Source organism: Streptomyces sp. NPDC058198 (assembly GCF_042882605.1).
Lineage (GTDB): Bacteria > Actinomycetota > Actinomycetes > Streptomycetales > Streptomycetaceae > Streptomyces.
Map to the genome: position 1 here is coordinate 612,858 of NZ_JBHVVP010000003.1, position 55,994 is coordinate 668,851.

Genomic DNA, 55,994 nt, shown 5'->3' on the forward strand with positions numbered 1-55,994 from the left:
TCTCCCCCCTTAAATGGGGGCGTGAATCCGATCGACCGTCGCAATGCTCTGCGCGCAGCAGTCGGCGCGGCCGTCACAGGCGCCCTCGCCACCGGCTGTACGGACGGCGCTCCCGCCGCGCCCGTTCCCGCAGCGTCGTCCGTACCGCCCCGCGGCCCCACCCCCAGTGGGGCACGGCCCGGCGCCCGTACCGCTCCCGCCCCCCGGCGGTTCCCCGGGCAGCCCGCCGAGATCGTGAGCGGGCCGCGCGGCGCCGCCCGGGTCGCGCTCACCTTCCACGGCCAGGGCGACCCCGCCACCGCCACCGCCGTGCTGGCCGAGGCGGAACGCGCCGGGGCCCGCATCACGGTCCTCGCCGTGGGCGGCTGGCTCGACGAGAACCCGGCCCTCGCCCGCCGGATCCTCGACGGCGGCCACGATCTCGGCAACCACACGCTGCACCACACCGACATCTCCACGATGGACGAGGCGGAGGCGTACGCGGAGATCACCGGTTGTGCTCAGCGGCTGCGGCGTCTCACCGGCTCCATCGGCACCTGGTTCCGGCCCTCCCGGACCCAGCACGCCACCCCGCTCGTCCAGCGGCTGGCGCAGCGGGCCGGCTACCCGCACGTCCTCTCGTACGACGTCGACTCGCTCGACTTCACCTCGCCCGGCGCCGCGGCCGTCACCAGTACCGTCACCGGACAGATCCGTAACGGATCGGTGGTGAGTCTGCACTTCGGCTACGCGGACACGGTCGCCGCGCTGCCCGCCCTCCTCGACGCACTGAAACGCCGCGGCCTGCGCGCGGTGACGACCACGGAGCTGCTGACCTGATGTACCGGATGCTTCCCCTCACCACACGGACCACCGCCCTGCTGGCGACCGCCGCCCTCGCCCTGCTCGCGGGCTGCGGTGGGCCCGACACCGCGCGGACCGGGACGACCGCCACCACGGCCGCCGCGCGGCCCGTCGTCTCCAAACCGGCCCCGCCGCCCGGGCTGCCGGGCATGCCGCCGGTGCGGAACCCCAAGGACATCTACGCCGCGGACCGGCCCGGCATGATGTCGCCCGTCGTGAAGGGCTTCCTCAACCGGGTGTACGTCCCCAACACCAACTCCGACACGGTCTCGGTCATCGACCCGAAGACGTACAAAGTCATCGAGACCATCCCGGTCGACACACAGCCGCAGCACGTCGTGCCCTCCTGGGATCTGAAGACCCTCTGGGTCAACAACAACCGCGGCCATACGCTCACCCCGATCGACCCCGCCACGGGCAAGGCCGGCGAGCCGGTCGACGTACACGACCCGTACAACCTCTACTTCACGCCCAACGGCAAGTACGCGATCGTCATGGCCTCACTCGACCGTGAGCTGGTCTTCCGCGACCCGCACACCATGCGGGTGGTGAAGACCGAGCCCGTCACCTGCGCGGGCGTCAACCACGCCGACTTCTCCGCGGACGGCCGCTACTTCATCGTCTCCTGCGAGTTCTCCGGCGAACTCCTCAAGGTCGACACGGAGCGGATGAAGGTCATCGGCCAGCAGAAACTGCCCTTCGACGGCGCCATGCCGCAGGACGTGAAGATCTCGCCCGACGGCAAGACGTTCTATGTCGCCGACATGATGGCCCACGGCGTATGGGTGCTGGACGGCAAGAAGTTCACCACGCCCAAGCTGCTGCTCACCGGCAAGGGCACCCACGGCCTCTACATCAGCCGCGACTCCAGGGAGATGTACATCCCCAACCGGGGTGAGGGCTCCATCTCCGTCTTCGACTTCGCGCAGAACCGGCTGACCAAGAAGTGGCAGCTGCCGAACGGCGGCAGCCCCGACATGGGCGGGGTCTCGGCGGACGGCAAGGTCCTCTGGCTGTCCGGGCGTTACAACGCCGAGGTGTACGCGATCGACACCCGCACCGGCGCACTGCTGGCCCGGATCCCGGTCGGCAGCGGTCCGCACGGACTCGCGGTCTATCCGCAGCCCGGCCGCTACTCGCTGGGGCACACGGGAATCTTCCGCTGACGCGGGCCCTGATGTCGGCGCTGTTGCCGGCGCTCCGATGTTGCCCCCGGCCTGCCCGTTGGCGGGCTGGCCGGGGGCAACATCAGCGGCTGACACGCCCCCGTTCGGGTGACGGTCCACGGCCCGCCGCCGTACAGCCGGGAGGGTGCTCCTCATGATCACCTCTCGCTTGCGGCGGCGGGCCGCGGCCGTCGCCCTGTCCGTCGCCGCCCTCCTGGTCCCGGTCTCCGCCACCGAGGCCGCGCCCGCGGCCCCCGTGGCGGTGGCCGCCCCCAAGGCCGCCGAACGCTGTCCCGTCGTCACCGACCCGCTGTCCGCCGCGGCGGACCGCAGGGCCGACGTGGCCCGGATCACCCCGACGCCCTCCTGGCGCACCAACTGCCGGCAGCTCTACCGCGCCGACAGCCGTGCGCCCGAGATCGTCTTCAAGGAGGGGTTCCACCCCAAGGCCACGCTGGACGGCCAGTACGACATCGAGAAGTACGTCCTGGTGAACCAGCCCTCGCCGTACGTCTCCACCACGTACGACCACGATCTGTACAAGCAGTGGTACAAGAGCGGCTACAACTACTACGTCGACGCCCCCGGCGGCGTCGACGTCAACAAGACGATCGGGAACACCCACAAGTGGGCCGACCAGGAAGAGGTCGCCTTCCCCGGCGGTATCGCCCGCCGGTACATCGTCGGTGTCTGCCCGGTCGACAAGCAGAAGAAGACCGAGATCATGTCGCAGTGCGTGGACAACCCCTACTACGAGCCCTGGCGCGGCTGACCCTCCGTCGGCCCGTCCCGGCCCCATGATCCGCCAAGGCCCCGGGCTGCCGCCGTACGGGTGAGCGGCAGCGGATAATCTGACCCCGTCAATACGGCACCACGAAGGGGCGGAAACAGTGGCGGACATCGACGACGCGCGCAAGGCGTTCGACCGGTTCGACGCGAACGGCGACGGGCTCATCACGGCGGCGGAGTACAAGAGCGCGATGGCGCAGCTCGGTGACTTCAATGTGACGGAGACCGTGGCCCAGGCCGTCATCAACGCCCACGACGCGAACAGCGACGGGCTGCTGACCTTCGACGAGTTCTGGGCCGCGCGCAAGGGCGAATAGGACAAGCCGCGCGCCCCTCTTTTTTAAGGGCTCGGTTCGCCTCCGGGGCGCTTTATGCCGGTGTCGACGGTCGACCGTGCTCGGCCACCCCTCTTTTTTTGGGGCTCGGTTCGCCTCCGGGGCGCTCTATGCCCCTGTCGACGGTCGATCGTGCTCGGCCCCTCGTTCCTCGGGGCCTGTGCGCGTTCTCCCTTTCGACAGCGGCGCGCCCCTTTGGCTCACTCGCCGGCGGTCGTGGAGACGGGGGCGCGTTCTTCCCTTCGACAGCGGCGCGCCCCTTTGGCTCACTCGCCGGGGGGCGCGCCGCTGGCCGGGGGCCATACACCATTCGCTACGTCGCGTTGGCGCGTGGCGCGCGGGGTGGCGATGATCAAACGGTGATATCTCCGGGTCCGTACACCGATGACACGTCCAGCTCCGCCGGCCGCAGGACCGCCCTGACGGCGGGACTGATAGCCGGGGGCGCCCTGTTCGCCGTGCTCGTCGCGCTGCTCGGCGTGGGCATCGCCGGACGCGGCACCGGAGAGCTGCGAATACCCGACGCGGGCGCCACCACCGCACTGCGCGTGGCCGTCTTCGCCGCTCTCGCGTTGCACCTCGGCGAGCTGGCCGCCCGCCGGCTCGTCCGTACCGGCTCCGCGCCGCGCAGCTGGACGCTCACCGCCGCGCTCGCAGGGGCGCTCGCCTCGGCCGGGCAGATCGTGCTGCTGGCGGACATCAGCGGCCTCGACATCACCACGGTGTACGGCACCGTGCAGGGCCGTCTGCTGCTCGTCATGGCCAACGGCTTTCTGCTGGCCGCCGGTTGCGCCGCGCTGGGGCGCCCCTTCTGGGCCCTGGCGCCACTGGCCGTCGTCATCGGCGCCGAGGCGCTCCGGGCGCACCCCGAGCAGCACACCCCGCTGCTGGGCGCCGGGCTCACCGTCGTCCATCTGACCGCGGCCTCACTGTGGACCGGCGGTCTGCTGTACGTGCTGCGCACGATGTGGCTGCGCCGGGGCGAGCCCGCCGAGGCCAGGGCGGTGCTGGCCCGCTACGCCCGGCTCGCCGGCTGGCTCGTCGCCGCGCTCGCCGCCACCGGCACGGTCTCCACCCTGCGCAGGCTCCCCGCGGACGTCGTGTTCCACACGGCGTACGGCCGCGTGCTGATCACGAAACTGGCGCTGGTCGCGGTCGCCTGCGGGCTGGCCGTGGCGGCCAGACGCCGGCTGTACGGCGGGCGGGACGCCGGCCGCCCCGCCCGCGCCGAGCTGACCGTCCTGGCGCTGGTCGTCCTGGTCTCGGCGATTCTGACGGTGGTGCCCGACCCGCACTGGGTCAGCACCCAGTGATCCCCGCCGGACAGAACCTGGTTGGACCCACCCGGATCAAGGAGGAGCGCTCATGGCATTCGACGTGATCGTGGAAATCCCGCAGGGGTCACGCAACAAGTACGAGATGGACCACGAGGCGGGGCGGATCCGGCTGGACCGGACGCTGTTCACCGCCACCCGCTACCCGGCCGACTACGGCTATGTCGAGCACACGCTCGGCCGGGACGGCGACCCTCTCGATGCCCTGGTCCTGGTCGGCGAACGGACCTTTCCCGGCTGCACGATCAGCTGCCGTGCGATCGGCATGTTCATGATGAGCGATGAGAAGGGGCCGGACGAGAAGGTCCTGTGCGTCCCCGCCGGTGACCCCCGCCACGCGGGCATGCAGGACATCACCGATGTCTCCGAGTTCGACCTGCTGGAGATCACCCACTTCTTCGAGGTCTACAAGGACCTGGAGCCGGGCAAATCCGTGGAGGGCTCCCACTGGGAGGGCCGCGATCAGGCCTACGCCGAGATCGACGCCTCCCGGGCCCGAGCCGTCGCGCACGGGCGTACCGGGTGACCGGTGGCCGGTCACGACCACAGCGCTTCGGCGAGCGTGACGCCCACGTAGACCGCGCCCAGCCCGGCCACCACGCTCGCGACGACATTGGCGGCGGCGTAGAACCTGGCGCCGTCCTCGGCCAGCCGCAGCGTCTCGTAGCTGAACGTGGAGTACGTCGTCAGCGCGCCGCACAGCCCCGTACCGACGAACAACTGCACCGGGGACGAGGCCGCGCCCGCCGTCACCGCGCCGGTCAGCAGCCCCAGGACCAGACAGCCCACGACATTGACGAGGAACGTCCCCCAGGGGAAGAGGCTGTCGTGCCTCCGCTGCACGGCCCGGTCGGTCAGATACCGCAGGGGAGCGCCGATGGCCGCCCCGGCCACGACCAGCAGCCAGTTCACCCGCTCGCCTCCCGGCCGACATGGCGGACCACCTCGCAGTTGTCCAGGATCACCAGCCCCTCGCTGACCAGCTCGTCCAGCTGCGGCAGAAACGCCCGGACCTTCTCCTCGGTGTCCACGATCACGACCGCCACCGGCAGGTCCTCGCTCAGCGACAGCAGCCGCTGCGTATGGATCAGCGAGGACGCGCCGAACCCCTCGATCCCGCGGAACACACTCGCGCCCGCCAGCCCCGCCTTGTGCGCCCGGTGCACGATCTCCGTATAGACGGGCCGGTGGTGCCACAGATCCGACTCCCCGACGAAGACCGTCACCCGCAGGGCCGTGCCCGTCAGCCTGGTCATGAGTGCCTCCATGCCACCGCGCGGCGCGTCAGCCACACCGCACTCCACACGGCCGCGAGCGCCGCGACCAGCGTCAGTCCCAGATAGGCCACGCCCGCGTCGGCCCGTCCGGTGGCCAGCAGATGCTGGATGTCCGCCGCATACGTGGAGAACGTCGTGAACCCGCCCAGCACGCCTGTCCCGAAGAACGGCCGCACCAGGGAGTGCGCCGCCCATACGTCCGTGATCACCACCATGAACACGCCGATCACCGCACACCCCACGACATTCACGCCCAGCGTCGTCCAGGGAAAGCCCCCGGAGGAGGTGGGCCAGAGGAGAGAGGCTCCGTACCGGGCTGCCGCACCGATCGCGCCGCCCAGCGCGACGACGGCCACCACCGGCCACAGCACCCGTGCCCGCTCACGCCGCTGTGCGGGCGCGGACAGATCGACATCGGGATCGGTGGGCTCACTCACCATGCGGAACCACGCATTTCCCCCGCACGCATTTCCCCCGCACGCGCCTCTCCTGCTCGCCGGGCGGCACAGCCCCGCGTCCGAACCGCCCACGGTACTCAGGGCACGGCATACAGGCCGACCCGGTGTGCCGGCGTCGCGGGGGGAGCCGATTCCTCGGACTCCTGGTAGGCGATCTCGCGCTGGTGCAGGTGACGCAGCCCGTACAGATGCGCGGTGCCCGGTGGCCTGAGCGTGAGGCGAGGCAGATCGTCCATCGGTACGAACAACGGCTCACGCCCCTCCTCGCACGGACGGGGTTCGCCGGGCACCGATTCGGAGGGGATCAGGACGATCTCGACCAGGTAGCGCCCGGTCTCCTGGTCGTGCACATCCATGACGAACGCGCAGTGCAGCGCTTCGGCCAGCAGACCGGTCTCCTCGCGCAGCTCGCGGCGGGCGCAGGCGATCAGCCCCTCGGCCGCCCGGACATGGCCTCCTGGCAGCTTCCAGACGTCGGAGCCGTGCTCCTCGGTGCGTACGAGCAGCAGGCTGTCACCACGGAAAACGGCCACCGAGCAGCGCGTTTCCGTTCTCTGCGTAAGGTCCGGCATCGGCACGGGTCACCTCTCCGGCCGGGCGTACCCGGGAAGGCACGCGTCTCTTCCAGAGGCCATCAGCGGCGGTGTGCGCGGTTCGCGGCGAGCCTCATCGCCTGTTCCTCCATCCTCGCGCGCGCCCCCGGCCCCGGCAACGCGGAGCGTCCTTGGGACCGTCCCGAAGTTCTCCCGTCCGGCGGCCGGGCACGAACGCACCGGCGCTGAGGACGGAGAGCAGCATCCATCCGGCGGCGTAGAGGAACCCGGCGGTCGGGGAGACCGCGGTGTAGAGGATGCCGACGACGACGGTGGCCACGACGTCGCCCACGGCCTGTACGGCGCCGAGGATGCCGAATCCGCTGCCGCGCAGCCGGTCGGGCAGCAGCTGGGCGACGAGCGCCGATTCCGCGGTCTCCGCGCATCCGATGCCGGCCCCGGCGAGGCTGAAGAAGATCAGCAGCACCCACCAGGAATGCGAGCCCGTCGCGAACCCGGCGTAGGCCAGTACATAGAGGGCCGAGCCGGCGGCGAACACCATGCGCGGGCCCGCCCGGTCGATCCAGTGGCCTCCGGCGTAGGCGACGACCGCGCCGACGGCGTTGTGCGCCGCGTAGATCAGGATCGCCAGGGACGCCGCCGCGGCGGCCGAGCGGCCGTCCGTCCGCAAGAGCTGCGTGGCCCGCAGGATCAGCAGGGTGACCGCGAGATTGCCGAACTCGAAGAGCAGGATCGGCAGCATGGGCCGGAGCAGCCCCGCGCCCCGCAGCCCGGCGAAGCGCAGCCGGATCGGTTCCCGGCCGGTGCCGGCGTGCAGGCGGCGGGCCTCGCGGGCCGCGACGGTGATGGCGAGCGCCGCGAGGATCCCGGGCAGGAAGGCGAACCAGAGCGCGGGCCGGATGCCGATCCAGGCCACCAGACCGGCGGCGGCCAGCGGGCCCGCCACGGCTCCGAGGTTGTCCCCGGCGCGCTCCAGACCGTACGCCCGGCCGTAGGCGCGGGGCGGCACCAGGGACGCGAGCAGCGTGTCCTTGGCCGGCGAACGCAGACCCCGGGACGACCAGGCGACGGCCCGCAGGACACCCACCTGCCACACCGCCGTGGCGAAGCCGATGGCCCCGGTCGCCAGGGCCGTACCCAGGTAACCGCCGCCGGCCATACGGCCCCGCCGGCGCGGGTCGTTGGCGAGCGGGCCGCCGACGAGCTTGGCGACGCCGGTGAGCGCGTCGCTGAAGCCTTCGATGAGGCCGAGCGAGGCCGCGGAGCCGTGCAGGACGCCGGTCGTGAAGCTGGGGAGGACCGCGGTGGCGATCTCATGGCCGGAGTCGGAGAGGAAACTGGTCACGGAGACGCTGCCGACCCCGGTGGTCAGCCACCTGCCGTCCTCGTCCGCGCGGGGCGGCGTACCGGGGTCCGGCGTACCGGGCGGGGGTGCGGGGTCGTCGGGCACGGGTCCGGGCCTTCGCCGTCGGGAAGCGGGCCCGGTCGGGCCTGGCGGTCACCGATGATGCCAGCCCCTACGGCGATTGCCCGGCGGACAGCACCGCGGCGGGTCTCCGGGTCAGATGTCCGGTCCTGCGCGGTCCTGCACCCTGGTCCGGTACAGCCACAGGCCGACCGCGCAGGCGAGGACGGCGAGGGCGATGCCCAGTTCCTTGTAGCCGCCGTACCCGGTGGTGGAGAAGCCGGTGGCGCCGACGACCAGGACGATCACCAGCAGGACGGTCAGGACCCAGGCGAGGGGGACGAAGAAGCCGGGCACCCGGATCGGCCTGGCCAGGTCGGGACGGTCCCTGCGGAGCATCGCGAAGCCGGAGATCGCCAGGATGTGGGTCAGGATGTATCCGAGGTTCCCGGTGACGATGATCGCGAGCGGGGACTCCAGGAAGACGAGCGCGAGCACATTGATGACCAGGGCCACGCTCAGCGCGCGGGCCGGGACACCGCGGCGGTTGAGCACGCCGACCTGGCGGATGGTGGTGCCCTCCTTGCCCATGTTGTAGAGCACCCGGGAGCCGTCGGCCAGACCGGTGATCATGATGAGCAGCAGTGATGCGATGAGGAAGACGACCATCAGGTCCGCGGCGCCGCCGACGAGGTCCGCGAAGGCGCCTACGTAGAAGGTGGTCGGGTCCTCGCCGATCCGCGTCTCGCCGAGGTATCCCGCGAGGGCGAGCGGCAGCAGGATGAACACGCCCAGCGAGAAGAGCACGCCCGCGCGCAGCGCGCGGGAGGTGTCACGGACGGTGTCCTTGTATTCGGGGGCGAAGGTCGCGCAGACCTCGACGCCGAAGGAGGTCCAGGCCATGACGTAGAGCCAGACGAGCGCTTCGCGTACGCCGGATATGCCGTGCAGGTTCCAGTGCAGTCCGCCGGCGCTCCAGTCGCCGCTGAGGAAGGGAAGGACGAGGAAGACCGCGAGCGGTATGAGCAGCATGGCGCCGGTCACGTACACCACCCACATCGCGACATGCAGCCCGAACATCGCCGCGGCGAACAGCAGGACGACGATGCCGATGCCGACCGTGATGGGGAAGGTGATGTTCGCGGGCCCCAGGGACCAGCTCCAGTCCTGACCAGGGAACCACTGGGCCTGGACGAGAGAGCCGATGATGCCGGCGTACACCGACAGCGCGGTGGTCCAGGCGAACCAGTAGCCGATGCTGGCGAGCGGGCCGACGAACGGGGCGCGCTTCTTCCACCCCTCGGTGGCGTAGTGCGCGATGCCGCCGGAGGCGTCCGGGAACATCGTGGCCATCTCGGAGTAGATCCAGTTGCAGCCGGTGGCCAGGACCATGGAGATCGTCCACAGGGCGATGGCTCCCCAGGCGCCGAGGCTGCCGATGGAGGCGCCGAGCGAGGCGATCAGAGCCGCGGGCATGGCCAGCGACAGCGCGAAACCGTCGTACCAGCGCATCTTCTTGGCCAGCGCCGGCCGCTCCGGCGCGGGGGAGGAGGGCGGGGACGGGGGTCTGGGCGTGGACGGGGAGACCTGCTCGGACATGGGCGTGCCCTTCAGCGGGAGAGGGGAGGGATCGAGATCGCAGGCAGGGGAGCGGGATGACCGTGCTGCGGGGGCACCAGGTCCGGGAATCCGGGGTGGGGTCCTTGTGGGGTCTTGTTATAGATGTGTCAAGTCAGCACTGTCAACGGGTCATCTCTGTCGATCAAGCAAGGTCGAGCGACAGGTATTGCTGATTTCTGAGTATTGACACGCGCATCTTGTTGGATGAACTCTTTGGCTGTCTCCGTAGCTGTCTCCGTAGCTGACTTTGGGGCCGCCCGCCGCGGCTCCGACCTGTTGGAGAGGAACCCATGAGCACCACGAGTCCCGCCCGCTACCAGTTGTTCGTCAACGGCGCCTACGTGGACGGCACGGGCCCCGACGCGTACGAGGTCCACAGCCCGGCGACCGGCGAGCACATCGGCACGCTCCCGGCGCCCTCCGCCGCCGACCTCGACGCGGCGGTCAAGGCCGCCAACGACGCGCAGGCGCTGTGGGCGAAGGTCAACGTGTGGGAGCGAGCCAAGGTGTGCCACCGCATCGGCGACGAGCTCACCAAGCGTGTGGACGAGCTGGCGCGGCTCCAGACCCTGGAGCAGGGCAAGCCGCTCGCGGAGTCGGTCGCCGACATCGAGGAGGCCGCGCAGCTGTTCCATCTGCACGCCGAGGACGCGGTACGGCTGCACGGCGAGACCATGCCGTCCACCGTCGGCGACAAGCGGATGTTCACCTTCTACCGGGCGGTCGGCACCTGGGGCATCATCACGCCCTGGAATTTCCCGCTGCTCATGCTCGCCGAATTCGTCGCCCCGGGCCTGGCCACCGGCAACGCGCATGTGGTCAAGCCGCCGGCCAACACCCCGCTGACCGTCCTGAGGGCGATGGAGGCATTCGCCGCCGCCGGGCTGCCGGCGGGTCTGGTCAACATCGTCCCGGGTGAGGGCGCCACCGGCGACGCGCTGGTCCGCCACGCGGGCATCGACGCGATCGGCTTCATCGGCTCCTCGGCCACCGGCGCGAAGATCCAGGCCGCGGCCGGCCTCAAGCGTTCGATCATGGAGTGCTCGGGCAACGGCCCGCTCGTCGTCCTCGCCGACGCCGATCTCGACGCCGCCGCCAAGGCCGCGGTGTACGGCGCGTATCTGTGCTCGGGCCAGGTCTGCTGCGCGACCGAGCGCGTGATCGTGCACCGCGACGTCCACGACGGCTTCGTCGAGGCGGCCCTGCGCGCGGCGGCGGACGTGGTCCTCGGCGACCCGTTCGACCCCGCCGTCAACCTCGGGCCGCTCAACAACGAGGCCGTCGCCGCCAAGATGGACCGGCATATGGCCGACGCCCGCGACCGCGGCGCCCGGATCCTGACCGGCGGGCAGCGCCGCGCCGGTCAACCGACCGACCTCTACTACGAGTTCACCGTGGTCGACGATGTCCCCGTCGAGAGCCTGCTGTCCCGCGAGGAGTCGTTCGGCCCGGTCCTGCCGGTCATCACCGGGGGCAGCGACGACGAGCTGCTGCGCATCGCCAACGACGACAAGCTCGGCCTCCAGGGCGCGGTGTTCACCCAGAACATCTCCGCCGCCTTCCGCTTCATCGAGGAGATGGCGGTCGGCCAGGTCGTCGTCAACGACAGCACCTGCTTCTGGGACATCAACATGCCGTTCGGCGGCGCGGGCAACCGTGGCACCGGGTGGGGCAGGATCGGCGGCAAGCACACCCTGCTCGACATGTCCGATCTGCGTACCGGCGTCATCACGCTCTGAGGCGGGCGGGGCTGACGGTACGTCCGTACGTTCCGCACGCCCGCACGTTCCGCACGTCCGCGGCCCGTCGTGGGCGGGGGTCTCCCCGCTCCCGCCCACGGCACGCCCTTTGGAGCGCTCGCCCCGCTTCCCACCCGTTCACCCTCGCCGTCCCGCGACGACGGCGGCTACGCACCAGCACGCAGCGAGGACCGTCGATGAGCGTCAGCACGAGCGCCGGGTCCGGCCATGGCACCCACCGCGCCACCCTGAGCCGTACCGCCACCGAGCCGTACTGGCTCGACCGGCCCGAACGGCCCGCCGCGCTGCCACGCCTCACCGCCGACACCACGGCCGGCCTGGCCGTCGTCGGCGGCGGCTACACCGGACTGTGGACCGCGCTGCTGGCCAAGCGCCGCGACCCGGGCCGCGACGTCCTGGTCATCGAGGCCGGCACCTGCGGCCACGCCGCGAGCGGACGCAACGGCGGCTTCTGCTCGCCGAGTCTGACCCATGGCCTCGCCAACGGCGCGACACGCTGGCCCGACGAGATCGACACGCTCCAGCGGCTCGGCAGCGCCAACCTCGACGCGTTCGAACGCGACCTGGACACCCAGGGCGTCGACTGCGGGTTCGCCCGTACCGGCAAGGTCTCCGTCGCCGCCACGCCCTGGCAGGCCGAGGCGCTGCGCGAGGCGGCGGCGCTCGGTGCACGGCACGGTGAGCGGTCCCGGTTCCTGCCGCGCGACGCACTGCGCGACCTGATCGACTCGCCGGTCTGGACCGCGGGGCTCTGGCAGCCGGACTACGCGCTGCTCGACCCGGCGCGGCTGGTGTGGGGCCTGCGTACCGCCTGCCTCGAACGGGGCGTACGGATCGCCGAGCGCACCGAGGTCACCGGCCTCGACGCCCGGCGCACCGGCCGGGTCCGGCTCACCACCCCGTACGCCGAAGTGGCCGCCGGACAGATCGCGCTGGCCACCAATGTCTTCCCGCCGCTGCTGAGGCGGCTCGGTGCGAGCGTGGTCCCGGTGTACGACTACGCCCTGACCACCGTCCCCCTGACGGGTGAACAGCTCGCCGCGGTCGGCTGGGCCGGGGACCACGGGATCACCGACGCGGGCAACCAGTTCCACTATCTGCGCAAGACCGCCGACCGGCGGATCCTGTGGGGCGGCTATGACGCGGTCTATCCGTTCGGCGGGCGCGTCGACGAGGCACTGACCCAGCGTCCGGCCACCTTCGACACCCTCGCCGCGCAGTTCGCCGAGACGTTTCCCGCCCTGGCCGATGTGCCCTTCTCGCACGCGTGGGGCGGTGTCATCGACTCCACCACGAGCTTCTGCATGTTCGCGGGCACGGCCTCCGGCGGCCGGGTCGGCTACGCGCTCGGCTTCACCGGGCTCGGCGTCGGCGCGACCCGGTTCGGCGCCGAGGTGATGCTCGACCTGCTGGAGGGCCGCGCCACCGAACGTACCTCGCTCCGCATGATCCGCCGCAGACCGCTGCCGTTTCCCCCCGAACCGGTGCGTTATCTCGGCATCCAGGCCACCCGGTGGTCGATGGCCCGCGAGGACCTGCACGGACGCCGCAACCTGTGGCTCCGTACGCTGGACCGGCTGGGGCTCGGTTTCGACTCCTGACCACACGCCGTCAGCACGACGCACGAGCACGACGCACGGCGCACTAGGCACGACGCACGACGCTTCGCACGCGGAGAGGACACACGCGCATGGGTGGCCAGGACCACACCCAGGACCACAGCCGGGACCACAGCCGGGACCACGGCAAGGACGTGGCTCCCGGAGCGGTGGCGGGCCCGTCGCCGCGAGACCACCGGGCCAGCCGTACGCCCACCGGCCCACTCGATGCCACGGACCGGCGGATCATCGCCATCCTCCAGGCCGACGGGCGCCGTCCCTACAGCCAGATCGCGGACGACCTGGGCATCCCGGCCTCCTCGGTGCGCTACCGGGTGCAGCGTCTTGAGGAGACCGGAGTCCTCCAGATCGTCGGCATCGCCAACCCGCTGACGATCGGCTTCGACCGGCTCGCGATGATCGGCATGCGGGTCAGGCCGGGCACCGCCCAGGAGGTGTGCCGCAGCCTGCGCGACCTCCCCGAGACCTCGTACGTGATCATGACGGCCGGTCAGTACGACGTGATGGCCGAGGTGATCTGCCGCGACACGGACCACTTCACCGATCTGATGAACCGCCGGCTGCACCTGATCGACGGCGTCGTGTCCACCGACTCCTTCTTCGTCCTCGAGGTCCACAAACTGGCGTACGGCTGGGGCGTGGGAGCCGTGGAATCCTCCCCGACGCCGTCCACCGGCCCCCCGAGCGGCATCGACCAACGCCCCACCCGCTGACCCCGCGACCACCCCCGCCGCGCCGCACGCGGTGTCAGGTGGCTGTCCGGCGGTGGTCACCGCTGTTCTGGCGGAGTCCTTCGGTATGGCGGGTGACGGTGTCGACACGGGCCGCGAGCTCAGGGTGCTGTGCCCGCAGGTGCGGCTGGGTGTCGGCGAGCGCGCCGATGAGGTGGGCGGCGTCGTTGTCGGCGAGGGCGTCGGCGAGTCTGGCGAGGGGCGCGCCGGACGCTGCGGGGAGGTCGGTGAGGGAGCTGATCTGACCGGCGAGCCGGCGCAGGTCGGCGGCGTTGCCGCGGGCCCAGGCGGTGACGGTGCGGTCGGCGGCGCGGTGGCTGCGGGTGGCCTGCACGCGCTGTTCGCCGGTGGTGCCGGGGGTTCCGGGGCGTACGCGCAGGTAGCGGCGTTCGGCGGCCTGCCGGCTGGCGACGCCGAGGGGATGGGCGAGCTCGGCCCAGCTGGCGCCCGCGGTACGGGCCGCTTCGATCAGTCCTGGTTCCCATCCGGCGAGCTGCTCGCGCAACTCGCGCAGCAGAAGCAGGGCGGCCAGGGCCTCCCCGGAACTGGCCTCCCCGGAACGGGCCTGTCCGGCCTCGTGGTGCTGTCCGGTCCGGGGAGCCTGCGGGGTCTGGGGGGTCTGCGCGGTGCGTACGGCGTCGTTGATCGCGCTCAGCGCCGCTGCGGCGGCGACGATGAACGCGGGATCGCCGGGCTGGTCGGCTGTGGTCATGGAGTCCCTTTCCTGGCTGTCACCCGTCTGACGACATCGTACTTGTCATCGATTGGATGACATGTTAGAACGGTGTCAGAAGAAGCGCATTGGCAGTTCCTGCCTGAACCTTTGGAGGTGTTTCGCGATGTTGATGCGCACCGACCCGTTCCGCGAACTCGACCGGCTCGCCCAGCAGCTGACGGGCACGACCGGGACCTGGTCCAGGCCCTCGGCAATGCCGATGGACGCCTACCGTGAAGGCGAGGAGTACGTGATCGCCCTCGACCTGCCCGGTGTCGCGAAGGACGCGATCGACATCGACGTCGAGCGCAACATGCTGACGGTCAAGGCGGAGCGACGGCCTGCCGCGAAGGCCGATGACGTGCAGATGGAGCTCTCCGAGCGTCCCCTGGGTGTCTTCTCCCGCCAGCTGGTGCTGGCCGACACCCTGGACACCGAGCGCATCAGTGCCGACTACGAGGCCGGGGTCCTGACTCTGCGGATCCCGATCGCCGAGCGTGCCAAGCCCCGCAAGATCGTCATCGGCGGCGAGCCCGCGCGCCGGCAGATCAGCGGCTGAGTCACCTTCGCGACTCGCTCGTGCCACCGGCGGAGGACGGAACGCGATCTCCCCCTCCAGTCCGTCCTCCGCCTTCGTACTCGTACTCGTACCGAGACGACCAGTACCGAGACGAAGGGGGCAGCCGTGGTCATGCGATGGGAAGCGTTCCTCGAAGAGGTTCAGGAACGCGGCGAGTACGGCACGTCCCAGGAAGCCGAACGGGCAGCACGTACCGTTCTGGCCCTGCTGGGCGCGCATCTGGTGGGTGAGGTCCGGGCCGAGCTGGCCGCCCGCCTCCCGGAGACCTTCGCCCTGATCCTGCTTAATCCGCTTCAAGCCGCCGAACCGCTCTCCGCGGACCGGTTCGTGCGGGCCGTCGCGGCCTGGATCGAGGGAGCCACCGAACAGACCGCGACCTGGGACGTCAGTGCGGTGCTGAGCGTGACCGCCGACGCGGCGGGAGAGGAACTCACCCGCCGCGTCCTGCTCCAGCTCCCTCCGGGTTACGACCTCCTCTTCGGCCGCCCCGAGCACACCTGACTCCTGGACGCCCTCGCCCGAGAAAGGCAACCACTCCACCGATGTTTTCCCTGACTGAACAGGCCTCCACGATGCCGGGTATGACGTTCGGCCAGATGCTGGAAAGAATCCGGTACGAAGGCGCCTACCCCACCGTCGCCCACCTCGCCGGCCCCGGCCTCCTCGACCGTATCCTCGCCCAACTCCCGTCCGGCTACGCGCTCCTGTTCGGTCGCGCCGAACTCATCCGGGCCGCCTGACGACCGCACCTCGTAAACGCTTCGCCACGCAGCTGAATCAACAGGTGTGGGGGGTGGAACCGGGGGCATTCGCTGGCCTGGAGGTTGATAACAATGGTTCCTATTCTTCTCGTTCTGCTGCTCGCCCTGATCCTTTTTGGTGCGGGCTTCGCACTCAAGGCCCTGTGGTGGATCGCCGTCATCGTGCTCCTCGTCTGGGTACTCGGCTTCGTCATCCGTCCCGCCGCACACGGCGGAAAGCGTGGCCGCTGGTATCGCTGGTAAAGCGGCACCCCGTATTTACAGCACCCCACTACACGCCGAGGGCGGCCCCGACAGAAACTGCCGGGGCCGCCCTCTTCGCCCCACAGTGGTGACCATGCTGAACCGAGTAGCTGTCCTGTCCGACATTCACGGAGTCCTGCCGGCCCTGGAGGCTGTGCTCGCCGAACCAGAGGTGCGCGCCGCCGATCGCATCGTGCTCACCGGCGACATCACCGCCGGCCCGCAACCGACCCAGGTTCTCGACCTGCTGACCGGTCTCGGCGACCGCGTCGCCTGGATCAGCGGCAACGCCGACCGCGAACTCCTTGAATACCGCCGGGGGCAACTCGACTCGATCCCCGATCCGATCGCACCCTGGGCCGCCGAACAGCTCCGCGAGGACCACCTCGACCTGCTCGGCTCATTGCCACGATCACTCTCCCTGTCCGTGCGCGGCCTGGGGAAGGTGCTGTTCTGCCATGCCACGCCCCGTAATGATGAAGAGGTCGTCCTGGTCGACTCTCGCCTCGACCGGTGGAAAGAAGTCTTCGGCGGACTCGATACCGACATCAGCACCGTGGTCTGCGGCCACACCCACATGCCGTTCGTCCGCCTCGCTCACGGCCGTCTCGTCATCAACCCCGGCAGCGTCGGCATGCCCTACGGAAGAAGCGGTGCCCATTGGGCCGTCCTGGGCCCGGGCGTCGACCTGCGAACCACGAACTTCGACATTGAGGCCGCTGCCATCCAGGTCAGCCAGGACTCCGCCTACCCCGACATTACCGAGTGGGCCGACTACTTCCTGCACGCTCGCGCCACCGACGAAGACGCTCTCGAAGCCTTCGGCCCACGGGACGGACGCGACCCCACACCGTGACGCCCATTCCCTTTCAGAGGTCGAGCAGTTCCTCGTAGAAGCCCCCGAAGCCCCGCTCACGGTCGATGAGATGGATCTCCAGGATCCAGTGAAGGAGCTGCCCCGCCTCGTCCGTGCGCCGCAGCGGCCTGTCGTTGGCGGGCACGATGTGGGAGTCGACGTCCTCCCAGTTGTTGTACTCGGGCGGGAACTCGCCCACCAGGTGGCCGCCGTGCCAGCCGCCGAGCTGCCAGCCCGCTTCGGCCGCCAGCCGCTCGACCTCGGCGTAGAGCTGCTTGCCGGTGATGTCCGAGTCTGCTTCGAAGGCTCGGCGGCCCGCTGCGAAGACGGTTGACAGGTCGTCGCGCAGGCGGTGCTTGACGGGGTCGTCGCCGAGCACGAAGGTCCGCCCGAAGTCGGCCTCGAACTCCTCGAAGATCGGCCCGAAGTCGGCGAAGACGATGTCGTCCGCACCGATGACCCGGTTCGGTGGGTTCTCACGGTACGGCAGGAGGGTGTTCGGCCCGGACCGCACGATCCGCTTGTGCCAGGTCACGGATCCGGTCACTGACCGCGCGTTCGCCCTGGCCCGCTGCGACCAGGTGCCGCGTCTCGATCTCGGCGAACAGCGACGCCGCTTTGGCCTGGGCGTCCAGGAGCCGTGCCGCGCGTGTGGATTCGTCCGTCACATCGCTCACCGTAGGAGTACCGGCTTCGTCTCGGCAACCGTACTGATCACGGGCGGACATGCCCGGCGGCGAGCGTCCTCGCGAGCCGCCGCGCCTCCTGTACCGCGTGCGGGATGTCACCGACGGGGAAGAGCACGTGCCGTACGGTCCGCTGCCGGTCGAGGACCAGGACGCTGCGCTTGAGCCGCACCTGGCCGGCCCCGTGGAAGGTGGGCAGGCGCAGGGCGGCGGCAAGGCGCAGGTGGGTGTCCGACAGAAGGGGGTACGGCACCGACTCGGCTTGGGCGAACGCCGCCGACGACGGTTTGCTGGAGATCTCAGCACTCGATGATGTTCACCGCGAGGCCGCCGCGTGCCGTCTCCTTGTATTTGACGGACATGTCCGCGCCCGTCTCCTTCATGGTCTTGATGACCTTGTCGAGGGAGACCTTGTGGGTGCCGTCGCCGCGCAGGGCCATCTTCGCCGCCGTGACGGCCTTGACCGCCGCCATGCCGTTCCGCTCGATGCACGGGATCTGCACCAGGCCGCCGACCGGGTCGCAGGTGAGGCCGAGGTTGTGTTCCATGCCGATCTCGGCGGCGTTCTCGACCTGTTCCGTGCTGCCGCCCAGGACCTCGGCGAGGGCGCCCGCGGCCATCGAGCAGGCCGAGCCGACCTCGCCCTGGCAGCCGACCTCGGCGCCGGAGATGGAGGCGTTCTCCTTGAAGAGCATGCCGATGGCGCCGGCGGAGAGCAGGAAGCGGACCACGCTCTCGTCCTTCTCCTGCTCGGTGGCGCCGCCGGCCGCGAAGTTCATGTAGTAGTGCAGCACGGCCGGGATGATGCCCGCCGCGCCGTTGGTGGGGGCGGTGACGACGCGGCCGCCCGCGGCGTTCTCCTCGTTCACGGCCATCGCGTAGAGCGTGATCCACTCCATGGCGTGGGCCTGCGGATCGCCCTCGGCACGCAGTTGGCGTGCCGAGTGGGCGGCGCGGCGGCGGACCTTGAGGCCGCCGGGCAGGATGCCCTCGCGGCCCATCCCGCGCGAGACACACGCCTGCATAACCCGCCAGATCTCCAGCAGCCCGGCCCGGATCTCGTCCTCGGTGCGCCAGGCCTTCTCGTTCTCCAGCATCAGCGCGGAGATCGACAGGCCCGTCTCCGCCGACAGCCGGAGCAGTTCGTCGCCGGTGCGGAAGGGGTACGTCAGCACCGTGTCGTCGAGCTTGATCCGGTCCTCGCCGACCGCGTCCTCGTCCACGACGAAGCCGCCGCCCACCGAGTAGTACGTCTTCTCCAGGAGCGGGCCGCCGTCGGCGTCGTACGCGAAGACCGTCATGCCGTTGGCGTGGTACGGCAGGGTCTTGCGGCGGTGCAGCACCAGGTCCGTGTCGGCGTCGAAGGCGATCTCGTGCATCCCCAGCAGATTCAGCCGGCCGCCGGCGCGGATACGTTCCGCCTGGGCGTCGGCGTTCTCCACGTCGACGGTGCGCGGGGAGTTGCCCTCCAGGCCGAGGAGGACGGCCTTCGGGGTGCCGTGGCCGTGGCCGGTCGCGCCGAGCGAGCCGTACAGCTCGGCCCGTACGGAGGCGGTGTGCGCGAGCATGCCCTCGTTCTTGAGGCGGCGGGCGAACATACGGGCCGCGCGCATCGGGCCGACCGTGTGCGAGCTGGACGGGCCGATACCGATCGAGAACAGGTCGAAGACCGAGATGGCCACGGTGGTACTCCTTGCTGGGTTGGTAGACGCCGTTGTCTGCCGGGGTGGTGCGGAGATGACGGTGCGCGTGGAGCGGGGCACCACGCGACACGGTCCAGTGTGCGCGGTGCCCCGGAAATTCAGGCCGTACGGACGGCTACAGGCCCGGGTACAGCGGGTGCTTCGCGGCCAGGGCGGAGACCCGGCCGGCCAGCGCCTCGCGGTCGAACGACGGCTTGAGCGCCGCCGCGATGATGTCCGCGACCTCGCTGAAGTCCTCGGTGGTGAAGCCGCGGGTGGCGAGCGCCGGGGTGCCGATCCGCAGACCCGAGGTGACCATCGGGGGGCGCGGGTCGTTCGGGACGGCGTTCCGGTTGACCGTGATGCCGACCTCGTGGAGCCGGTCCTCGGCCTGCTGGCCGTCCAGCTCGGAGTGGCGCAGGTCGACGAGGACCAGATGGACGTCCGTGCCACCGGAGAGGACGGAGACGCCCACCTCGGTCACATCGGGCTGCACCAGGCGCTCGGCGAGGATACGGGCGCCGTCCAGGGTGCGCTGCTGGCGCTCCTTGAACTCGTCCGTGGCCGCCACCTTGAAGGAGACCGCCTTGGCCGCGATGACATGCTCCAGCGGGCCGCCCTGCTGACCGGGGAAGACCGCGGAGTTGATCTTCTTGGCCAGCTCCTGGGTGGAGAGGATCACACCGCCGCGCGGGCCGCCGAGGGTCTTGTGCGTGGTCGTGGTGACGACGTGCGCGTGCGGCACCGGGTTGGGGTGCAGGCCCGCGGCGACCAGACCGGCGAAGTGCGCCATGTCGACCATCAGGTACGCGCCGACCTCGTCCGCGATCCGGCGGAAGGCCGCGAAGTCCAGCTGGCGGGGGTACGCCGACCAGCCGGCCACGATCAGCTTCGGGCGGGACTCCTTGGCGAGCCGCTCGACCTCGGCCATGTCGACCTGGCCGGTCGTGTCGTCCACGTGGTACGCGACGACGTTGTAGAGCTTGCCGGAGAAGTTGATCTTCATGCCGTGGGTCAGATGCCCGCCGTGGGCGAGGTTCAGACCCATGATCGTGTCGCCGGGGGAGAGCAGCGCGAACATCGCGGCCGCGTTCGCCTGGGCGCCCGAGTGCGGCTGGACATTGGCGTGCTCGGCGCCGAACAGCGCCTTGACGCGGTCGATGGCGATCTGCTCGATCACATCGACATGCTCACAGCCGCCGTAGTAGCGGCGCCCGGGGTAGCCCTCGGCGTACTTGTTGGTCAGGACGGAGCCCTGGGCCTCCATGACCGCGACCGGAGCGAAGTTCTCCGAGGCGATCATTTCGAGGGTGGACTGCTGACGGTCGAGCTCGGCGTCGACGGCGGCGGCGACGTCCGGGTCGAGCTCGTGGAGCGAGGTGTTCAGAAGCGACTTCGAAGACATCACAGTCCCTTGGGTCTCAGGTGCCGAGGTACGTCAGTTGCCGGAAAACTCTGTGTACTCGTCGGCGGAGAGCAGGTCCTTCGGCTCCTCCGTGACGCGTACCTTGAACAGCCAGCCGCCCTCATAGGGAGCGGAGTTCACCAGCGAGGGGTCGTCCACGACGTCCTGGTTCGCTTCGACGACCTCGCCGGTCACCGGGGCGTACAGATCGCTGACCGACTTGGTCGACTCCAGCTCACCGCAGGTCTCGCCCGCGGTGACCGTGTCACCGACCTCCGGGAGCTGGACGTACACGACATCGCCGAGGGCGTTCGCCGCGTGCTCCGTGATACCGACTGTCGACACGCCCTCCTCGGCGGCCGTCAGCCACTCGTGCTCCTTGCTGTAGCGCAGCTGCTGGGGGTTGCTCATGACCTGAATTCTCCTGTACGCGGGGGAGTGCTGAGGAACAGATGTCTTACGGACCGAGACGTCCGTATCACTTCTGGCGCTTGTAGAAGGGCAGCGCCACGACCTCGTACGGCTCGTGCGAACCGCGGATGTCGACCCCGACACCGGCCGTGCCGGGCTCGGCGTGCGAGGCGTCGACATACGCCATGGCGATCGGCTTGCCCAGGGTCGGGGAAGGAGCGCCCGAGGTGACCTCGCCGACGACCGCGCCGCCGGCGACGACCTGGTAGCCGGCGCGCGGGACGCGGCGGCCCTCGGCGACCAGGCCGACCAGCTTGCGCGGCGGGGCGCTCGCGGCGCGCTCGGCGGCGGCCGTCAGGGCCGTACGCCCGACGAAGTCGCCGTCGTTCGAGGTCTTCTCGAACTTGACGACCCGGCCGAGGCCCGCGTCGAACGGGGTCAGTCCGGTGGTCAGCTCGTTCCCGTACAGCGGCATGCCCGCTTCGAGGCGGAGGGTGTCACGGCAGGACAGCCCGCAGGGCACCAGGCCGACGCCCTCGCCGGCCTCGGTCAGCGCCTGCCAGAGCCGCTCGGCGTACCGGGGCTCGACGAACAGCTCGAAGCCGTCCTCGCCGGTGTAGCCGGTCCGCGCGATCAGCGCCGGGACAGCGGCGACGGTGCCGGGCAGGCCCGCGTAGTACTTGAGCCCGTCCAGGTCGGCGTCGGTCAGCGACTTCAGGATGCCCGGGGACTCGGGGCCCTGGACGGCGAGCAGGGCGTACGCGTCGCGGTCGTCGCGCACCTCGGCGTCGAAGCCAGCCGCGCGGGCGGTCAGCGCGTCCAGCACGGTCTGCGCGTTGGAGGCGTTGGCGACGACCATGAAGGTGTCCGCACCGGGAGTGTCCTCGGCGAGGCGGTAGACGATCAGGTCGTCGAGGATCCCGCCGTCCTCCTGGCAGATCATCGTGTAGCGGGCGCGGCCGACGGCGACGGAGCCGATGTTGCCGACGAGCGCGTAGTCGAGGAGCTGTGCGGCCGCCGGTCCCGAGACGGTGATCTCGCCCATGTGGGAGAGGTCGAAGAGACCGGCCCTCGTGCGGACGGCGTTGTGCTCGTCGCGCTCACTGCCGTACCGCAGCGGCATGTCCCAGCCCGCGAAGTCGGTCATGGTCGCGCCCAGCGCACGGTGCACCGCGTCGAGCGCGGTGAGACGGGGGCTGCTGGGGGTGCTGCTCGGGGGGACGTGGCTCATCGGTGTGGCTCCCAGGGCATGACGGCGAGGACGGTCCTCCCCATCTGTCATCGGAACCTGAGAGGTTCATCACGACCACACGTAAAGACGGTCATGACTTGCACCTTGGGTGGAGCCGCACAGCTGCGGCCCGCTTTTCAGATCTGCCTCATCCACGCGGTACGGGGCCTGAGAGATTCAAGGGAGGAACTTGCTCCTTCGGCGCCCGGCGCACACGGTGACCGGGACTCTCCCGCGCGGATTCAAACGGCCGGTATGCAGTTGGCGGGCACATCATCGCACGCGTCGCGGCCGAACGGGACGGCCGGTCCACAACTCGCCGTACACCGTGAAAAGCTTGTGCCGCATTACCATTTCTTTACACTTTATGGGCAAGGGTCTTGGGCCAGGGTGACTGAGCTGACAGGGGGACGGCGATGATGTCGCAGGGGTCCGGCGCGTATGCCACGACGGCGGGGGTGCCCGCCCAGCAGGGCGCCAGGGAGGTAGTGACCGGACCGGTGCCGGTCGTCCGGGATCTGCGGGGGAGGAGCGGCCGGGTGCCGGCGGCCCTGGTCTTCGCGGCGGGAGACGTGGTGGTCGTCTCCGGGCTGCCCGGCAGCGGCAAGTCCACCCTGATCCGGCGGGCCGCCGAGGGCGGCGGGATCGACTCCCAGGACGCCAGGGACCGCTGGCGGCGCCGGCTGCCCGGCTCGCTGCCGTACGCGGTCTACCGCCCGTTCGTCCGGATCGCCCACTACCGGGGGCTGTGGCGCGCGCTGCGCTCCGGCGTGAGCGTTGTCGTCCACGACTGCGGTACGCAGACCTGGGTGCGGCGCTGGCTGGCCCGCGAGGCCCGCAGGCGCGGCCGCGGGCTCCATCTCGTCCTGCTGGACGTCACCCCCGAGGTGGCCCGCGCGGGCCAGCTCGAGCGCGGCCGCGGAGTCTCCGGCTACGCCTTCGCCCGCCACCGCCGCGCCGTCGGCCGGCTGCTCGGCGGCGCGGAGACCGGCCGCCTTCCCCGTGGCTGCGCCACAGCGGTCATCCTGGACCGGGACGCGGCGGCAGCGCTGGGCAGGATCGCCTTCCCGGCGTTGCGGGGGGAGTGAGCGCCTGTCGCTCCGGGGCCGGGCCCGCACCTTTCACCGCCCGGCCCCGCACCTCCCACCGCCCGGCCCGCGTATCGCCCATCGCGCACTGGCGCACGTTCCGGCCTGCGGCGTTAGGGTGCTGCGGCAAGGTCGAGGGTGGAGGGGAATGACTGTGAACGCAGCATGGCCGGGCAACGAGCTCGAAGAGGTGCTCGCCGCCTCGCTCGGGAGCGACACGGCGGGCGGGCGGCTGATCGAGGTGCTGGGGCGGAGCCAGGTCTGGGTGCCGCTCCCCAACGGCGGGGGCCCCGAGAGCCGCGACCTCGATCTGCCGACGATGGAGATCGAGGGCGCCCCGTACGTCCCGGTGTTCAGCTCCGAGCAGCAGTTCCTGCAGAGCGCCGGCGCCCATATGTCCTTCGCCGTCGCACCGGCCCGCGATTTCGCCCGGGGCCTGCCCCCGCAGCTCGGGATCGCGGTCAACCCGGGCGGCGCGGTCGGACTGCCGCTGCCGCCGCCCGCCGTCGCCGAGCTGTGCCGGGCGGGCCGCACCCCGCTCGACGGCCCGGCGAGCGGCGGCCGGGTCCGGCTCTTCGAGCCGGACTGGCAGGAGGACCCGGTCGACTTCCTCACCGCCGCCGCGAGCGAGTTCGAGTCCTCCGGTGTCGTGCTCTCCGCCCGCCGCGCGCTCGCCAGCGTCGAGGGTGAGGCGCCGGTGCTCTTCATAGGTGTCCAGCTCTCCTCCTGGGAGGCGGCCGACCGCAACGCCCCGATGGACGCGCTCGGCCGCGCGCTGGGCCGGGTGGGGGTGAGCTGGCCCGTCAATCTCGTGCTGCTGGACGTCGCCCAGGACCCGGTGGGCGACTGGCTGCTGGCGAAAGTGCGTCCGTTCTTCGAGCGTGGGTACGCCTGACCTGGAGCGCGGGTCCGCCCAAAAGGGACAGGCACCGGCCCGGAAGGGCCGGCCGCCTGTCCGGTGGGCACGCCCGATGTCAAGTCAGTGTCAGGACCGCCGCCTAAGCTGGTTTGATGGGTGGGGCCGGCACCGGTCGCCCGGAGGGGCCCGCCCACGACTCACACCGCGGGGGACTCCGGGGGAGCCGGCCGAATGGTGGATCGAAGAGGGGCGGAACCCAGAGTGAGCGCGTCAGGCACCGCGGCGGCCGGGCAGGTCGAGCACATGCTGCGCCAGGTGACGCCCGGGCGCCACGACGCGTACGAGGCGCTCCTCCAGGCCCTCGCCGACGACAGCGTCTGGATGCTGCTCTGGCACGGCCGGGCCGGTGCGCCCGACGCCCAGTACGGCAACATGGAGATCGACGGCCTGGGATACGCCCCGTGTGTCACCTCCGCCCAGGAGCTCTCCCTCAGCGGCTGGACCCGCGCGCACGAAGTGGTCACCGGCCAGGAGATCGCCCGCGCGCTCTACCCCGACCGCTGGGGAATCTGGCTCAACCCGCACGCACCCGGCGGCGGTGTCGGCATCCCCTGGCTCGATCTGCGGCGCATCGCCACCGGCCTCGACCGGATGCCCGCGGGACCGCTGCGGCTCTCCGAACCGGCCATCGAGCTTCCGCAGTTCTACGCCCTGCTCACGCAGAACGCGCATCGCACCCCGGCGGTCCGCTCCCTGCGCCGCGCCTGGGTGCAGCCGGCGCTCGGCGCCCCGTATCTGGCGATCGGCCTCGATCTGTACGACACGAGCCCGGCGTCCGTCGAGTCCGTACGCGCGATGATGCGGCAGTCGATCGCCGCCGTCCCGGACGGACTGCCGGTCTCCACCGTCGCGATGTCCGACGAGTACGACCCGGTGACGATGTGGCTGGGTGCCAACTCCCGCCCGTTCTACGACCGTGAGGCGCATGTGTCGCCGGCGCCGCCGTCCGGTTACGGCTACCCCCCGCCCGCCTCACGCGCCTACTGAACACCCGGCGTGCGCCCGGGACGCGGTCGGCGGATGCCCCCGTTCCGCGCTGCATAGCGGCAGTAGGGCGACATGTCCGATCTGGGGGAATAGCGACCGAGATGGTCCGCTGAGAGCCGCGCGGCGTCCGGATAACGGAAACCCTCTGAGCGCATCACGTTTGAGCAAACATTCCCCGTCAGGTCTGGCGGGTGATCGCAAAGTCGCTGAAGACTCCCTGCAGCAGGTGGTCCCGACTTCATGGACGATGCGCTGACATCAGCGGTTCCCGTCCGGGCGGACCACATGCGACATGTGATGTGAAAGAGCCGCTACAGCGGCGGTCATGGGCCGGCCACCGTCGGCCGAGAGGGGTCTCCAGCGCAATGACGGCACCTATCGAGACCACCGGGTCGGCGGCGCGAGCGCAGCCGGAAGCGGTGCTGGAAGGCGCCGGGGGCAAGCAGATCGAGGGCCGTTCGCTCGGCCGGATCGCGTGGACGCGTTTCAAGCGGGACAAGGTCGCCGTAGCGGGCGGCGTCATCGTGATCCTGCTGGTTCTTGTCGCCGTACTCTCCAAGCCGATCCAGGCGGTGTTCGGGCTCGACCCCAATGCCTTCAACCAGGACCTGGTCGACCCCACCCTGCTCGCACCCAAGGGCAGCTTCGGCGGCATCAGCTGGGATCACCCGCTGGGCGTCGAGCCGCAGACCGGCCGCGACATCCTGGCCCGCATCATCGAGGGCTCCTGGGTCTCCCTGGTGGTCGCGGCGGGATCCACGGTGCTGTCGGTCGTCATCGGCGTCGTGATGGGCGTGGTGGCGGGCTTCTACGGCGGCTGGGTGGACAGCGCCATCAGCCGCATGATGGACACCTTCCTCGCCTTCCCGCTGCTTCTCTTCGCGATCTCCATCTCGGCATCGCTCCAGGGCAGCGCGTTCGGCCTGGAAGGGCTTCCGCTGCGCATCGCGGTGCTGATCTTCGTCATCGGCTTCTTCAGCTGGCCGTACATCGGCCGGATCGTGCGCGCGCAGACGCTGAGCCTGCGTGAGCGGGAGTTCGTGGAGGCGGCCAGGTCCCTGGGCGCACGCGGCCCGTTCATCCTGTTCCGCGAGCTGCTGCCCAACCTGGTCGCGCCGATCCTCGTCTACTCGACGCTGCTGATCCCCACCAACATCCTCTTCGAGGCTTCTCTCAGCTTCCTTGGGGTCGGTATCGCTCCACCGCAGTCTTCATGGGGCGGCATGCTGTCCACCGCGGTCGATCTCTACCAGGTCGACCCGATGTTCATGATCATCCCCGGCATGGCGATCTTCATCACCGTGCTGGCCTTCAATCTGCTGGGGGACGGGCTGCGTGACGCACTCGACCCCCGTGGCAAGTAATAGCGGCCCTGCCGCATCGGTCAATCGAGGGGGCTTTCCTCAGGATGAACAGCAGAAAGACGGCAGCGGCCATCGCCGTGACGCTGGCCATGGCGCTCGGTGCGAGTGCCTGTGGCAGCTCCGACAAGGACACTGACGACAGCAGCGGCGGTGGCGGCAGTGCCAAGGTCGATGCCGCGATGTCGAGCATCGTCAACGCGACCGACAAGAAGGGGGGGACGGTCACCTACGAGCACTCCAGTGGTCCCGACTCCCTGGACCCGGGCAACACGTACTACGGCTGGGTGCAGAACTTCTCCCGTCTGTACGGCCGTTCCCTGGTCACCTTCAAGCCGGCCGCCGGCAAGGAGGGTCTCGAGGTCGTCCCCGACCTCGCGACCGGACTCGGCAAGGCGAGCGCGGACGCCAAGACCTGGACCTACACGCTCCGCAAGGGCGTCAAGTACCAGGACGGCACCGAGATCACCTCGAAGGACGTCAAGTACGCCGTCGAGCGCAGCAACTTCGCGCCCGAGGCGCTGTCCAACGGTCCGACCTACTTCAAGGCGTACCTTGAGGGCGGCGACAAGTACAAGGGTCCGTACAAGGACAAGTCCCCCGAGGGTCTGAAGTCCATCGAGACCCCGGACGACTACACGATCGTCTTCAAGCTCAACAAGCCGTTCGCGGACATGGACTACCTGGCCGCCTTCTCGCAGACCGCTCCGGTCCCGCAGAAGGCCGACAAGGGTGCCGAGTACGTCCAGAACATCGTCTCCTCCGGCCCGTACAAGTTCGACTCGTACAGCGAGAGCAGCGGCGCGACCCTCTCCCGGAACCCCGAGTGGGACCAGGCGAACGACCCGATCCGCAAGGCTCTGCCGGACAAGATCGAGCTGAAGTTCAACGTCAACGCCACCACGATCGACGAGCACCTGCTCAACGACTCGATCACGGCGGACGTCGGCGGCACCGGCCTCCAGGCCAAGACGCAGCCGAAGGTGCTCGTCAAGGCCGCCGAGAAGGCCAAGACGGACAACCCGTACGCGGGCGCGCTCCAGTACATGGCGATGAACGTCAACGTGAAGCCGTTCGACAACGCCGACTGCCGCAAGGCCGTGCAGTACGCGGTCGACAAGGCCGGCGCGGTCAACTCCATCGGCGGCTCGGTCAAGGGTGACCCTGCGACCACGCTGATCCCGCCGTCGGTGAGCGGTTACAAGAAGTTCGACCTGTACGCGACGCCGGGCAACAAGGGCGACGCGGCCAAGTCCAAGGCGGCTCTCACCGCCTGTGGCAAGCCGGGCGGCTTCAAGACCACGCTGACGGCCCGTGCGGACCGTCCCGACGAGGTCACCGTGGCCACCCAGATCCAGGAGAGCCTGAAGAAGGTCGGGATCGCGGCGGAGATCAAGACCTTCCCGTCCGACAAGTACTTCACGGACTTCGCCGGTGTGCCGGACTGGGTCCACAAGAACAACGCGGGCCTCATGATGATGGCCTGGGGTGCCGACTGGCCGACCGGCTTCGGTTTCCTCGACCAGATCGTGAACGGTTCGGCCATCAAGCCGTCCGGTGGCACGAACCTGATGGAGCTGAACGACCCGAAGATCAACAAGGCGCTGTCCGACGGCATCGGCACCGTTGACCCCGCGGCCCGCCAGGCGGCCTGGGGCAACGTCGACCAGCTCGTCATGGAGAACGCCTCGGTCGTTCCGCTGTTCTACCGCAAGAACCTGCTCTACCGGCCGGACTCCGCGGCCAACGTCACGGTCACCGAGGCCTACCTCGGCATGTACGACTACGTGCTGATGACCTCGTCCAAGTGACGGTGACACCGGGTGATCCCGGTGACACCACGTAACACCTGTACATCAAAACAGCACCCCCCGAAAGGCAGGTGAAGGTGTCGGGCCGTCCGGGCGTACCCCGCCCGGACGGCCCGGCACCAAACGGCTGTGGCTGCGTACATCATCCGACGCGTCTTCGCCGCGGTGTTGCTGCTGCTGGTGGTCAGCGCAGTCACGTTCGCGATCTTCTTCCTCGTGCCCCGTCTCGGCGGGCAGACGACCGACTCGCTGGCCGCCCAGTACATCGGCAAGAGTCCTACCCCGGACGCCATCGCCGCTGTCAAGAAGAATCTGGGGCTCGACCAGCCCGTCTACCTCCAGTACTGGGACTTCATCAAGGCCATCGTGGTCGGTGCCGAGTACAACTTCGGCCCCAACCCCTCGGTCTGTCACGTCCCCTGCTTCGGCTACTCGTTCAAGACCCATGTCGAGATCTGGCCCGAGATCCTCCGCCGCATACCGGTGACCCTGTCGCTCGCCGTCGGCGCAGCGGTGCTCTGGGTCATCTCCGGTGTCGCCATCGGTGTGCTCTCCGCGCTCAAGCGGGGATCGATCTTCGACCGGCTCGCCATGGCCGTCGCCCTGGCCGGCGTCTCGCTGCCGATGTTCTTCACCGGCCTGGTCGCCGCCGCCCTGTTCAGCTTCCACTGGACGATCTGGGACAGCATCGAGTTCGTACCGTTCACCGAGAATCCGGCCGAATGGGCCTGGAATCTGATTCTTCCCTGGTGCACGCTCGCCTTCCTCTACTCGGCGCTCTACGCACGGCTCACCCGAGCCGGGATGCTGGAGACGATGGGCGAGGACTACATCAGAACCGCGCGGGCCAAGGGTCTGCGCGAGCGCAAGGTGATCTTCAAGCACGGCCTGCGCGCCGCGCTGACCCCGCTCGTCACCATCTTCGGCATGGACTTCGCACTGCTGCTCGGTGGCGCGGTCATCACCGAGCGCGTCTTCAGCTTCCAGGGCATGGGCGCCTACGCCATCCAGGGCGTGATCCAGAGCGACCTGCCCAAGGTGATGGGTGTGACGATCGTCGCCGCCTTCTTCATCGTTGTCTGCAACCTGCTGGTGGACCTTGTGTACGCCGCGATCGACCCCCGGGTGAGGCTCTCATGAGCGACGTACGCAAGACGGACGCGGACGAGGCCGCCACGGGGACGAGCACGGGTACGGATTCCGCGGGTGCCGCCGAGAAGTTCCTGTCCGTACGGGACCTCCGCATCCACTTCGACACCGACGACGGCCTGGTGAAGTCCGTCGACGGCGTCAGCTTCGACCTGAAGGCCGGCCAGACGCTCGGCATCGTCGGCGAGTCCGGCTCGGGCAAGTCCGTGACCTCGCTGGGCATCATGGGCCTGCACAACTCCGAGCGGGCCCGGATCTCCGGTGAGATCTGGCTGGACGGCGAGGAGCTGATCGGCGCCGGAGCCGAGCGGGTGCGCAAGCTGCGTGGCCGGAAGATGGCGATGATCTTCCAGGACCCGCTGTCCGCGCTGCACCCGTACTACAGCATCGGCGCGCAGATCGTGGAGGCCTACCGCGTCCACAACGCGGTCGACAAGAAGACCGCCAAGAAGCGGGCCGTCGACATGCTCGACCGGGTCGGGATCCCCGAGCCCGCCCGGCGCTTCCACGACTTCCCGCACCAGTTCTCCGGCGGTATGCGCCAGCGCGCGATGATCGCGATGGCCCTGGTCAATAACCCCGAGCTGCTGATCGCCGACGAGCCGACGACGGCCCTGGACGTGACCGTCCAGGCACAGATCCTCGACCTCATCCGCGATCTGCAGAAGGAGTTCAGGTCGGCGGTCGTCATCATCACCCACGACCTGGGCGTCGTCGCCGAGATCGCGGACGACCTGCTGGTGATGTACGCCGGCCGCTGCATCGAGCGCGGATCCGCCGAGAAGGTCTTCTACCAGCCGCAGCACCCCTACACCTGGGGCCTGCTGGGCTCGATGCCCCGCATCGACCGGGAACAGACCGAACGGCTGGTGCCGGTCAAGGGCACCCCGCCCAGTCTGATCAACGTGCCGTCCGGCTGCGCCTTCCATCCGCGCTGCCCGTACGCCGACATCCCCAAGGACAACGTCACCCGCACCGAGCGTCCGGAGCTGCGGCAGATCACCGACGGGCACTTCTCCGCCTGCCACATGTCGCCGGCGGAGCGGGAACAGATCTGGACCGAAGAGATTGCGCCGAAGCTGTGACTGATCTGAGCAAGAAGATTCCGCAGCAGGCGTCGGACAGTTCCGGACCCGAGCCGCTCCTCAAGGTCACCGGCCTGGTCAAGCACTTCCCGATCACCAAGGGTGTGCTCAAGCGCAAGGTGGGGGCGGTCCAGGCGGTCGACGGACTCTCCTTCGACGTGCGCCCGGGGGAGACCCTCGGTGTGGTCGGCGAGTCGGGCTGTGGCAAGTCGACCATGGGCCGGCTGATCACCCGGCTGCTCGAACCGACCGCTGGAAAGGTCGAGTTCCAGGGGCGGGACATCACGCATCTGTCCGCCGGCGCGATGCGGCCGATGCGCCGTGACGTCCAGATGATCTTCCAGGACCCGTACGGTTCGCTGAACCCGCGCCACACCATCGGCGGGATCGTCAGCACCCCCTTCAAGCTCCAGGGCATCGAGCCCGAGGGCGGCGTGAAGCGGGAGGTCCAGCGGCTGCTGGAGCTGGTGGGCCTCAGCCCCGAGCACTACAACCGCTATCCGCACGAGTTCTCCGGCGGTCAGCGGCAGCGCATCGGGATCGCGCGGGCGCTCGCGCTCAACCCGAAGCTGGTCGTCGCCGACGAGCCGGTCTCGGCGCTGGACGTGTCGATTCAGGCGCAGGTGGTGAACCTGCTGGACGACCTCCAGGACGAGCTGGGTCTGACGTACGTGATCATCGCGCACGACCTGTCGGTCATCCGCCATGTCTCGGACCGGATCGCGGTGATGTACCTCGGCAAGATCGTCGAGCTGTCGGACCGCAAGTCGCTGTACGAGTCGCCGATGCACCCGTACACCAAGGCGCTGCTCTCCGCCGTGCCGGTGCCCGACCCGGGCAGGCGCGGGGCGAAGAGCGACCGGATCCTGCTCAAGGGCGATGTGCCGTCGCCGATCTCGCCGCCGAGCGGCTGCCGCTTCCACACCCGGTGCTGGAAGGCGACAGAGATCTGCAAGACGACCGAGCCGCCGCTGATCCAGCTCGCCCTGGGCCACCAGGCGGCCTGCCACCACCCGGAGAACGCTCCGGACCAGCACCCCGAGGACACGGTGCTGCTGTCGGACCTGGCGGACCGCGAGACGATCGAGCTGGCGGACGTGCCGGCCGGAACGTCCGAGGACCCGGCCGCGGACTCGGCCGGCGAGGTCTCCAAGGACGCGGGAGCCCCGGTCAAGGAGTAGGCCAGGAAACAGCCCCGGCCGGCCCAGCGGATGGGCCGGCCGGGGCTGTTCTGCTTCCCGGCACAATGAACAGGTGTTCCACGACCTCGTCACGCCCTCCGTCCAGCACGCGCTCGACCTCGCGGGCATCTTCGTCTTCGCGATATCCGGCGCGCTGCTCGCCGTACGCAAGAACTTCGACGTCTTCGGTATGGCGGTGCTGGCCGAGATCACCGCGCTGGGCGGGGGGCTGCTCCGCGACCTGATCATCGGTGCCGTCCCGCCGGCCGCCTTCACCGATCTCGGCTACTTCTCCATGCCCCTGGTGGCGACCACCCTGGTGTTCTTCCTGCATCCCCAGGTCGAGCGCATCCAGGGCTCGGTCAATGTCTTCGACGCGGCGGGGCTCGGCCTCTTCTGTGTCACGGGCACCACCAAGGCGTACGAGTACGGCCTCGGCCTCACCGCCTCGGTGGTGCTCGGTCTGGCCACGGCGGTCGGCGGCGGTGTGCTGCGCGACGTCCTCGCCAACGAGGTGCCCTCACTGCTGCGCTGGGACCGCGATCTGTACGCCGTCCCGGCCATCGTCGGCGCCACGATGGTGGCGCTCTGCATCCGCTTCGACACGCTGAACGCGCTGACCAGCGGTCTCGCCGTACTGACCGCCTTCCTTCTGCGGCTACTGGCGATGCGTTTCCACTGGCGGGCGCCGCGCGCCTGGAACCGGCGCTCGGACGCGGCCGAGGAGACCACCCCGGCCCGAGGTTAAGCTACCGCTTAGTATGATCCTGTTGTACGGTTACCTGTCATGGCACAGGCATCCATCGGGGACAGCGAGTTCGACCGTGGCACCGCTGTCACCCCGCGTGAACCGGGCGTCTATGACGCGCAGCTCTCCCCGGGCTGGACGATCATGAACGTACTCAACGGCGGCTATCTGCTGGCGACGATCGGCCGCGCCCTCGGTGACGCCCTGCCGCATCCCCATCCGTTCGCCGTCTCGGCGCACTACCTCACCCCGTCGGTGCCCGGCCCCGCCGTGGTGCGAACCGAGACCATACGGTCCGGCCGTACGCTCTCCACCGGTCAGGCGTCCCTCTTCCAGACCGAGGAGGACGGCAGCGAGGTCGAGCGGATCCGGGTCCTCGCCTCCTACGGAGATCTGGAGACGCTGCCCGACGACGTACGGACGACGGCGAAGCCGCCCGCGATCCCGCCGCTGGAGCACTGCGTCAGTACCGCGGACGGGCCGTCGCAGCCCGGCGACTTCTCGATGATCGACCGGCTCGCCATGAGGATCGACCCGGCCACGATCGGCTGGGCCGTGGGCGCGCCCTCCGGTACGGGGGAGATGCGCGCCTGGTTCGCCCTCGCGGACGGCCGCGACGCCGATCCGCTCTCGCTGCTGCTCACCGTGGACGCGCTGCCGCCGACCTCGTTCGAGCTGGGCCTGCGGGGCTGGACCCCGACCATCGAGCTGACCATCCATGTCCGCTGCCGCCCGGCGCCCGGGCCGCTGCGGGTCGCCATCACCACCCGTAACCTCGCCGGCGGCTTCCTGGAGGAGGACGCGGAGGTCTGGGACAGCGCGGACCGCCTGGTCGCCCAGGCCCGCCAACTGGCCCGCGCGCCACGCGACTGAACGGGCCGCGCGACTGAACGGGCCGCGCGACGGACGGGCCGCGCGACTGAACGGGCCGCGCGACGGACGGGCCGCGCGACTGAACGGGCCGAGTGGCGGACGGGCCGCGTGGCGTCCACCGGCCACCGCGGGACCGGCTGCGTGACGGCGGGCCCGCGGCTCGTAGAATCGAGCCCACCATGGCTTACCTCGACCACGCCGCGACCACTCCGATGCTGCCGGAGGCGATCGAGGCGATGACCGCCCAGTTCGCCTTCGCCGGCAACGCCTCCTCGCTCCATGCCGCCGGGCGCCGGGCCCGCCGTACCGTCGAGGAGGCCCGCGAGACGCTCGCGGAGGCCCTCGGCGCACGGCCCAGCGAGGTGGTCTTCACCTCGGGCGGCACGGAGGCGGACAACCTCGCCGTGAAGGGCCTGTACTGGTCCCGCCGCGACGCCGACCCCGCCAGGACCAGGGTGCTGGCCAGCCCGGTGGAGCACCACGCCGTCCTGGACGCCGTCGACTGGCTCGGCGAACACGAGGGCGCGACCGTCGAGTACCTGCCGGTCGACGCCTACGGCCGGGTCCTCCCCGAGACGCTGCGCGCGGCCATCGAACGGAACCCCCAGGACGTCGCCCTCGCCACCGTCATGTGGGCCAACAACGAGATCGGCACCATCCTGCCGGTCCGTGAACTGGCCGATGTGGCGGCGGAATTCGACATTCCGCTGCACTCCGACGCCGTGCAGGCCTTCGGCCAGACGGAACTGGACTTCGCCGCCTCGGGACTGGCCGCGATGACCGTTTCCGGCCACAAGATCGGCGGCCCCTACGGCATCGGCGCCCTGCTGCTCGGCCGCGAGCACACCCCCGTACCCGTGCTGCACGGCGGCGGCCAGGAGCGTCATGTGCGCTCAGGCACCCTCGACGTCCCCGCCATCGCCGCCTTCGCCGTCGCGGGCCGGCTGGCCGCGCAGCGGCGCGAGGACTTCGCCCGCGAGATCGGCGCCCTGCGGGACGAACTGATCAAGGCCGTATGCGACGCCGTCCCCGACGCGGTCCTCGGCGGCGACCCCGACCACCGCCTCCCGGCCAACGCCCACTTCAGCTTCCCCGGCTGCGAGGGGGACTCGCTGCTCCTGCTCCTGGACGCCCAGGGCATCGAGTGCTCGACGGGCTCGGCCTGCACGGCGGGCGTGGCCCAGCCCAGCCATGTCCTGCTGGCCACCGGCAGCGACCCCGACCTGGCCAGGGGCACCCTGCGCTTCTCCCTCGGCCACACCTCGACCAGGGCGGACATCGAAGCGGTCGCCAAGGCCATCGCCCCCGCGGTAAAACGAGCCAGAAGCGCCGGCCTCAGCTGACCCCGCGCCGGGCGTGACCCGTCCGGGGCGAGCACCCGCTACGGCGAACCGCCGCCGCCCCTCATCTGCTCGGGCGGCTGGGGCCCCGGTGAGGGCGACGCGCCGGTGCGCACCTGCTGCCAGATCGACAGCAGTGCCACGACCTGGGCGACGAAGAAGGCGATCTGCACGGACGCCGTACGCAACTGGTAGAGGGAGAGCAGCAGCCCCGCCCGGGTCGGCCAGTAGTGCTTCTCCGAACGGAAGGTGTCGACGTCCATCGCGACGCCACTGAGGGACAGGACGAGGAGCAGCAGGGACGCCCACAGGGTGCTCGTGCCGACCGCCTGGCCGAAGGCCACATTGCCCAGCCGGTCGACCAGGACGGGCAGGGCGCACGTCAGCGACAGTCCCAGCGCCCGGACAGGGCCGCGCCGGCCGGGCAGCACCCGCCACAGCGCGCCGAGGGTGAACCCGGCGCATGCCCAGACGATCTGCTGACTGATCACGTACTCGACGAAGCCCGCCAGGCCGAAGCGCGCACTGAACATGTCCGCCCAGAGCACCCCCTTGACCTGGTCCGCCCAGAACAGCACGGCGGTGGCGGGCAGCCCGAAGAGCGAGGCGAAGAACGCCGCCCGGCCGGCATTGCCCAGCCACGTCGCCCGTGGGCCCCAGGCGAGCGCCAGCTCCACCGGCCGCACCGAGTCCGGCAGCGGCACCCGGGTGTGCGGATGCGTCGCGTGGGGTGGTGTCCAGCGGTGCAGGCGGTCGAGCGTCCGCTCGATGGCCGCGCGCTCCTTGTCGCCCTGCCCCTGTTCCAGCCGGCGCAGCTGAGCGTGCAGCTCCCGCTGGCGGCGGGCCGATCCGATGAGCCGCTGCCGGTCGCCGTCCTTCACCACGCTGAGCAGCGGAACGCCGGGCACCAGCTCCTGGGCGAGGACCGAACGCCATCGGCCGAGGGCGAGCAGCCCGGACAGCGTCAGCCAGAACACGAACAGGGATATCAGCGGGACCGGAGTGCCGCCGTACCAGCCCATCACGGGGGCCACCCCGATCACGAAGAAGACCCGGAGGACCAGCCATTCCGTCCTCGACGGGGCGGAGACGGTGGCGTGGGGCGCCGCCGACCGCGCACGCAGTACGGCGAGCAGGGCGATCGGAGTCGTCCACCACCAGATGGTGAAACCGAGCCAGTCCGGCAGATCGGACGCGAACCAGGCGAGATCCCAGAACAGATCGTATGTGTGCCGATGACCGTAGTTCCAGTCGCTCTTCTGCGTGCTGAGCCAGCTGATCCGCTCCCAGTTGTTCTCCGCCGCCCACAGACCCGCCGCCGGGAGGAACAGCGCGAAGAGAGCGAGCAGGCCGAGAACGCTGTGCGGGAAGCGGCCGGGGGAGGTGGCCGCAGGGGGAGTGGCGAAGGACCGCCACAGCCGCAGCGCGCAGGACACGACGCCGACCAGCCAGATGAAGGCGAGGGCGGCGCAGGCCAGGGCCAGCCAGTAGGCGCCGCCGGTGGCGGCGAGCCGGTCGACACCCTCCGGGTCGCTCTCCCAGTCCAGGGCGAAGCGGTGGGGCAGGGCGAAGGTCTCGGGGGTGAGCGCCACCGCGGTGATGTACGCACCGGAGAGCAGCACAGAGACCGTGGCGACGAGCCGTGGCTTTCCGAAGAGACACATCAGCCCGCCCATGGCGGTGGACAGCAGCAGATGGATGGATATGCGGTTCTGCGACCAGAAATCGCCGGAACCCAGCGTCTGCCTGAGGTGGTTCAGCAGATTGTCGTCGAGCGCGTAGGCGAGCATGACGGCGAACAGGAGCCAGGCCCACAGCAGCAGGTTCCGGCGAGCCGCTTCCTCGGCCGGTGTCGGTAGCGACGAGACGGCATCACGCCGCAGCTGCCACAGCGTGGCGAGCAGCATCGCGAACACCGCGAAGTCCCAGGTCATCCAGGCGAACGCGGAGTAGATGTACCAGGGGTACGTGCTCCACCTGGCCGCCATCGCCTTGGCGGCGGGCGGCTGGAGCAACAGGCGCACCTCGGGGGGCCGGTGGCCGGCCTTGGTCTGCGTCCAGGTCAGCAGACCGGCCGATCCGGCGGCCGGGGCGGGTGAGACGGACCGCGCGGCCCGTTCACCGAGGTCGACCTCGACCTCTTTCCACCAGGACCCGGCGAGAGCCCGCGGATGGATCAGCCTCAGCGTCCAGAAACGCTTGCCGGCCTCGATGCGCCACGGTCCGAAGTCCCGCTCGCTGAGGTCGTTCACCCAGGTCGAGGCCCGGTACTCGACGACGACCCACGCCTTGTCGAGAGAGATCTTCGGCGCTCGGTAGCGCCATTCCGAGTCGCGGTAGGGGACGGTCGTGGCGGGATCCCGGAAGAGGCAGCGCATGGCGGCGCGGTACGGCTCCGTATCGCCGTTGAGCAGCAGGTTCGAGGACCGCTTCCAGGAGGTGGGGACCTTGACGACGAAGACGCTCTCGGCCATCGAGTAGTCCTGGCCGTCATGATCGAGTCGTACGGACGCGGTCACCTGGGCCTTGGCCAGCTGCTCGGTGGCGCAGACGTCGTCGCCGGGCGCCGGAGCGGCGGCCGCGGCGGGAGTGGCCGGGCAGGCCAGCAGAAAGACCAGCCCGAGCAGCATCAGCCCGAACGCCTTCGGTAATCGCCTCATGACCGCCGTATGTATCACCTGTCGCGTCGGGCTGGACACCCTGGATCGGGCTCTGTTGCCGAAGAAGGTCCGGAGCGGGTCTATACCGGGGTCCGGGCCTCGCGGACGAGTGTTAGGTAGCGGTCCCAGTCCCAGTGGGGCCCCGGGTCCGTGTGGTCCGTGCCCGGTACTTCCACATGGCCGACGATGTGCTCGCGGTCCACGGGTATGTCGTACCGCTCGCAGATCCCGGCGGTCAGGCGGGCCGAGGAGCGGTACATCGCGTCCGTGAAGGATGCCGGCTTGTCCACCCAGCCTTCGTGCTCGATGCCGACGGACCGTTCGTTGTAGGGGCGGTTTCCCGTGTGGTACGCCACATCCAGCTCGCGGATCATCTGCGCCACCTGCCCGTCCTTGCGGACCACATAGTGCGTGGCCGCGCCGTGGGTCGGGTTGCGGAAGACCCTGAGGGCCACCTGATAGCTGCCCTGGACGACATGGATCACCACCCGGTCCACGGTGTAGTCGGCCGGGCGGTCCGCACGCCGGTAGTTCTCCGGGGAGGCCGCGACCCACAGGGCCCGGGCGTAGTCCAGCTCGCCTTCCGTGCGTGCCCTCTCGATGCCCGGCGTCTGCCACCAGAGCCTGCTCAGCTCCTCCCGCGCCGCCACGCCCCCGCCGAGCACCGCGGCCGCGCTGCCGATCAGTACCGCACGCCGTCCGACCCGGGGGCCGTCCGTGGACGCGCGTCCGCGCCGGCCCCCGCCGCTGCCCGCGGCCCCCCGTGTTTTCTCGCTCATGTGATCGCCAACGAATACACGCGCGACTGTGGTTCCCCCGGCCCGTACCCTGGTGGGGCTATGACTCAGAATTCCCAGCGCCCCCTCCGCGTGCTCGCCGCCATGTCGGGCGGCGTGGACTCCGCCGTCGCCGCCGCCCGTGCCGCAGAAGCGGGCCATGATGTCACCGGAGTGCATCTCGCGCTCTCCGCGAATCCGCAGTCCTTCCGCACCGGCGCGCGCGGCTGCTGCACCATCGAGGACTCCCGCGACGCGCGCCGCGCCGCCGACGTCATCGGCATCCCCTTCTACGTCTGGGATCTCGCCGAGCGCTTCCGTGAGGACGTGGTCGAGGACTTCGTCGCGGAGTACGAGGCGGGCCGCACCCCGAATCCGTGCCTGCGCTGCAACGAGAAGATCAAATTCGCGGCGCTGCTCGACAAGGCGCTCGCCCTCGGCTTCGACGCCGTGTGCACGGGGCACTACGCGACGGTCGTCACCGGCCCGGACGGCGCCCGCGAGCTGCACCGCGCCAGCGACATGGCCAAGGACCAGTCGTACGTCCTCGGGGTCCTCGACGAGCGCCAGCTCGCGCACGCGATGTTCCCGCTCGGCGACACCCTCACCACCAAGGACGAGATCCGCGCGGAGGCCGAGCGGAGGGGCCTGGCCGTGGCGAAGAAGCCCGACAGCCACGACATCTGCTTCATCGCGGACGGCGACACCCAGGGCTTCCTGGCGAACCGTCTGGGCCGGTCCGAGGGCGATATCGTCGACGAGTCCGGTACGAAGGTCGGCAGCCACGACGGCGCGTTCGGTTTCACCATCGGCCAGCGCAAGGGCCTGCGCATCGGTCACCCGGCCGCCGACGGCAAGCCGCGCTACGTGCTGGACATCTCGCCCGTCGACAACACCGTGACGGTCGGCCCGGCCGCCGGTCTTGACGTCATGGCGCTGACCGCCATCAAGCCCCGCTGGTGCGGCACCGCGCCCGCTGGGCCCGGCGGCTATACGGCGCAGCTGCGCGCCCACGGCGGCGAGACGGCCGTGACAGCGGAGCTGACCGACGCCACTCTGCACGTCAGCTTCGAGGAGCCGGTGCGCGGCGTGGCACCGGGCCAGGCGATCGTGCTGTACGACGGCACGCGCGTGGTCGGCTCGGCGACGATCGCGACGACGGAGCGGCGCTCCCAGGCCCTGACCGGCTGAGTCCGCTGTTCCCTGACTCCTGTTCCCTGACTTCGCTGTTTCCCGGCCGGGGCGGCCGAGCCGGGTGTGAGGCCGGCCGGGTCCTCCGGCCGCCCCCGATGGAAGGAAAGCTGCCGCCTTGGCCGAATACCGACTGGACGCCGTGCCCGAAGCGGTGACCAATGTCTTCTCGCGCGAGTTGCCCGCCGTACTGACCGTCGACCCGGGAGACACCGTCGTCGTCCACTCGCTGGACGCGTCCGGCCACCTGGAACGGCAGCGGACCCCGGGTGAGGTCCGGCCACGGATGTTCGGCGGCCGGCCGGGCCACTGCCTGGCGGGGCCGATAGCCGTCCGCGGTGCCGAACCCGGCATGGCGCTCGCGGTGCACCTGGAGTCCCTGCGTCCCGACGACTGGGGCTGGACCGTGGCCGCCGCCGCGGACACCCCGCTCAGCCGGCGGCTGGGGCTCGCGGACGCCGATCCCTCCTGGCTGCTGTGGGAACTCGACGCCGACGCGGGCACCGGCACCAACCAGTACGGGCACACCGTGTCCCTCGCGCCCTTCCTCGGCGTCATCGGCATGCCGCCGGCCGAGCCGGGAGAGCATTCGACGATCCCGCCCCGCGCCTTCGGCGGCGGCAACATCGACTGCCGCGAACTGGTGGCCGGCTCCACCCTCTTCCTCCCGGTCACCGTCCCGGACGCGCTGCTCTGCGTCGGCGACGGCCACGCGGCCCAGGGCGACGGCGAGGTCTCCGGCACCGCGGTCGAATGCGGCATGACCACCCGGCTGACGCTGGACCTGCGGACGGCTCCACCGGTCCCGACGGCGCACGCGGTGACCCCGGCGGGCCGGATCACCTTCGGCTTCGACGAGGACCTCAACGAGGCGTCGGCGGAGGCGCTGTACGCCATGCTGACGTGGATGATGTCGCTGTACGGCCTGGACCGGGCCGCCGCGCTGGCACTGGCCAGCGCGGCGGTCGACCTCCGGGTGACACAGGTGGCCAACCGCGTATGGGGCGTCCACGCGCTGCTGCCGGACGGCGCCGTGCGCTGAACAGAACAGCCCGCGCGTAACCGGGCGGGCCGCGCCGAACCGAACGGCCCGCGCAGCTCCGGTGACGCCCACCGCCCCGGCCTCCCGTTGCGGGGCCGGGGCGGTGATCTCTGCGGGGGTGGCGGGAGTGTTACCGGCCGGCCTGCAGCGCGGACCAGGTCGCGCTGCCGACGATGCCGTCCGCGCCCAGGCCGCGGCCGCTCTGGTAGTCACGGACCGCCTGGGCCGTGCCGGAACCGAACTGGCCGTCGATGGACACCGTCCGGCCGAGGGCGGCCGTCAGCGCGCGCTGGAGACGTTCCACCACGGCGCCGCTGCTTCCCTCGCGCACCACGGTGGTGGCCCCGGCGGAGAGCAGGGCCGTCCAGGTACGGGCGCCGACGGCGCCGTCGGCGGTCAGGCCGCGGCTCTGCTGGAAGGACTTGACCGCGTTCGCCGTCCCGGTGCCGAAGATGCCGTCGGCGGTGCCGGCGTTGTGGCCCTGCTGGGTCAGCAGCGTCTGCGCTGCCTTCACCTGGGCGCCGGTGGAGCCGTTGCTCAGGGTCGGGTACGAGGCGAAGTTCAGCTGCACGCTGCCGCCGCCGCCGGTGCTGCCGCCCACCAGCTGCATGTAGTAGGTCCAGTTCCAGTTCGGCCCCGGGTCGGTGTGGTCGTTGCCCGGTGCCTCGGAGTGGCCGATGACGTGCGCCCGGTCCTTGGGGATGCCGTACCGGTCGCACAGGTACTTGGTCAGGGCCGCCGAGGAGCGGTACATCGCGTCGGTGAACCAGCTCGGGTTGTCGATGAAGCCCTCGTGCTCGATGCCCAGGCTGGAGGCGTTGGCCGAGCGCGCGTGGTAGGCGGTGTCGCTGTCGCGGACCATCTGGGTGACCGCGCCGTCGGAGGAGCGGACCACGTAGTGGGAGCTCACCTGCGAGGACGCGTTCTGGAACCAGCTGATGGTCCCGGCGTACGAGCCCTGGGTGACGTGCACGATCACACTGCTGATCGACGCGGTCCGGCCGGCGCTGTAGTTGGCGGCGTTGGCGGGAACCCACGCGGCGGGCGGGTAGTCGGGGCTGAGGGCGCCCCGCTCCGAGCCCGCCGCCGCGTAGCGGCCGCGCTCGGGCTCGACGGCGCGGGGCCTGACGGTGACCGTCTCGCCGCCCGCGACGTCCGCGCTGATGCCCTGCGAGAGGAATGTGTAGACGGCGTCGGCGTACAGCCGCGCCGTGCCGATGTCGGTCGCCCCGCCGTAGCGGGCGACGACCGGGTACCACTCGTCGACGCTGCGACGCTCCGCGGTGTCCAGCCCCAGCCCGTCGGCGTAGGCGCGCAGCACGGCCGCGCCGCCGCGGATGTTCGCCGCCGTGTCCTCGCGCAGCTCGGTGCGCCCCTCGCCGGTCAGCTCGGCGGCCTTCTCCAGGGTGTGGCTCTTCGGATTGCTCACCAGATGCATCACCCCGTAGCCGTTCGCCTGGCTGGGCTCGCCGCGGTGTCCGTCGAGGTGCGTCTCGCCGTACCCGACCGCCACCAGGACGTCCCGGGGGACACCGAACTCCGCCGCGGCGCTGCTGAAGGCCCGGCTCATCGCGTCACGGTCCGCCGGAGCGGCGGGAACGGACGCGGCGCCGGCGGGCTGGGCCGTGGCGACGAGCACCGTGGTGATCAGGCCACCGAGCGCGGACAGCGCGGTTCTCTTCCACGGAGTCGATCGTCGGTACATGCTTCCTCCTGGTCGGCTTCGCGGTCTCCGCCTGAGCGGAACGATTGGGTCTACGCCCGTTGAATGGACCACTCCTACCGGCGAGTCATGTACATGTCAAGGATAAGCAAGTACCGCTGACCGCAACGAGGTTGGCTGATTGTCACACGTGGCGCGTCGCGAGCGAAGCTCAAGCGACTGTCCGCACCGAACCACTCCACCGATCCGTGCCTCGCGCCACGAGCCCGTAAAAGCAGGGCGCTTGGCGGAGCGTCAGATCTGAGGAGGCGTCAATTGACCTTCTGAAGTGCCGAGTAGCGAAGCCCGGCAGCGCCGGGCCGGGCAGGACCCGGCCCGGCGCACCGCTCGGCGGCGCGGATTCCCCTCAGTCGCCGACGACCTCGGTGTCGTAGAAGCAGAAGTGATCCTTGACCTGTGCGACCTCCGCCTTGGGCGTGGGATATCCCCAGACCAGATCCGGAGCGTCAGGCAGCGACCAGTAGGAGGCGTCGCCCTTGAACGGGCAGTGCGTGCTGGTCTCCGAGGGGGTCAGCAGCTCCGTGCGTACGTCCTCCGGCGGGAGGTAGTAGCGGACGGGACAGCCCGTCTCGCGCAGCAGCAGCGGACTGCGGCTCTCCGCCAGGACCTGTCCGTCGCGTACGACACGGACATGCTCGGTGCCCTGCTCGATGGTGATGCGGTGTCCGGTGGCCATGGTGATGTGTCCCTTCGGGGGTGCCTGTTCCCTGCGTACCTCATACCGTTCAGCACCGATCCGCGGCGCGCTCTTCCCGGCCCGTACCGTGAGCCCATGAATATCTGTGTCTTCCTCTCCGCCGCCGATCTCGACGAGCGCTACACGGGCCCCGCCCGCGACTTCGCCGAGCTGATCGGCAAGGGCCGCCACACGCTCGTGTGGGGCGGTTCCGACAGCGGGCTGATGAAGGTCGTCGCCGACGGGGTGCAGCGGGCGGGCGGCCGGCTGGTCGGCGTCTCGGTGGACTTCCTGGAGGCCGTGGCCCGGCCGGACGCCGACGAGATGGTGGTGGCCAAGGACCTCGCGGAGCGCAAGGCGCTGCTGCTCGCCAAGTCCGACGCGATCGTGATCATGGTCGGCGGTACGGGCACCCTGGACGAGGCCACCGAGATCCTGGAGCTCAAGAAGCACGCCCTGCACGCCAAGCCGGTGGTCCTGCTCAACACGGCCGGTTTCTACGACGGGCTGAAGCAGCAGTTCCGGCGGATGGACGAGGAGGGCTTCCTGCCCGTCCCCCTCACCGACCTGGTCTTCTTCGCCGAGGACGGGGTGGGGGCCCTCGCCTACCTGGAGGAGGCCGTGGGCGTGCGGTGAGCCGTGCCCGGTGATGCGACCATGACCGCATGGCTACCCATCTGATCACCGGTGCGGGCTCGGGCATCGGCGCCGCTGTCGCGCGCCGGCTGCACGAGCGCGGCGACGACCTGCTGCTGTTCGCCCGCGACGCGGGCCGCGGCAAGGAACTCACCTCCCGCTTCCCCGGCTCCCGCGCCCTCGTCGGCGACCTCGCCAACCCCGACCGGCTCTCCTGGGCGCTGGCCCACCAGTCCCTGCCCGACCGGCTCGACTCGCTCCTGCACATCGCGGGCGTCGTCGACCTCGGTCCGATCGGGGAACTGACCCCCAAGGCCTGGCACAGCCAGCTCAACGTCAACCTGATCGCCCCGGCCGAGCTGACCCGCCTCGTCCTGCCCCAACTGCGCGTCTCCCACGGCCAGGTGATCTTCATCAATTCGGGCGCCGGGCTCAGCGCCGGCGCCCAGTGGGGCGCGTACGCCGCCTCCAAGCACGGCCTGAAGGCACTCGCCGACGCGCTGCGCCAGGAGGAGAAGCCGAACGGTGTGCGGGTGACCTCCGTCTATCCGGGCCGTACGGCGAGCCCCATGCAGGTCAAGGTCCATCAGCAGGAGGGCAAGGAGTACGACGCGTCCCGCTGGATCGATCCGGAGTCGGTGGCGACGACCATCCTGGCGGCGCTCGACCTGCCCCGTGACGCACAGATCGACGATCTGACCGTACGGCCGGGCCGATGAGCGGGATCACCTGGGGAACCGCCACGGGCATCGGCTCGATGCCCGGCGGTGACGCGCGGGAGGCCGCCAGGGCGGTCACCGGCACCTTCGAGGACTTCCCGTACCTGCCGGAACTGCCCGCCCGGGGCCCCGGCGCCGACATGATCGGCCGGACGGCCGGGCTGCTCGTCGAGGTCTACGCGCGCGTGGAGCCCAGCGGCTGGCGGATCGGCGACCGGCCGGGCCGCGACACCAAGCGGGCCTGGTCCTGGCTGGGGGAGGACCTCGACGCGCTGGAGGAGTTCACCCAGGGGTACGAGGGCCCGCTCAAGATCCAGGCCGTCGGGCCGTGGACGCTCGCCGCCTCGCTGGAGCTGCGCAACGGCGAGTCGGCGCTCAGCGACCCCGGCGCCTGCCGGGATCTGACCGGGTCGCTGGTGGAGGGGCTGACCGCGCATCTCGCGGAGGTACGGCGCCGGGTGCCGGGGGCGGTGCCGGTGCTCCAGCTCGATGAGCCGTCCCTCACCGCCGTACTGCGCGGACACGTCAGGACGGCCAGCGGCTACCGCACCCACCGCGCCGTGGACCGCCAGGTCGTCGAGAGCGCGCTGCGCGAGGTCACCGCGGTGAGCGAGGGGACCGCGGTCGTGCACTCCTGCGCGCCCGACGTGCCGTTCGCGCTGCTGAGGCGGGCGGGCGCGGCAGCGGTCTCGTTCGATTTCGATCTGCTCACCGAGCGTGACGAGGAGACCATCGGCGAGGCGGTGGAGGGCGGTACGAAACTCTTCGCCGGAATCGTGCCGGGCACTGACGGCCCATTGTCAGACCCTGCCGGTAGCGTCATGGGTGTCAGGACGCTGTGGCGCAGGCTGGGGCTGAATCCGGGGACTCTCGCCGAGTCCGTGGTGCTCACCCCGTCGTGCGGGCTCGCGGGCGCTTCACCCGCGTACGCGCACGCTGCGCTCGCGCACTGTGTCAGGGCCGCGAGATCCCTCGCGGACAACCCTGAGTGACGATCCCGGGTGACGGGTCATGGTGAACGGGAGGATGAAACGGTGGCTGGCGAACAGCGGAGCACAGTGCCCTCGGAGGCGCGGGAGCAGCATGCCCAACTCGCCGAGCAGATCGAGGAGCACCGCTTCCGGTACTACGTGAAGGACCAGCCGGTCGTCAGCGACGCCGAGTTCGACACGCTGCTGCGGTCGCTGGAGGAGCTGGAGGAGCGCTATCCGGAGCTGCGCACGCCCGACTCGCCGACCCAGAAGGTCGCCGGGGCGTACGCGACGGAATTCACCGCGGTCCAGCACCGCGAGCGGATGCTGTCCCTGGACAACGCCTTCGACGACGAGGAGCTGGCCTCCTGGGCCGACCGCGTCGCCAAGGACGTGGGCACCCCCGACCACCACTTCCTGTGCGAGCTGAAGGTGGACGGCCTCGCGGTCAATCTCACCTATGAGCACGGCCGGCTGACCCGCGCGGCCACCCGCGGCGACGGCCGTACGGGCGAGGACATCACGCCCAACGTCCGTACGATCGCGGAGATCCCGCACCGCCTGGAGGGCGAGCGCATCCCCGCTCTCGTCGAGATCCGCGGCGAGGTCTACTTCCCGATGGAGGCGTTCCAGGAGCTGAACGCGCGTCTGGTGGAGGCCGGCGACAAGCCGTTCGCCAACCCGCGCAACGCGGCGGCGGGTTCACTGCGCCAGAAGGATCCCAAGATCACCGCCACCCGCCCGCTGCACATGGTGGTGCACGGCATCGGCGCGCGCGAGGGCTTCGACATCGACTGCCTCTCCCACGCCTACGACCTGCTGCGCGAGTGGGGCCTGCCCACCGCCCAGCACAACAAGGTGGTCCAGGGCCTCGACGCCGTACGGGAGTTCATCGCGTACTTCGGCGAGAACCGCCACTCGGTGGAGCACGAGATCGACGGCGTCGTGGTCAAGATCGACGAGATCCCGCTCCAGGGCCGGCTCGGCTCGACCTCGCGCGCCCCGCGCTGGGCCATCGCGTGGAAGTACGCGCCGGAGGAGGTCAACACCAAACTGGTGGACATCCGGGTCGGGGTCGGCCGCACCGGCCGCGTGACGCCGTACGCGGTGGTCGAGCCGGTCACGGTCGCGGGCTCCGAGGTGGAGTTCGCCACGCTGCACAACCAGGACGTGGTGAAGGCCAAGGGCGTGTTCATCGGGGACACCGTCGTGCTGCGCAAGGCGGGCGACGTCATCCCGGAGATCCTGGGCCCGGTGGTCGATCTGCGGGACGGCAGCGAGCGGGAGTTCGTGATGCCGTCCGCGTGCCCCGAGTGCGGTACGGCGCTGCGCCCCATGAAGGAGGGCGACATCGACCTCCGCTGCCCCAACGCACGCTCCTGCCCCGCCCAGTTGCGCGAACGGCTGTTCTATCTCGCCGGCCGCAAATGCCTGGACATCGAGAACTTCGGCTATGTGGCCGCCGCCGCCCTGACGAAGCCGCTGGAGCCGGAGACGCCGCCGCTGCTCGACGAGGGGGATCTCTTCGACCTGACCGTCGATCAGCTGCTGCCCATCAAGGCGTATGTCCTCGACCAGGACAGCGGTCTGCCCAAGCGGGATCCGAAGACCGGCGAGGAGAAGATCGCCACGGTCTTCGCCAACCAGGAGGGCGAGCCGAAGAAGAACGCCCTGGCGATGCTGGAGCACATCGCGGCGGCGAAGCAGCGTCCGCTGGCCCGGATCATCGCCGGGCTCTCCATCCGTCATGTGGGTCCGGTCGCGGCCGAGGCACTGGCCAGGGAGTTCCGCTCCATCGACCGGATCGAGCAGGCCACGGAAGAGGAGCTGGCGGCCGTCGAGGGGGTCGGGCCGACCATCGCCGCCTCCCTCAGGCAGTGGTTCGAGGTCGACTGGCACCGCGAGATCCTGCGCAAGTGGCGTGCGGCCGGGGTCCGTACGGAGGAAGAGGGCTCGGGTGAGGACGAGGGCCCGCGGCCGCTGGAGGGTCTCACGGTCGTCGTCACCGGCACCTTGGAGCGGTACACCCGGGATGGCGCGAAAGAGGCGCTCCAGAGCCGTGGCGCGAAGGTGACGGGCTCGGTATCGAAGAAGACCGCCTTCGTCGTGGTCGGTGAGAACCCCGGTTCCAAGTACGACAAGGCCATGCAGCTGAAGGTGCCGGTGCTGGACGAACAGGGCTTCACCATCCTGCTCGAACAGGGCCCTGACGCGGCCAGAGAGGCCGCGGTCACCCCCGAGGAGTAGTGCTTCGCACCGTCGGAATCGGGCCGCGAACCGCACCCGTTCGGCGCATATCAGATGGATAAGGAAGGGCAGGTCGCATTCGGGCAACAGCTGTAGAGCGCTGCCCGTTGGGGCGTTCCGCGGCCTACTGTTGGGATGTGCGCCTGTCGTGCACGGCTGCGTGGTGCGATTCCAGCCGTGGGGGCATGACGTGCCATCGCGTGGCATCGGCTCCGCCGGCTGTGAGAGGGACGGGAATGAAACCGACCGAGAGCGCCGCCCCGGTCTCACCCCCGCGCGGATTCGCGGGAATAGCGGGAATCGCGGCCAGGACGCCCGCCGTTGTGGTGGGACTCGCCACGATCGTGCTGGTGACCGGGCTCATACGGGCCGTACGGGACGGCCGTGCACTCTTCCCCGGCGGCACGACGGGCTGGGCCATGGCCGTGCTGACCGGCATCATCGTCGGTCATCTGGTCGCCCTCGGCCGCGACCGCTGGTGGGGCGGCACCGGCTCGGGCGCGGCCCTCACCCTGGCCGTCCTGCTGCTGTACGGCTGGGTGCCGGCCGTCCTGGTCAGCCTGGCCGTCGTGGTCCTGGTCGGGGTGGCCCGCAGGCACCGCTGGCGGCAGGGCTTCCTGCACGGCGCGGCGGACATGCTGGGCATCGGCGCCGCCGCGCTCGTTCTCATGGCGTTCGGCGAGTTCCCGAGCGTCGAACAGCCCTGGCAGCCGCTCCACTGGGGGATCGGCGACGGCCCGGAAATCGTGCTGGCCGCCGGGGTCCATCTCGTCGTCACCCGGCTGCTGCTGTGGTTCGCGGCGGCCCCGCACGCCGGCGGGCTGCCGACCGTCGCCCGTTCGGCCGTATACCGCCAAGCTCTGGTCGCGGTCGCCCTGCTCGGCATCGCCCCGCTGATCTGTGTCGTCGCGATGTCCCTGCCGGTGCTGCTGCCGCTCTTCGCCATCCCGCTGATCGCCCTGGACTCCACGCTGTGGATCGCCAGGGCACGCGCCGAGGAGCAGCTGCGCGACCCGCTGACCGGACTGCCCAACCGCCAGTGGCTGTTGGAGCGCGCCTGGACGGCGCTGGAGGACGCGGAGGGGATGAACGCCCGGTCCGCGCTCGTCCTGATCGACCTCGACCGCTTCCGTTCGGTCAACGACACGCTCGGCCATCTCGCGGGCGACCGGCTGCTGTTGCAGATCGCCGACCGGCTCCGGCTGGCGCTGCCGCGCGGGGCCGAGGCCGCGCGGCTCGGCGGCGACGAGTTCGCCGTGCTGCTCCCGACCTGTGACTCCACGACCAGCGCCCAGCGGGTCGCCCGCCATCTGGTGGCCGAGCTGTCCTCGCCGCTGGACCTCGACGGTCTCACGCTCGTCCTGGAGGCGAGCGCCGGTGTCGCCGTCTACCCCGAGCACGCGATGGACGCGGAGGGCCTGCTGCGCCGCGCCGATGTCGCGATGTACCAGGCGAAGCGTGACCGTACGGGCGTCGAGGTCTACGAATCCAAGCGGGACTCCAACACCCCGGACCGCCTCGGCCTGCTGGGAGACCTGCGGCGCGCGCTGGACGCCGGCGACGTGGAGCTGCACTACCAGCCCAAGGTCCGCTTCGACGGACAGGTCGCGGGACTGGAGGCGCTGGTGCGCTGGGTCCACCCGGACCGCGGCCGGGTTCCCCCGGACGAGTTCATCGCCATCGCCGAGTCCTCGGGCCTGATGCCGCATCTCACCGAGTACGTACTCGAAACGGCCCTCGCCCAGGTCGCCCGCTGGCGGTCCCAGGGCCTGATGGTGCCGGTGGCCGTCAACGTCTCGCCGCGTGACGTCCACACCCCCGGCTTCGCGGGCGCGGTCGCGGCGCGGCTGGCCCGCCACGGCGTCCCGGCCGGATCCCTTCAGCTGGAGATCACGGAGCATGTCCTGCTGGAGGACCCCCAGCGGGCCGCAGACACCCTCGCCGGCCTGACCGGGCACGGCGTGAAGATGTCCCTCGACGACTTCGGTACGGGGTACTCCTCGCTGGTGCACCTGCGGCGGCTGCCGGTGAGCGAGCTGAAGATCGACCGTTCCTTCGTGGCCCGCCTCGCCGTCGACACCGAGGACGCGGAGATCGTCCGCTGCACCGTCGACCTGGCGCACTCGCTGGGCCTGCTGGTCGTCGCCGAGGGCGTCGAGGACGACGAGACCTGGGAGCGGCTGCGGGACCTGGGCTGCGACGCCGTCCAGGGCTGGCTGGTGGCCGCCGCGATGCCGCCCCACGAGGCCACGGCCTGGCTGCTGGCCAGGGGCGAGCGGGGCTGGCAGCGGCCGGCGGAGCTGGAGGCGGCGCGGCGCGCGCAGTCGGGCCAGGCCGTCACCTGACCCGGGGCGGGAGCGGCGCCCGGCCGTCCCCGGGACCGGGCGAAGCCGAACCGTTTCGTGGGTAGGGGCCCCGGCCCCATAGGATTGGGCCAAAACCAATCACACTCACCCCTGAGGATCGCTGCATGCCTGGCATCACGCGCGAGGAGGTCGCCCACCTCGCCCGGCTGGCACGTCTGGAGCTGAAGGCCGAAGAGCTCGATCACTTCGCCGGACAGCTCGACGACATCATCGGCGCGGTCGCCCGCGTATCCGAGGTAGCCGACCAAGACGTACCGCCGACCTCCCACCCGCTGCCGCTGACCAATGTCATGCGCGCGGACGAGGTCCGTCCGTCGCTCACCCCCGAGCAGGCGCTCTCCGGCGCCCCTGCCCAGGAGCAGCAGCGTTTCAAGGTGCCGCAGATCCTGGGGGAGGACTAAACAGTCATGACGGACATCATCAGGCTCACCGCCGCCGAGATCGCCGCGAAGGTCGCCTCCGGCGAACTCACGGCCGTCGAGGTCACCGAGGCCCATCTCGCCAGGATCGAGGCCGTCGACGAGAAGGTCCACGCCTTCCTGCACGTCGACCGCGACGGCGCACTGGCCCAGGCCCGCGCCGTGGACGAGAAGCGTGCGGCGGGCGAGAAGCTCGGACCGCTGGCCGGCGTCCCGCTCGCGCTCAAGGACATCTTCACCACCGAGGGCATCCCGACCACCGTCGGTTCCAAGATCCTCGAAGGCTGGATCCCGCCCTACGACGCGACCGTCACCAAGCGGCTCAAGGCCGCCGGCGTCATCATCCTCGGCAAGACCAACATGGACGAGTTCGCCATGGGGTCCTCCACGGAGAACAGCGCCTACGGCCACACCGGCAACCCGTGGGACCTGACCAGGATCCCCGGCGGCTCCGGCGGCGGCTCGTCCGCCTCCCTCGCCTCGTACCAGGCGCCGCTCGCCATCGGCACGGACACCGGCGGCTCCATCCGTCAGCCCGCGTCCGTCACCGGCACGGTCGGCGTGAAGCCGACGTACGGCGCGGTCTCCCGGTACGGCATGGTCGCCTTCTCCTCCTCCCTCGACCAGGGCGGCCCCTGCGCCCGTACGGTCCTGGACGCGGCCCTGCTGCACGAGGTGATCGCCGGGCACGACCCGCTCGACTCGACGTCCATCGACGCCCCGGTCCCGCCGGTCGTCGAGGCCGCGCGCAACGGCTCGGTCGACGGCATGCGCGTCGGCGTCGTCAAGCAGTTCCGCGGCGAGGGCTACCAGGCCGGCGTCGTCCAGCGCTTCGACGAGTCGGTGGAGCTGCTCAAGGAGCTCGGCGCCGAGATCGTCGAGCTGGACTGCCCGTCCTTCGACCTCGCCCTCGCCGCGTACTACCTGATCGCGCCGTCCGAGTGCTCCTCGAACCTCGCCCGCTTCGACGCCATGCGCTACGGCCTGCGGGTCGGCGACGACGGCACCAGGTCCGCCGAGGACGTCACCGCCCTGACCCGCGAGGCGGGCTTCGGCGACGAGGTCAAGCGCCGCATCATGCTCGGCACGTACGCGCTCAGCTCCGGCTACTACGACGCGTACTACGGCTCGGCGCAGAAGGTCCGCACCCTCATCACCCGGGACTTCGACAAGGCCTTCGAGCAGGTCGACGTGATCGTCTCCCCGACGACCCCGACCACCGCCTTCCCGATCGGCGAGCGCGCCGACGACCCGATGGCGATGTACCTCGCCGACCTGTGCACCATCCCGACCAACCTGGCCGGCAACGCCGCCATGTCGCTGCCCTGCGGCCTCTCGCCGGAGGACGGCCTGCCGGTCGGCCTGCAGATCATCGCCCCCGCCATGAAGGACGACCGGCTGTACAAGGTCGGTGCCGCGGTCGAGGCGGCCTTCGTGGAAAAGTGGGGGCACCCGCTGCTGGAGGAGGCACCGTCACTATGAGTAGTGCAATGAGCAAGGCCAAGGGCTTCAAGAAGTCCAAGGCCGGCACGTACCTGTCGATCGGGACCACCGCATTCGGCGCGATCAGCGTCATCAAGCAGGCCAGGACGGCCCGCAATGACAACGACACGCTCCGCCTCATCGACGCCGTCGTCTCCGCCGCCGCCATCGCCACCGGTGTCGCTCTGCTCCTGCGTGAGCTGAAGCGCCTGGGCGATGACGACGTCCTGCTGGGCTGAGAGGGAAAGTTTCACCGTGACCGTCACTGAACTCGTGTCGTACGAGGACGCCCTCGGGACGTACGACCCCGTCATGGGCCTGGAGGTCCATGTCGAGCTCGGCACCAGGACCAAGATGTTCTGCGGCTGCTCGACCGAGCTGGGCGCCGCGCCCAACTCGCAGACCTGCCCCACCTGTCTGGGCATGCCGGGATCGCTCCCGGTCGTCAACGCGATCGGCATCGAGTCGGCCATAAAGATCGGCCTCGCGCTCAACTGCGAGATCGCCGAGTGGTGCCGCTTCGCCCGGAAGAACTACTTCTACCCGGACATGCCGAAGAACTTCCAGACCTCCCAGTACGACGAGCCGATCGCCTTCAACGGCTATCTGGACGTCCAGCTGGAGGACGGCGAGATCTTCCGCGTGCAGATCGAGCGCGCCCACATGGAGGAGGACACCGGCAAGTCGACGCACGTCGGCGGCGCCACCGGCCGTATCCACGGCGCGTCCCACTCCCTGCTCGACTACAACCGCGCCGGCATCCCGCTCATCGAGATCGTCACCAAGCCCATCGAGGGCGCCGGTGAACGGGCCCCCGAGGTCGCCAAGGCGTACGTCGCCGAGCTGCGCGAGCTGATCAAGGCGCTCGGCGTCTCCGAGGCCCGCATGGAGATGGGCCAGATGCGCTGCGACGTGAACCTCTCGCTGCGCCCGCACGGCCGGGAGAAGTTCGGTACGCGCTCCGAGACGAAGAACGTCAACTCGCTGCGTAGCGTCGAGCGCGCCGCCCGCTACGAGATCCAGCGCCACGCCGCGGTGCTGAACTCGGGCGGCACGATCATCCAGGAGACCCGTCACTTCCACGAGGAGGACGGCTCCACCACGTCGGGCCGGGTGAAGGAGGAGGCCGAGGACTACCGGTACTTCCCGGAGCCCGACCTCGTGCCGGTCGCCCCGTCCCGTGAGTGGGTCGAGGAGCTGCGCTCCGGGCTGCCCGAGCTGCCGCGCGTGCGGCGCAACCGGCTCCGCGAGGACTGGGGCGTCTCCGAGCACGACATGCAGTCGATCCTGAACGCGGGCGCGATCGAGCCGATCGTCGCCACGATCGGCGCGGGCGCCCCGGCCGACCAGGCGCGCAAGTGGTGGATGGGCGAGCTGGCCCGTAACGCCAACGAGTCGGGACGCGCGCTGGACGAGCTGCCCATCACCCCGGAGCAGGTCGCCCGGGTCGCCGCGCTCGTCGCGTCCGGCGATCTGAACGACAAGCTGGCCCGTCAGGTCATCGAAGGCGTGCTCGCGGGCGAGGGCGACCCGGACACCGTCGTCGAGAAGCGCGGTCTCAAGGTCGTCTCCGACGACGGCGCGCTCGGCGTCGCCGTGGACGAGGCCATCGCGGGCAACGCGGCCATCGCCGACAAGATCCGCGCCGGCAAGGTCGCCGCCGCGGGCGCGCTCGTCGGCGCGGTCATGAAGGCGACCCGCGGCCAGGCCGACGCGGCCCGGGTGCGGGAACTGATCCTGGAGAAGCTGGGCGCCGAGGGCTGACCTCGGCTCGTACGTAGTGACGGGGGCGGCGCACCGGCTGGTGCGCCGCCCCCGGACGTCCCCCGGACCACCGGTGGGACCAGCGGGCCGTGCCGGGGCCGCACCGTCTTCGCGAGGCCGGGACTCCTGTGAACACCATCGCCGCCGAGATCGTCTCCGTCGGTCTGCTGCTGGCCGTGCTCGCGTTTGCCGTCGTACGCCCCCGCGGGCTGCCCGAGGCGGCCGCCGCCGTGCCCGCGGCGCTGCTGGTCGTCGTGCTCGGCGCCGTCTCGCCCCACGAGGCGTGGGACCAGACGCGCACCCTGCTGCCGGTGGTCGTCTTCCTCGCGGCGGTCCTGGTGCTGGCCCAGCTCTGCGACGAGGACGGGCTGTTCGCCGCCGCGGGCGATCTGGTGGCGCGGGCCTGCGGCGGCCGGCCGCGTACGCTGCTCGGCGGGGTGTTCGCCGTCGCCGCCGTCATCACCGCCGTACTCAGCCTGGACGCGACCGTCGTCCTGCTCACCCCGGTGGTGTTCGCGACCGCCGCCCGCGTCGGCGCCCGCCCCCGGCCGCACGTCTACGCCTGTACGCACCTCGCCAACTCCGCGTCCCTGCTGCTGCCGGTCTCCAACCTCACCAATCTGCTGGCCTTCACCGCCAGCGGTCTGACCTTCACCCGGTTCGCCGCGCTGATGGCGCTGCCGTGGCTGGCCGCCATCGCCGTCGAGTACGTGATCTTCCGCCGCTGGTTCGCCGCCGACCTGGCCGCCGGGGCGCATCCCCCGAAGACGGACGAGCGGCGCGAACTGCCGGTGTTCACGCTGGTCGTGCTGGGTCTGACCCTGGCCGGGTTCGTGGTCACCTCGTTCGTCGGGATCGAACCGCTGTGGGCGGCTGTCGCCGGCGCCGTCGTCCTCGCCGCCCGCGCCCTGCGGCGCAAGCGGACGACCGTGACGGGGCTGGTCCGCGCCGCGTCACCGCTGTTCTGTCTGTTCGTCCTCGCGCTCGGTGTCGTCGTCAAGGCGGTCGTCGACAACGGTCTGGACACCGGCGTCAGCCGGCTGCTGCCGGGCGGCTCCTCGCTGCCCGCGCTGCTGGCCGTCGCCGTGATCGCCGCCGTACTGGCCAACGCGATCAACAACCTCCCGGCGATCCTGGCCCTGCTGCCGCTCCTCGCGCCCGCCGGGCCCGGCCCGCTGCTCGCCGCGCTGATCGGCGTCAACCTGGGGCCGAATCTGACCTATGTCGGCTCGCTCGCCACTCTGCTGTGGCGGCGCATCCTCCATGAGCACGACACCGAGCCCCAGTTGGGCCACTTCACCCGGCTCGGCCTGCTCACGGTGCCCGCCACGCTCGTCGCCTCGACGGTCGCGCTCTGGGGTGCGCTGCGGGTGTTCTGACCGTGTGTCACCTGGGAGTGGTGCCATCCTGCTGGGGCATACGCGCATCAGCGATCGGAGGCCGACCCCGTGACCACACCGACGACCGTCCTCGTCTGGATCACCGAATCCAGCTGGCCCGCCTGTGTCGACGCGGCACGCGAACGCGCCCCGCACGACGACGTGGTACTGCTCCATGTCAGTGACGACGAGGTCGCCGCCGCCGCGCACCACGCCTACGCGGGGCTCCTCGGCCGTGGCCACCGGCCCGACCGGGATCCCGGCGTCCGCCTCGAAGCGCTCTCGGGCACGGTGGCCGCCGACCTCCTCGAAGCGGCCGCGCACCGGCTCGGCCGCCCCTGCGAGCTCCTCGACCACCACGGCCGGGTGGAGCACGAGGTCGTACGCGCGGCGGCCGGCGCCGCTCTGCTGATCTGCGCGCGCGACGGCGACCGCGACCGGCCGGGCCCGCACAGCCTCGGCCGGGCGGCCCGCTTCGTGGTCGACCACGCGGAGTGCCCCGTCCTGCTGGTGTGGCCGTACGAGGCTCAGGGGTAGAGGTCCTGGCCGTACGTGGCCGGGTCGTCCAGCGCGCCGGTGATCAGCGCGGCGAGGTCCGCGAAGGTGGTGCGGGGCGGGAGACCGCGGCGCGGCGCGAAGGAACGCGGACGGTTGCCCCGGGCGGCCCCCCTGACCAGCACTCCCGGCCGTACGACGGTCCACTCCAGGCCGCTCGCCGCGACCACCGCGTCCTGGGCCTCGCGTTCGCGGATCAGCGGCCGGGCGGTCGCGCGGTAGACGGCGGACAGGGCGCGGGCCGCCACCGCGTCGCCGGCGTACGGGCCGTACGCCGCCTCGGAGACGACGATCAGCCGCGGTACGTCCTGCTTCCGCATCGCGTCCACGATCAGGGCGGTGCCGCGTGAGTACAGCGGGGTGCTGCGGTTGCCCTTGAGCCCGA

54 protein-coding genes, 2 pseudogenes and 2 riboswitches (1 of these 58 only partly in view) are annotated in these 55,994 nt (G+C 70.6%); of the genes and pseudogenes, 38 read left to right on the top strand and 18 right to left on the bottom strand.

All coding sequences use genetic code 11. The annotated features are described in order from the left end of the window. Positions 1–21: 21 nt before the first annotated feature. From ACFVWW_RS15050 to ACFVWW_RS15075, 6 genes are all read left to right on the top strand, one after another. Positions 22–819, top strand: a complete 798-nt coding sequence (locus ACFVWW_RS15050) for a polysaccharide deacetylase family protein (protein WP_384181606.1) — start codon at positions 22–24, stop codon at positions 817–819. A gap of 8 nt (positions 820–827) precedes the next feature. Further along, complete coding sequence (locus tag ACFVWW_RS15055) at positions 828–2,009, top strand: hypothetical protein (protein WP_384181762.1); 1,182 nt, start codon at positions 828–830, stop codon at positions 2,007–2,009. Between the two features lie 154 nt (positions 2,010–2,163). After that, on the top strand, positions 2,164–2,781 hold the full coding sequence (locus ACFVWW_RS15060) for an ADP-ribosyltransferase (RefSeq protein ID WP_384181608.1): 618 nt from the start codon (positions 2,164–2,166) through the stop codon (positions 2,779–2,781). A 118-nt stretch (positions 2,782–2,899) separates the two neighbouring features. Further along, positions 2,900–3,115 (top strand): EF-hand domain-containing protein, encoded by a 216-nt coding sequence (locus ACFVWW_RS15065; protein ID WP_384181610.1) that lies wholly within the window; start codon positions 2,900–2,902, stop codon positions 3,113–3,115. A 377-nt stretch (positions 3,116–3,492) separates the two neighbouring features. Beyond that, positions 3,493–4,446 (top strand): CopD family protein, encoded by a 954-nt coding sequence (locus ACFVWW_RS15070; RefSeq protein ID WP_386878233.1) that lies wholly within the window; start codon positions 3,493–3,495, stop codon positions 4,444–4,446. 52 nt (positions 4,447–4,498) lie between these two features. Further along, complete coding sequence (locus ACFVWW_RS15075) at positions 4,499–4,993, top strand: inorganic diphosphatase (protein ID WP_384189421.1); 495 nt, start codon at positions 4,499–4,501, stop codon at positions 4,991–4,993. Positions 4,994–5,004: 11 nt separating this feature from the next. Here the strand turns inward: ACFVWW_RS15075 and crcB (ACFVWW_RS15080) are convergent, their stop codons facing one another. From crcB (ACFVWW_RS15080) to ACFVWW_RS15105, 6 genes are all read right to left on the bottom strand, one after another. Next, positions 5,005–5,379, bottom strand: coding sequence for a fluoride efflux transporter CrcB (gene crcB / locus ACFVWW_RS15080; protein WP_384189419.1), 375 nt, complete (start codon positions 5,377–5,379; stop codon positions 5,005–5,007). Beyond that, entirely contained in the window at positions 5,376–5,723 is a 348-nt protein-coding gene (locus tag ACFVWW_RS15085; RefSeq protein WP_386878234.1) for a DUF190 domain-containing protein, read from the bottom strand. The genes crcB (ACFVWW_RS15080) and ACFVWW_RS15085 overlap by 4 nt, the downstream gene beginning before the upstream one ends. Further along, complete coding sequence (gene crcB / locus ACFVWW_RS15090) at positions 5,720–6,184, bottom strand: fluoride efflux transporter CrcB (RefSeq protein WP_386878235.1); 465 nt, start codon at positions 6,182–6,184, stop codon at positions 5,720–5,722. The genes ACFVWW_RS15085 and crcB (ACFVWW_RS15090) overlap by 4 nt, the downstream gene beginning before the upstream one ends. A 95-nt stretch (positions 6,185–6,279) precedes the next feature. After that, positions 6,280–6,735: an NUDIX hydrolase gene (locus ACFVWW_RS15095; RefSeq protein ID WP_384189413.1), complete on the bottom strand. Its 456-nt coding sequence runs from the start codon at positions 6,733–6,735 to the stop codon at positions 6,280–6,282. Positions 6,736–6,820: 85 nt separating this feature from the next. Beyond that, a riboswitch (Fluoride riboswitch) is annotated at positions 6,821–6,885 on the bottom strand. Further along, complete coding sequence (locus tag ACFVWW_RS15100) at positions 6,869–8,206, bottom strand: MFS transporter (RefSeq protein WP_384189411.1); 1,338 nt, start codon at positions 8,204–8,206, stop codon at positions 6,869–6,871. (Overlaps the previous riboswitch by 17 nt.) Before the next feature lie 111 nt (positions 8,207–8,317). Then, positions 8,318–9,760, bottom strand: a complete 1,443-nt coding sequence (locus ACFVWW_RS15105) for an APC family permease (RefSeq protein ID WP_386878236.1) — start codon at positions 9,758–9,760, stop codon at positions 8,318–8,320. 311 nt (positions 9,761–10,071) lie between these two features. Here ACFVWW_RS15105 and ACFVWW_RS15110 point away from each other — a divergent pair, with 311 nt between their 5' ends. The 3 genes from ACFVWW_RS15110 to ACFVWW_RS15120 all read left to right on the top strand — a co-directional run bounded on the left by ACFVWW_RS15110 (position 10,072) and on the right by ACFVWW_RS15120 (position 13,873). Further along, a complete protein-coding gene (locus tag ACFVWW_RS15110; RefSeq protein ID WP_386878237.1) occupies positions 10,072–11,520 on the top strand; it encodes an aldehyde dehydrogenase family protein in 1,449 nt (482 codons plus the stop codon). Between the two features lie 197 nt (positions 11,521–11,717). Further along, on the top strand, positions 11,718–13,142 hold the full coding sequence (locus tag ACFVWW_RS15115; RefSeq protein ID WP_386878238.1) for an NAD(P)/FAD-dependent oxidoreductase: 1,425 nt from the start codon (positions 11,718–11,720) through the stop codon (positions 13,140–13,142). Between the two features lie 89 nt (positions 13,143–13,231). Further along, positions 13,232–13,873, top strand: a complete 642-nt coding sequence (locus ACFVWW_RS15120) for an Lrp/AsnC family transcriptional regulator (protein WP_386878239.1) — start codon at positions 13,232–13,234, stop codon at positions 13,871–13,873. 34 nt (positions 13,874–13,907) lie between these two features. Here ACFVWW_RS15120 and ACFVWW_RS15125 read toward each other — a convergent pair whose 3' ends face one another. After that, positions 13,908–14,603: a type III effector protein gene (locus ACFVWW_RS15125; RefSeq protein WP_386878240.1), complete on the bottom strand. Its 696-nt coding sequence runs from the start codon at positions 14,601–14,603 to the stop codon at positions 13,908–13,910. Between the two features lie 127 nt (positions 14,604–14,730). On the opposite strand from ACFVWW_RS15125, the gene ACFVWW_RS15130 reads away from it, so the two are divergent. The 5 genes and pseudogenes from ACFVWW_RS15130 (at position 14,731) to ACFVWW_RS15150 (ending at position 17,046) form a co-directional block, all read left to right on the top strand. Next, complete coding sequence (locus tag ACFVWW_RS15130; RefSeq protein ID WP_384189401.1) at positions 14,731–15,165, top strand: Hsp20/alpha crystallin family protein; 435 nt, start codon at positions 14,731–14,733, stop codon at positions 15,163–15,165. 132 nt (positions 15,166–15,297) lie between these two features. Next, positions 15,298–15,687, top strand: coding sequence for a DUF2267 domain-containing protein (locus ACFVWW_RS15135; protein ID WP_386878241.1), 390 nt, complete (start codon positions 15,298–15,300; stop codon positions 15,685–15,687). Between the two features lie 134 nt (positions 15,688–15,821). Beyond that, a pseudogene (locus tag ACFVWW_RS15140) lies at positions 15,822–15,926 on the top strand (DUF2267 domain-containing protein); the annotation flags it as partial. Positions 15,927–16,019: 93 nt separating this feature from the next. Then, complete coding sequence (locus ACFVWW_RS15145; protein ID WP_386878242.1) at positions 16,020–16,190, top strand: hydrophobic protein; 171 nt, start codon at positions 16,020–16,022, stop codon at positions 16,188–16,190. Between the two features lie 94 nt (positions 16,191–16,284). Then, the gene (locus ACFVWW_RS15150; protein ID WP_386878243.1) at positions 16,285–17,046 is read left to right on the top strand and encodes a metallophosphoesterase family protein; all 762 of its coding nucleotides are present in this window, start codon (positions 16,285–16,287) and stop codon (positions 17,044–17,046) included. A 13-nt stretch (positions 17,047–17,059) separates the two neighbouring features. Here ACFVWW_RS15150 and ACFVWW_RS15155 read toward each other — a convergent pair. The 6 genes and pseudogenes from ACFVWW_RS15155 to gcvT form a co-directional block, all read right to left on the bottom strand. Continuing rightward, positions 17,060–17,723, bottom strand: a pseudogene (locus ACFVWW_RS15155) (M24 family metallopeptidase). A gap of 37 nt (positions 17,724–17,760) precedes the next feature. Then, entirely contained in the window at positions 17,761–17,985 is a 225-nt protein-coding gene (locus tag ACFVWW_RS15160) for a hypothetical protein (RefSeq protein ID WP_384334467.1), read from the bottom strand. A gap of 46 nt (positions 17,986–18,031) precedes the next feature. Then, entirely contained in the window at positions 18,032–19,414 is a 1,383-nt protein-coding gene (locus ACFVWW_RS15165) for an L-serine ammonia-lyase (RefSeq protein WP_384334465.1), read from the bottom strand. A gap of 136 nt (positions 19,415–19,550) precedes the next feature. Then, positions 19,551–20,819: a serine hydroxymethyltransferase gene (glyA, locus tag ACFVWW_RS15170; RefSeq protein ID WP_384189386.1), complete on the bottom strand. Its 1,269-nt coding sequence runs from the start codon at positions 20,817–20,819 to the stop codon at positions 19,551–19,553. A 33-nt stretch (positions 20,820–20,852) separates the two neighbouring features. Further along, the gene (gene gcvH, locus ACFVWW_RS15175; protein WP_384189384.1) at positions 20,853–21,230 is read right to left on the bottom strand and encodes a glycine cleavage system protein GcvH; all 378 of its coding nucleotides are present in this window, start codon (positions 21,228–21,230) and stop codon (positions 20,853–20,855) included. Between the two features lie 67 nt (positions 21,231–21,297). Beyond that, on the bottom strand, positions 21,298–22,461 hold the full coding sequence (gene gcvT, locus ACFVWW_RS15180) for a glycine cleavage system aminomethyltransferase GcvT (protein ID WP_386878244.1): 1,164 nt from the start codon (positions 22,459–22,461) through the stop codon (positions 21,298–21,300). 147 nt (positions 22,462–22,608) lie between these two features. Beyond that, positions 22,609–22,706, bottom strand: a riboswitch (glycine riboswitch). 171 nt (positions 22,707–22,877) lie between these two features. Here gcvT and ACFVWW_RS15185 point away from each other — a divergent pair. The 11 genes from ACFVWW_RS15185 to ACFVWW_RS15235 all read left to right on the top strand — a co-directional run bounded on the left by ACFVWW_RS15185 (position 22,878) and on the right by ACFVWW_RS15235 (position 35,006). Beyond that, positions 22,878–23,549: an AAA family ATPase gene (locus tag ACFVWW_RS15185; protein WP_384189380.1), complete on the top strand. Its 672-nt coding sequence runs from the start codon at positions 22,878–22,880 to the stop codon at positions 23,547–23,549. Positions 23,550–23,697: 148 nt separating this feature from the next. Beyond that, a complete protein-coding gene (locus ACFVWW_RS15190) occupies positions 23,698–24,444 on the top strand; it encodes an enhanced serine sensitivity protein SseB (protein ID WP_384189378.1) in 747 nt (248 codons plus the stop codon). A gap of 225 nt (positions 24,445–24,669) precedes the next feature. After that, entirely contained in the window at positions 24,670–25,455 is a 786-nt protein-coding gene (locus tag ACFVWW_RS15195; protein ID WP_386878245.1) for an enhanced serine sensitivity protein SseB C-terminal domain-containing protein, read from the top strand. 365 nt (positions 25,456–25,820) lie between these two features. Further along, complete coding sequence (locus ACFVWW_RS15200; RefSeq protein WP_384189374.1) at positions 25,821–26,819, top strand: ABC transporter permease; 999 nt, start codon at positions 25,821–25,823, stop codon at positions 26,817–26,819. A 44-nt stretch (positions 26,820–26,863) separates the two neighbouring features. Next, the gene (locus ACFVWW_RS15205; protein ID WP_384189372.1) at positions 26,864–28,627 is read left to right on the top strand and encodes an ABC transporter substrate-binding protein; all 1,764 of its coding nucleotides are present in this window, start codon (positions 26,864–26,866) and stop codon (positions 28,625–28,627) included. A gap of 129 nt (positions 28,628–28,756) precedes the next feature. After that, entirely contained in the window at positions 28,757–29,767 is a 1,011-nt protein-coding gene (locus ACFVWW_RS15210) for an ABC transporter permease (RefSeq protein WP_384334456.1), read from the top strand. Beyond that, positions 29,764–30,861 carry an ABC transporter ATP-binding protein gene (locus ACFVWW_RS15215; protein WP_386878246.1) on the top strand — a complete coding sequence of 366 codons (1,098 nt, stop codon included), beginning with the start codon at positions 29,764–29,766 and terminating at the stop codon, positions 30,859–30,861. The genes ACFVWW_RS15210 and ACFVWW_RS15215 overlap by 4 nt, the downstream gene beginning before the upstream one ends. Next, positions 30,858–32,042, top strand: coding sequence for an ABC transporter ATP-binding protein (locus ACFVWW_RS15220; RefSeq protein WP_384189366.1), 1,185 nt, complete (start codon positions 30,858–30,860; stop codon positions 32,040–32,042). The genes ACFVWW_RS15215 and ACFVWW_RS15220 overlap by 4 nt, the downstream gene beginning before the upstream one ends. Positions 32,043–32,115: 73 nt before the next feature. Continuing rightward, positions 32,116–32,790, top strand: coding sequence for a trimeric intracellular cation channel family protein (locus ACFVWW_RS15225; protein WP_384189365.1), 675 nt, complete (start codon positions 32,116–32,118; stop codon positions 32,788–32,790). A 39-nt stretch (positions 32,791–32,829) separates the two neighbouring features. Then, entirely contained in the window at positions 32,830–33,663 is an 834-nt protein-coding gene (locus ACFVWW_RS15230) for a thioesterase family protein (protein WP_384189363.1), read from the top strand. A 179-nt stretch (positions 33,664–33,842) separates the two neighbouring features. Beyond that, positions 33,843–35,006, top strand: coding sequence for a cysteine desulfurase family protein (locus ACFVWW_RS15235; RefSeq protein ID WP_386878247.1), 1,164 nt, complete (start codon positions 33,843–33,845; stop codon positions 35,004–35,006). Between the two features lie 38 nt (positions 35,007–35,044). On the opposite strand, the gene ACFVWW_RS15240 is transcribed toward ACFVWW_RS15235, so the two are convergent. Together ACFVWW_RS15240 and ACFVWW_RS15245 are read right to left on the bottom strand one after the other, a co-directional pair. Continuing rightward, positions 35,045–37,663 (bottom strand): DUF6185 family protein, encoded by a 2,619-nt coding sequence (locus ACFVWW_RS15240; RefSeq protein WP_386878248.1) that lies wholly within the window; start codon positions 37,661–37,663, stop codon positions 35,045–35,047. A gap of 80 nt (positions 37,664–37,743) precedes the next feature. Then, positions 37,744–38,442 (bottom strand): N-acetylmuramoyl-L-alanine amidase, encoded by a 699-nt coding sequence (locus ACFVWW_RS15245; protein WP_384334441.1) that lies wholly within the window; start codon positions 38,440–38,442, stop codon positions 37,744–37,746. Between the two features lie 60 nt (positions 38,443–38,502). Between ACFVWW_RS15245 and mnmA the strand changes: the two genes are divergently transcribed. Next, a complete protein-coding gene (mnmA, locus tag ACFVWW_RS15250) occupies positions 38,503–39,630 on the top strand; it encodes a tRNA 2-thiouridine(34) synthase MnmA (RefSeq protein WP_386878249.1) in 1,128 nt (375 codons plus the stop codon). A 118-nt stretch (positions 39,631–39,748) separates the two neighbouring features. Continuing rightward, on the top strand, positions 39,749–40,672 hold the full coding sequence (locus tag ACFVWW_RS15255; protein WP_384334439.1) for an acetamidase/formamidase family protein: 924 nt from the start codon (positions 39,749–39,751) through the stop codon (positions 40,670–40,672). Positions 40,673–40,802: 130 nt separating this feature from the next. Here the strand turns inward: ACFVWW_RS15255 and ACFVWW_RS15260 are convergent, their stop codons facing one another. Continuing rightward, on the bottom strand, positions 40,803–42,377 hold the full coding sequence (locus ACFVWW_RS15260; RefSeq protein WP_386878250.1) for an N-acetylmuramoyl-L-alanine amidase: 1,575 nt from the start codon (positions 42,375–42,377) through the stop codon (positions 40,803–40,805). Positions 42,378–42,741: 364 nt separating this feature from the next. Next, a complete protein-coding gene (locus tag ACFVWW_RS15265; RefSeq protein WP_384189427.1) occupies positions 42,742–43,077 on the bottom strand; it encodes a DUF427 domain-containing protein in 336 nt (111 codons plus the stop codon). A 90-nt stretch (positions 43,078–43,167) separates the two neighbouring features. Here ACFVWW_RS15265 and ACFVWW_RS15270 point away from each other — a divergent pair, with 90 nt between their 5' ends. The 11 genes from ACFVWW_RS15270 to ACFVWW_RS15320 all read left to right on the top strand — a co-directional run bounded on the left by ACFVWW_RS15270 (position 43,168) and on the right by ACFVWW_RS15320 (position 55,591). Continuing rightward, the gene (locus tag ACFVWW_RS15270) at positions 43,168–43,707 is read left to right on the top strand and encodes a TIGR00730 family Rossman fold protein (protein ID WP_384189350.1); all 540 of its coding nucleotides are present in this window, start codon (positions 43,168–43,170) and stop codon (positions 43,705–43,707) included. A gap of 29 nt (positions 43,708–43,736) precedes the next feature. After that, positions 43,737–44,426, top strand: coding sequence for an SDR family oxidoreductase (locus tag ACFVWW_RS15275; protein ID WP_384189348.1), 690 nt, complete (start codon positions 43,737–43,739; stop codon positions 44,424–44,426). After that, positions 44,423–45,418: a methionine synthase gene (locus tag ACFVWW_RS15280; protein WP_384189346.1), complete on the top strand. Its 996-nt coding sequence runs from the start codon at positions 44,423–44,425 to the stop codon at positions 45,416–45,418. Before ACFVWW_RS15275 ends, ACFVWW_RS15280 begins: the two co-directional genes overlap by 4 nt. Positions 45,419–45,460: 42 nt before the next feature. Next, positions 45,461–47,644 (top strand): NAD-dependent DNA ligase LigA, encoded by a 2,184-nt coding sequence (gene ligA / locus ACFVWW_RS15285; RefSeq protein WP_384334433.1) that lies wholly within the window; start codon positions 45,461–45,463, stop codon positions 47,642–47,644. Positions 47,645–47,880: 236 nt separating this feature from the next. Continuing rightward, entirely contained in the window at positions 47,881–49,989 is a 2,109-nt protein-coding gene (locus ACFVWW_RS15290; RefSeq protein ID WP_384189342.1) for a putative bifunctional diguanylate cyclase/phosphodiesterase, read from the top strand. Positions 49,990–50,114: 125 nt separating this feature from the next. Beyond that, positions 50,115–50,411: an Asp-tRNA(Asn)/Glu-tRNA(Gln) amidotransferase subunit GatC gene (gene gatC, locus ACFVWW_RS15295; protein ID WP_010984178.1), complete on the top strand. Its 297-nt coding sequence runs from the start codon at positions 50,115–50,117 to the stop codon at positions 50,409–50,411. A gap of 6 nt (positions 50,412–50,417) precedes the next feature. Continuing rightward, a complete protein-coding gene (gatA, locus tag ACFVWW_RS15300; protein WP_384189340.1) occupies positions 50,418–51,911 on the top strand; it encodes an Asp-tRNA(Asn)/Glu-tRNA(Gln) amidotransferase subunit GatA in 1,494 nt (497 codons plus the stop codon). Beyond that, positions 51,908–52,150 carry a hypothetical protein gene (locus ACFVWW_RS15305; protein WP_384189338.1) on the top strand — a complete coding sequence of 81 codons (243 nt, stop codon included), beginning with the start codon at positions 51,908–51,910 and terminating at the stop codon, positions 52,148–52,150. Before gatA ends, ACFVWW_RS15305 begins: the two co-directional genes overlap by 4 nt. Next, positions 52,128–53,675, top strand: a complete 1,548-nt coding sequence (gatB, locus tag ACFVWW_RS15310) for an Asp-tRNA(Asn)/Glu-tRNA(Gln) amidotransferase subunit GatB (protein WP_384189337.1) — start codon at positions 52,128–52,130, stop codon at positions 53,673–53,675. The genes ACFVWW_RS15305 and gatB overlap by 23 nt, the downstream gene beginning before the upstream one ends. Before the next feature lie 128 nt (positions 53,676–53,803). Further along, complete coding sequence (locus ACFVWW_RS15315) at positions 53,804–55,054, top strand: SLC13 family permease (RefSeq protein WP_386878251.1); 1,251 nt, start codon at positions 53,804–53,806, stop codon at positions 55,052–55,054. Positions 55,055–55,123: 69 nt separating this feature from the next. Then, the gene (locus ACFVWW_RS15320) at positions 55,124–55,591 is read left to right on the top strand and encodes a universal stress protein (RefSeq protein WP_384189333.1); all 468 of its coding nucleotides are present in this window, start codon (positions 55,124–55,126) and stop codon (positions 55,589–55,591) included. On the opposite strand, the gene ACFVWW_RS15325 is transcribed toward ACFVWW_RS15320, so the two are convergent. Continuing rightward, on the bottom strand, positions 55,582–55,994 hold the 3' portion of the coding sequence (locus ACFVWW_RS15325) for an NAD(P)-dependent oxidoreductase (RefSeq protein ID WP_386878252.1). It continues 208 nt past the right edge of the window; the window shows 413 of its 621 coding nt (coding positions 209–621); its start codon lies beyond the right edge, outside the window — the gene reads right to left on this strand; the stop codon is at positions 55,582–55,584. The genes ACFVWW_RS15320 and ACFVWW_RS15325 overlap by 10 nt on opposite strands.

Excerpts from the sequence above, each read along its gene's own strand:
- gcvH (WP_384189384.1), bottom strand. The coding sequence starts at position 21,230 with ATGAGCAACCCCCAGCAGCTGCGCTACAGCAAGGAGCACGAGTGGCTG.
- ACFVWW_RS15085 (WP_386878234.1), bottom strand. The coding sequence starts at position 5,723 with ATGACCAGGCTGACGGGCACGGCCCTGCGGGTGACGGTCTTCGTCGGG.
- ACFVWW_RS15185 (WP_384189380.1), top strand. The coding sequence starts at position 22,878 with ATGATGTCGCAGGGGTCCGGCGCGTATGCCACGACGGCGGGGGTGCCC.
- ACFVWW_RS15200 (WP_384189374.1), top strand. The coding sequence starts at position 25,821 with ATGACGGCACCTATCGAGACCACCGGGTCGGCGGCGCGAGCGCAGCCG.
- gcvT (WP_386878244.1), bottom strand. The coding sequence starts at position 22,461 with ATGAGCCACGTCCCCCCGAGCAGCACCCCCAGCAGCCCCCGTCTCACC.
- gatA (WP_384189340.1), top strand. The coding sequence starts at position 50,418 with ATGACGGACATCATCAGGCTCACCGCCGCCGAGATCGCCGCGAAGGTC.
- ACFVWW_RS15060 (WP_384181608.1), top strand. The coding sequence starts at position 2,164 with ATGATCACCTCTCGCTTGCGGCGGCGGGCCGCGGCCGTCGCCCTGTCC.
- ACFVWW_RS15235 (WP_386878247.1), top strand. The coding sequence starts at position 33,843 with ATGGCTTACCTCGACCACGCCGCGACCACTCCGATGCTGCCGGAGGCG.
- mnmA (WP_386878249.1), top strand. The coding sequence starts at position 38,503 with ATGACTCAGAATTCCCAGCGCCCCCTCCGCGTGCTCGCCGCCATGTCG.
- crcB (WP_386878235.1), bottom strand. The coding sequence starts at position 6,184 with ATGGTGAGTGAGCCCACCGATCCCGATGTCGATCTGTCCGCGCCCGCA.
- ACFVWW_RS15240 (WP_386878248.1), bottom strand. The coding sequence starts at position 37,663 with ATGAGGCGATTACCGAAGGCGTTCGGGCTGATGCTGCTCGGGCTGGTC.
- gatC (WP_010984178.1), top strand. The coding sequence starts at position 50,115 with ATGCCTGGCATCACGCGCGAGGAGGTCGCCCACCTCGCCCGGCTGGCA.
- ACFVWW_RS15110 (WP_386878237.1), top strand. The coding sequence starts at position 10,072 with ATGAGCACCACGAGTCCCGCCCGCTACCAGTTGTTCGTCAACGGCGCC.
- ACFVWW_RS15190 (WP_384189378.1), top strand. The coding sequence starts at position 23,698 with ATGACTGTGAACGCAGCATGGCCGGGCAACGAGCTCGAAGAGGTGCTC.
- ACFVWW_RS15305 (WP_384189338.1), top strand. The coding sequence starts at position 51,908 with ATGAGTAGTGCAATGAGCAAGGCCAAGGGCTTCAAGAAGTCCAAGGCC.
- ACFVWW_RS15270 (WP_384189350.1), top strand. The coding sequence starts at position 43,168 with ATGAATATCTGTGTCTTCCTCTCCGCCGCCGATCTCGACGAGCGCTAC.
- ACFVWW_RS15130 (WP_384189401.1), top strand. The coding sequence starts at position 14,731 with ATGTTGATGCGCACCGACCCGTTCCGCGAACTCGACCGGCTCGCCCAG.
- ACFVWW_RS15205 (WP_384189372.1), top strand. The coding sequence starts at position 26,864 with ATGAACAGCAGAAAGACGGCAGCGGCCATCGCCGTGACGCTGGCCATG.
- gatB (WP_384189337.1), top strand. The coding sequence starts at position 52,128 with ATGACGACGTCCTGCTGGGCTGAGAGGGAAAGTTTCACCGTGACCGTC.
- ACFVWW_RS15245 (WP_384334441.1), bottom strand. The coding sequence starts at position 38,442 with ATGAGCGAGAAAACACGGGGGGCCGCGGGCAGCGGCGGGGGCCGGCGC.
- ACFVWW_RS15260 (WP_386878250.1), bottom strand. The coding sequence starts at position 42,377 with ATGTACCGACGATCGACTCCGTGGAAGAGAACCGCGCTGTCCGCGCTC.
- ACFVWW_RS15115 (WP_386878238.1), top strand. The coding sequence starts at position 11,718 with ATGAGCGTCAGCACGAGCGCCGGGTCCGGCCATGGCACCCACCGCGCC.
- ACFVWW_RS15230 (WP_384189363.1), top strand. The coding sequence starts at position 32,830 with ATGGCACAGGCATCCATCGGGGACAGCGAGTTCGACCGTGGCACCGCT.
- ACFVWW_RS15055 (WP_384181762.1), top strand. The coding sequence starts at position 828 with ATGCTTCCCCTCACCACACGGACCACCGCCCTGCTGGCGACCGCCGCC.
- ACFVWW_RS15135 (WP_386878241.1), top strand. The coding sequence starts at position 15,298 with ATGCGATGGGAAGCGTTCCTCGAAGAGGTTCAGGAACGCGGCGAGTAC.
- ACFVWW_RS15145 (WP_386878242.1), top strand. The coding sequence starts at position 16,020 with ATGGTTCCTATTCTTCTCGTTCTGCTGCTCGCCCTGATCCTTTTTGGT.
- ACFVWW_RS15290 (WP_384189342.1), top strand. The coding sequence starts at position 47,881 with ATGAAACCGACCGAGAGCGCCGCCCCGGTCTCACCCCCGCGCGGATTC.
- ACFVWW_RS15215 (WP_386878246.1), top strand. The coding sequence starts at position 29,764 with ATGAGCGACGTACGCAAGACGGACGCGGACGAGGCCGCCACGGGGACG.
- ACFVWW_RS15075 (WP_384189421.1), top strand. The coding sequence starts at position 4,499 with ATGGCATTCGACGTGATCGTGGAAATCCCGCAGGGGTCACGCAACAAG.
- glyA (WP_384189386.1), bottom strand. The coding sequence starts at position 20,819 with ATGTCTTCGAAGTCGCTTCTGAACACCTCGCTCCACGAGCTCGACCCG.
- ACFVWW_RS15125 (WP_386878240.1), bottom strand. The coding sequence starts at position 14,603 with ATGACCACAGCCGACCAGCCCGGCGATCCCGCGTTCATCGTCGCCGCC.
- ACFVWW_RS15120 (WP_386878239.1), top strand. The coding sequence starts at position 13,232 with ATGGGTGGCCAGGACCACACCCAGGACCACAGCCGGGACCACAGCCGG.
- ACFVWW_RS15105 (WP_386878236.1), bottom strand. The coding sequence starts at position 9,760 with ATGTCCGAGCAGGTCTCCCCGTCCACGCCCAGACCCCCGTCCCCGCCC.
- ACFVWW_RS15150 (WP_386878243.1), top strand. The coding sequence starts at position 16,285 with ATGCTGAACCGAGTAGCTGTCCTGTCCGACATTCACGGAGTCCTGCCG.
- ACFVWW_RS15280 (WP_384189346.1), top strand. The coding sequence starts at position 44,423 with ATGAGCGGGATCACCTGGGGAACCGCCACGGGCATCGGCTCGATGCCC.
- ACFVWW_RS15275 (WP_384189348.1), top strand. The coding sequence starts at position 43,737 with ATGGCTACCCATCTGATCACCGGTGCGGGCTCGGGCATCGGCGCCGCT.